47 protein-coding genes (2 of these 47 cut by a window edge) are annotated in these 57671 nt (G+C 70.6%); 16 read left to right on the top strand and 31 right to left on the bottom strand.

From position 1 onward, the window contains the following. The 5 genes from ASD23_RS04410 to ASD23_RS04430 all read right to left on the bottom strand — a co-directional run. Positions 1 to 743: the 5' portion of a LacI family DNA-binding transcriptional regulator gene (locus tag ASD23_RS04410; protein WP_157377001.1), read on the bottom strand. It extends 373 nt beyond the left edge of the window; the window shows 743 of its 1116 coding nt (coding positions 1–743); the start codon lies at positions 741 to 743; the stop codon falls past the left edge of the window. A gap of 4 nt (positions 744 to 747) precedes the next feature. Further along, positions 748 to 1653, bottom strand: coding sequence for a carbohydrate ABC transporter permease (locus ASD23_RS04415; RefSeq protein ID WP_082571179.1), 906 nt, complete (start codon positions 1651 to 1653; stop codon positions 748 to 750). Further along, the gene (locus ASD23_RS04420; RefSeq protein WP_056006737.1) at positions 1646 to 2620 is read right to left on the bottom strand and encodes a carbohydrate ABC transporter permease; all 975 of its coding nucleotides are present in this window, start codon (positions 2618 to 2620) and stop codon (positions 1646 to 1648) included. Before ASD23_RS04420 ends, ASD23_RS04415 begins: the two co-directional genes overlap by 8 nt. 4 nt (positions 2621 to 2624) lie before the next feature. Next, positions 2625 to 3899, bottom strand: coding sequence for an ABC transporter substrate-binding protein (locus ASD23_RS04425; RefSeq protein ID WP_056006740.1), 1275 nt, complete (start codon positions 3897 to 3899; stop codon positions 2625 to 2627). 121 nt (positions 3900 to 4020) lie between these two features. Beyond that, on the bottom strand, positions 4021 to 5469 hold the full coding sequence (locus ASD23_RS04430) for a sulfatase family protein (RefSeq protein WP_056006743.1): 1449 nt from the start codon (positions 5467 to 5469) through the stop codon (positions 4021 to 4023). A gap of 406 nt (positions 5470 to 5875) precedes the next feature. On the opposite strand from ASD23_RS04430, the gene ASD23_RS04435 reads away from it, so the two are divergent. From ASD23_RS04435 to ASD23_RS04450, 4 genes are all read left to right on the top strand, one after another. Further along, on the top strand, positions 5876 to 8446 hold the full coding sequence (locus ASD23_RS04435; protein WP_056006745.1) for a collagenase: 2571 nt from the start codon (positions 5876 to 5878) through the stop codon (positions 8444 to 8446). 184 nt (positions 8447 to 8630) lie between these two features. After that, the gene (locus ASD23_RS04440) at positions 8631 to 9947 is read left to right on the top strand and encodes an MFS transporter (protein WP_056006748.1); all 1317 of its coding nucleotides are present in this window, start codon (positions 8631 to 8633) and stop codon (positions 9945 to 9947) included. Between the two features lie 9 nt (positions 9948 to 9956). Beyond that, positions 9957 to 10652 (top strand): endonuclease NucS, encoded by a 696-nt coding sequence (nucS, locus tag ASD23_RS04445; RefSeq protein ID WP_056006751.1) that lies wholly within the window; start codon positions 9957 to 9959, stop codon positions 10650 to 10652. A gap of 88 nt (positions 10653 to 10740) precedes the next feature. Beyond that, entirely contained in the window at positions 10741 to 11427 is a 687-nt protein-coding gene (locus ASD23_RS04450) for an HAD hydrolase-like protein (protein WP_056006753.1), read from the top strand. Positions 11428 to 11432: 5 nt separating this feature from the next. On the opposite strand, the gene ASD23_RS04455 is transcribed toward ASD23_RS04450, so the two are convergent. Next, complete coding sequence (locus ASD23_RS04455) at positions 11433 to 11867, bottom strand: hypothetical protein (protein WP_157377002.1); 435 nt, start codon at positions 11865 to 11867, stop codon at positions 11433 to 11435. Between the two features lie 350 nt (positions 11868 to 12217). Between ASD23_RS04455 and ASD23_RS04460 the strand changes: the two genes are divergently transcribed. After that, on the top strand, positions 12218 to 15064 hold the full coding sequence (locus tag ASD23_RS04460) for an immune inhibitor A domain-containing protein (RefSeq protein WP_056006759.1): 2847 nt from the start codon (positions 12218 to 12220) through the stop codon (positions 15062 to 15064). Positions 15065 to 15129: 65 nt separating this feature from the next. On the opposite strand, the gene ASD23_RS04465 is transcribed toward ASD23_RS04460, so the two are convergent. From ASD23_RS04465 to ASD23_RS04520, 12 genes are all read right to left on the bottom strand, one after another. After that, entirely contained in the window at positions 15130 to 16257 is a 1128-nt protein-coding gene (locus tag ASD23_RS04465; protein ID WP_056006762.1) for an alcohol dehydrogenase catalytic domain-containing protein, read from the bottom strand. Further along, complete coding sequence (locus ASD23_RS04470; RefSeq protein WP_056006765.1) at positions 16250 to 16555, bottom strand: putative quinol monooxygenase; 306 nt, start codon at positions 16553 to 16555, stop codon at positions 16250 to 16252. Before ASD23_RS04470 ends, ASD23_RS04465 begins: the two co-directional genes overlap by 8 nt. A gap of 64 nt (positions 16556 to 16619) precedes the next feature. Next, the gene (locus ASD23_RS04475; protein WP_235507623.1) at positions 16620 to 17240 is read right to left on the bottom strand and encodes a glycerol-3-phosphate responsive antiterminator; all 621 of its coding nucleotides are present in this window, start codon (positions 17238 to 17240) and stop codon (positions 16620 to 16622) included. 7 nt (positions 17241 to 17247) lie between these two features. Continuing rightward, complete coding sequence (locus tag ASD23_RS04480) at positions 17248 to 18777, bottom strand: FAD-binding oxidoreductase (RefSeq protein WP_056006768.1); 1530 nt, start codon at positions 18775 to 18777, stop codon at positions 17248 to 17250. Continuing rightward, positions 18774 to 20447, bottom strand: a complete 1674-nt coding sequence (locus ASD23_RS04485; RefSeq protein ID WP_056006771.1) for a glycerol-3-phosphate dehydrogenase/oxidase — start codon at positions 20445 to 20447, stop codon at positions 18774 to 18776. Before ASD23_RS04485 ends, ASD23_RS04480 begins: the two co-directional genes overlap by 4 nt. 13 nt (positions 20448 to 20460) lie before the next feature. Then, positions 20461 to 21981 (bottom strand): FGGY family carbohydrate kinase, encoded by a 1521-nt coding sequence (locus tag ASD23_RS04490; RefSeq protein ID WP_056006774.1) that lies wholly within the window; start codon positions 21979 to 21981, stop codon positions 20461 to 20463. Positions 21982 to 21997: 16 nt separating this feature from the next. After that, the gene (locus tag ASD23_RS04495) at positions 21998 to 23452 is read right to left on the bottom strand and encodes an MFS transporter (RefSeq protein ID WP_056006777.1); all 1455 of its coding nucleotides are present in this window, start codon (positions 23450 to 23452) and stop codon (positions 21998 to 22000) included. Positions 23453 to 23621: 169 nt separating this feature from the next. After that, positions 23622 to 24278, bottom strand: a complete 657-nt coding sequence (locus ASD23_RS04500; protein ID WP_056006780.1) for a TetR/AcrR family transcriptional regulator — start codon at positions 24276 to 24278, stop codon at positions 23622 to 23624. Between the two features lie 77 nt (positions 24279 to 24355). Next, positions 24356 to 24730 carry a putative quinol monooxygenase gene (locus ASD23_RS04505; RefSeq protein WP_235507624.1) on the bottom strand — a complete coding sequence of 125 codons (375 nt, stop codon included), beginning with the start codon at positions 24728 to 24730 and terminating at the stop codon, positions 24356 to 24358. Continuing rightward, entirely contained in the window at positions 24727 to 25539 is an 813-nt protein-coding gene (locus ASD23_RS04510) for an ATP-binding cassette domain-containing protein (RefSeq protein ID WP_056006783.1), read from the bottom strand. Before ASD23_RS04510 ends, ASD23_RS04505 begins: the two co-directional genes overlap by 4 nt. After that, on the bottom strand, positions 25536 to 26576 hold the full coding sequence (locus ASD23_RS04515) for an ABC transporter permease (RefSeq protein ID WP_056006786.1): 1041 nt from the start codon (positions 26574 to 26576) through the stop codon (positions 25536 to 25538). Before ASD23_RS04515 ends, ASD23_RS04510 begins: the two co-directional genes overlap by 4 nt. A gap of 134 nt (positions 26577 to 26710) precedes the next feature. Beyond that, positions 26711 to 27805: a substrate-binding domain-containing protein gene (locus tag ASD23_RS04520; protein WP_056006789.1), complete on the bottom strand. Its 1095-nt coding sequence runs from the start codon at positions 27803 to 27805 to the stop codon at positions 26711 to 26713. A 175-nt stretch (positions 27806 to 27980) separates the two neighbouring features. Between ASD23_RS04520 and ASD23_RS04525 the strand changes: the two genes are divergently transcribed. Together ASD23_RS04525 and ASD23_RS04530 are read left to right on the top strand one after the other, a co-directional pair. After that, entirely contained in the window at positions 27981 to 28985 is a 1005-nt protein-coding gene (locus ASD23_RS04525; protein ID WP_056006792.1) for a LacI family DNA-binding transcriptional regulator, read from the top strand. A 4-nt stretch (positions 28986 to 28989) separates the two neighbouring features. Next, positions 28990 to 29946, top strand: coding sequence for a carbohydrate kinase family protein (locus tag ASD23_RS04530; RefSeq protein ID WP_056006796.1), 957 nt, complete (start codon positions 28990 to 28992; stop codon positions 29944 to 29946). Between the two features lie 4 nt (positions 29947 to 29950). Here ASD23_RS04530 and ASD23_RS18775 read toward each other — a convergent pair whose 3' ends face one another. Continuing rightward, entirely contained in the window at positions 29951 to 30469 is a 519-nt protein-coding gene (locus ASD23_RS18775; protein ID WP_056006799.1) for a GNAT family N-acetyltransferase, read from the bottom strand. A 146-nt stretch (positions 30470 to 30615) separates the two neighbouring features. On the opposite strand from ASD23_RS18775, the gene ASD23_RS04540 reads away from it, so the two are divergent. Continuing rightward, positions 30616 to 33570: a GH32 C-terminal domain-containing protein gene (locus ASD23_RS04540; protein WP_082571180.1), complete on the top strand. Its 2955-nt coding sequence runs from the start codon at positions 30616 to 30618 to the stop codon at positions 33568 to 33570. A gap of 160 nt (positions 33571 to 33730) precedes the next feature. Here ASD23_RS04540 and ASD23_RS04545 read toward each other — a convergent pair whose 3' ends face one another. Together ASD23_RS04545 and ASD23_RS04550 are read right to left on the bottom strand one after the other, a co-directional pair. After that, positions 33731 to 35290 (bottom strand): SLC13 family permease, encoded by a 1560-nt coding sequence (locus ASD23_RS04545; RefSeq protein WP_056006802.1) that lies wholly within the window; start codon positions 35288 to 35290, stop codon positions 33731 to 33733. A gap of 27 nt (positions 35291 to 35317) precedes the next feature. Then, positions 35318 to 37069 (bottom strand): threonine/serine ThrE exporter family protein, encoded by a 1752-nt coding sequence (locus ASD23_RS04550; RefSeq protein WP_157377003.1) that lies wholly within the window; start codon positions 37067 to 37069, stop codon positions 35318 to 35320. A gap of 113 nt (positions 37070 to 37182) precedes the next feature. On the opposite strand from ASD23_RS04550, the gene ASD23_RS04555 reads away from it, so the two are divergent. Both ASD23_RS04555 and ASD23_RS04560 read left to right on the top strand, forming a co-directional pair. Further along, positions 37183 to 38904 (top strand): MFS transporter, encoded by a 1722-nt coding sequence (locus tag ASD23_RS04555; RefSeq protein WP_082571181.1) that lies wholly within the window; start codon positions 37183 to 37185, stop codon positions 38902 to 38904. Then, positions 38901 to 40424, top strand: coding sequence for a leucyl aminopeptidase (locus tag ASD23_RS04560; RefSeq protein ID WP_056006808.1), 1524 nt, complete (start codon positions 38901 to 38903; stop codon positions 40422 to 40424). The genes ASD23_RS04555 and ASD23_RS04560 overlap by 4 nt, the downstream gene beginning before the upstream one ends. A gap of 116 nt (positions 40425 to 40540) precedes the next feature. Here the strand turns inward: ASD23_RS04560 and ASD23_RS04565 are convergent, their stop codons facing one another. From ASD23_RS04565 to ASD23_RS04575, 3 genes are all read right to left on the bottom strand, one after another. After that, positions 40541 to 43561: a helix-turn-helix transcriptional regulator gene (locus tag ASD23_RS04565; protein ID WP_235507625.1), complete on the bottom strand. Its 3021-nt coding sequence runs from the start codon at positions 43559 to 43561 to the stop codon at positions 40541 to 40543. A 113-nt stretch (positions 43562 to 43674) separates the two neighbouring features. Then, positions 43675 to 43857, bottom strand: coding sequence for a hypothetical protein (locus ASD23_RS04570; protein WP_056006814.1), 183 nt, complete (start codon positions 43855 to 43857; stop codon positions 43675 to 43677). A 316-nt stretch (positions 43858 to 44173) separates the two neighbouring features. After that, positions 44174 to 44866 carry a pyridoxamine 5'-phosphate oxidase family protein gene (locus tag ASD23_RS04575; RefSeq protein ID WP_200941677.1) on the bottom strand — a complete coding sequence of 231 codons (693 nt, stop codon included), beginning with the start codon at positions 44864 to 44866 and terminating at the stop codon, positions 44174 to 44176. A 77-nt stretch (positions 44867 to 44943) separates the two neighbouring features. Here ASD23_RS04575 and pdxR point away from each other — a divergent pair, with 77 nt between their 5' ends. The 3 genes from pdxR (at position 44944) to ASD23_RS04590 (ending at position 47476) form a co-directional block, all read left to right on the top strand. Then, a complete protein-coding gene (pdxR, locus tag ASD23_RS04580; protein WP_056006817.1) occupies positions 44944 to 46401 on the top strand; it encodes a MocR-like pyridoxine biosynthesis transcription factor PdxR in 1458 nt (485 codons plus the stop codon). A 194-nt stretch (positions 46402 to 46595) separates the two neighbouring features. Continuing rightward, positions 46596 to 47072 (top strand): LysM peptidoglycan-binding domain-containing protein, encoded by a 477-nt coding sequence (locus ASD23_RS04585; RefSeq protein ID WP_056006820.1) that lies wholly within the window; start codon positions 46596 to 46598, stop codon positions 47070 to 47072. After that, complete coding sequence (locus tag ASD23_RS04590) at positions 47069 to 47476, top strand: hypothetical protein (RefSeq protein WP_056006823.1); 408 nt, start codon at positions 47069 to 47071, stop codon at positions 47474 to 47476. Before ASD23_RS04585 ends, ASD23_RS04590 begins: the two co-directional genes overlap by 4 nt. Before the next feature lie 54 nt (positions 47477 to 47530). On the opposite strand, the gene ASD23_RS04595 is transcribed toward ASD23_RS04590, so the two are convergent. The 4 genes from ASD23_RS04595 to efeU form a co-directional block, all read right to left on the bottom strand. Next, on the bottom strand, positions 47531 to 48826 hold the full coding sequence (locus ASD23_RS04595) for a serine hydrolase domain-containing protein (RefSeq protein ID WP_056006826.1): 1296 nt from the start codon (positions 48824 to 48826) through the stop codon (positions 47531 to 47533). A gap of 82 nt (positions 48827 to 48908) precedes the next feature. Next, complete coding sequence (gene efeB, locus ASD23_RS04600) at positions 48909 to 50171, bottom strand: iron uptake transporter deferrochelatase/peroxidase subunit (protein WP_056006829.1); 1263 nt, start codon at positions 50169 to 50171, stop codon at positions 48909 to 48911. Between the two features lie 128 nt (positions 50172 to 50299). Next, a complete protein-coding gene (gene efeO / locus ASD23_RS04605; RefSeq protein WP_056006832.1) occupies positions 50300 to 51505 on the bottom strand; it encodes an iron uptake system protein EfeO in 1206 nt (401 codons plus the stop codon). A 46-nt stretch (positions 51506 to 51551) separates the two neighbouring features. Beyond that, positions 51552 to 52421 carry an iron uptake transporter permease EfeU gene (gene efeU / locus ASD23_RS04610; RefSeq protein ID WP_056006839.1) on the bottom strand — a complete coding sequence of 290 codons (870 nt, stop codon included), beginning with the start codon at positions 52419 to 52421 and terminating at the stop codon, positions 51552 to 51554. Between the two features lie 153 nt (positions 52422 to 52574). On the opposite strand from efeU, the gene ASD23_RS04615 reads away from it, so the two are divergent. Then, positions 52575 to 54710: a S9 family peptidase gene (locus ASD23_RS04615; RefSeq protein WP_056006842.1), complete on the top strand. Its 2136-nt coding sequence runs from the start codon at positions 52575 to 52577 to the stop codon at positions 54708 to 54710. A gap of 2 nt (positions 54711 to 54712) precedes the next feature. Here the strand turns inward: ASD23_RS04615 and ASD23_RS04620 are convergent, their stop codons facing one another. After that, the gene (locus ASD23_RS04620) at positions 54713 to 55324 is read right to left on the bottom strand and encodes a dihydrofolate reductase family protein (protein WP_056006845.1); all 612 of its coding nucleotides are present in this window, start codon (positions 55322 to 55324) and stop codon (positions 54713 to 54715) included. Between the two features lie 113 nt (positions 55325 to 55437). On the opposite strand from ASD23_RS04620, the gene ASD23_RS04625 reads away from it, so the two are divergent. Then, positions 55438 to 56757, top strand: coding sequence for an FAD-binding oxidoreductase (locus ASD23_RS04625; RefSeq protein WP_056006847.1), 1320 nt, complete (start codon positions 55438 to 55440; stop codon positions 56755 to 56757). 74 nt (positions 56758 to 56831) lie between these two features. On the opposite strand, the gene ASD23_RS04630 is transcribed toward ASD23_RS04625, so the two are convergent. Then, positions 56832 to 57119: a DUF1905 domain-containing protein gene (locus ASD23_RS04630; RefSeq protein ID WP_056007873.1), complete on the bottom strand. Its 288-nt coding sequence runs from the start codon at positions 57117 to 57119 to the stop codon at positions 56832 to 56834. Between the two features lie 39 nt (positions 57120 to 57158). Beyond that, a complete protein-coding gene (locus ASD23_RS04635) occupies positions 57159 to 57542 on the bottom strand; it encodes a DUF1761 domain-containing protein (RefSeq protein ID WP_056006850.1) in 384 nt (127 codons plus the stop codon). 90 nt (positions 57543 to 57632) lie between these two features. Between ASD23_RS04635 and ASD23_RS04640 the strand changes: the two genes are divergently transcribed. Then, a protein-coding gene (locus ASD23_RS04640) for a TetR/AcrR family transcriptional regulator (protein WP_056006853.1) crosses the window boundary here: on the top strand, positions 57633 to 57671 show its beginning. 612 nt of this gene lie beyond the right edge of the window; the window shows 39 of its 651 coding nt (coding positions 1–39); its start codon is at positions 57633 to 57635; the stop codon falls past the right edge of the window.

Below are 57671 nucleotides of genomic sequence, written 5' to 3' on the forward strand. Positions count from 1 at the left end.
TACGTCGCGGTGTGCTCGGGCACGATCGGCAGGCCGTGCTCGCGCATGCGCTCGAGGTAGGGCGTGTACCGCGAACCCCGGGGGGCGTGCACGGCGTCCTCGGCCACGAGGCATCCGATCGCGGTGTGCCGTTCGAGCAGGTGGTCCATCGCGAGGTAGCAACCCGGGATCGCATCGGAGCGGATCACGTCGTAGCCGTTGGGCTCCAGCGTCTCGCTGAAGACCACCAGGCGCTGCCCGCGCTCGGCGAGGGCCTGCACCTTCTGCTCGGCGTCATCGGTGCCGATCGCGCCGTCGAGGTAGGCCACGTCGCTCTCGACCCGGTCGAGCGCCGCGTACCAGTCGCCGTCGGCGAGGATGAGCGTCGTGAGCCCGTGACGGTTCGCCTCCTCGTTGACGGCGGCCGCGACGGCGAGCGACCACGGGTCGCTCAGCATGTGCAGCGAGAGCTGCACCGTGTCGCTGCGGCCCGTGCGGATCGTGCGGGCCGCGCGGTTGGGACGGTAGTTGAGCTGCTCGGCAGCCTCCAGCACGCGCTTCGCGGTCGGCTCGGCAACCCCCGAGCCGCCGCCGCTGCGGCCCGAGAACACGTACGAGACGGTCGCCGTCGAGACGCCCGCGAGCTCGGCGACCATGCGCAGCGTCGGGCGCCGGCGCCCCGCGGCGCTGCTGCCCCCGCCGTTGCCGAGGTGACCGCCGTGGCCGCCGCCCGTCGTCGATCCGTCCACGTTCGTCCGCACCATCACGTCACCCCTTCGTTCCCGAGAAGGCGATGCCCTGGATGAACTGCTTCTGCAGGATCATGAAGGTGATCAGCATGGGCAGCGTCGCCAGCAGTGCGCCCGCCATCAGCACAGGGTAGTCAGTGCCGTGCAGGCCGACGAGCTGCGACAGGCCCACCGAGAGGGGCATCTTCTCGGGGTCGGTCGTCACGACGAGCGGCCAGAGCAGGTCGTTCCACGACCACAGCACCGTGAAGACGGTGAGCGCGATGATGCCGGGCTTCGCGAGCGGCACCATGACCCGCCAGAACGTCTGCCACGGATTCGCGCCGTCGATGCGCGCGGCCTCTTCGAGCTCGGACGGCATCGACATGAAGAACTGCCGCATGAGGAAGGTGCCGAACGCGCTGAAGATGCCCGGGACGATGAGCGCCTGCAGGGTATTCAGCCAGCCGAGGCTCTGGATGATCTCGTATTGCGGCAGCAGGTAGAGCTGCGAGGGCACCATGAGCACCGAGAGGAACAGCACGAACACCACGTTGCGGCCGCGGAAGGGGATGCGTGCGAAGGCGTAGCCCGCCATCGTGCAGAGCACCACCTGGCCGACGGTGCGGCCGACGGTGAGCAGCAACGAGTTCAGGAACATCTGGCCGAACGGCATCGAGTCGAAGACTTCGGCGAAGTTCGTGAACACCCACGGGTCGGGGATGACGACGGGTGGCACCTGCACCGAGTCTTGGAACGTCTTGAACGCGGTGAGGGTCTGCCAGACGAACGGGAAGACCATCAGGATCGCGCCGCCGGCGAGCAGCAGGTGCACGAGCCAGTGACCGCGGTTGCGGCGGCCACGGGCAGCGGATGTCCCGCCGGCGCGTGTGCTCGAGACATCCGCGCCGGTCATCGCCCGAGTGTCGAGGGAGAGGTCACTCATAGTGCACCCACTTCTTCTGCAGCCGGAACTGCACGACCGTCAGCACCAGGATGATGATGAGCAGGAGGAACGCGATCGCGGCCGCGTAGCCCTTCTCGTTGTCGATGAACCCGGCCTGGTAGAAGAGGTAGACGATCGTGCGGGTGTTCGGCATCGCCGGGTTCGACGTACCGAGCATCATGTAGATGAGGTCGAAGACCTGCAGTGCCCCGATGACGCTGATCACGCTGACGAAGAAGATGCTCGGGCTCAGCAGCGGGATGGTGATCGAGAAGAACTTGCGCACGGGGCCGGCACCGTCGAGGTCGGCGGCCTCCATGACCGTGTCGGGGATCCCCTGCAGTCCCGCGAGGAAGATGACGATGTTCGTGCCGAGGCCGGCCCAGATGCCGACGACGGCGATCGCGATGAGCGCCGTGCTCGGGTCGGTGAGCCAGCTCGCGCCCTCGATGCCGAAGACACCGAGCACCTCGTTGAGCACGCCGTAGTCGCCGTTGTAGATCATGCGCCAGACGAGCGCGATCGCAGCCGGCATGGTGACGACCGGGATGAAGTAGAGGGTGCGGTAGATGCCACGGCCGCGCAGCCCGGTCGTGTTCAGCAGCGCCGCGATGGCGACCGCGAGCGGGATGCCGACGAGGGCGATCACCGTGTACAGCGCGGTGTTGCGGAGGGCACCGAGCAGCTCGGGGTCCTGGAAGAGCCGCACGTAGTTGTCGAGGCCCACGAACTCGGAGCCGCCGAAGGGGCCCGACTCCGTGAACGACATGAGGAAGGTGCGCACGGTCGGCCACAGGTAGAACGCGACGAGGCCGGCGGCAGTCGGGCCGATGAACAGCAGCGCCCACCACGACGACTGGCCGGGTCCCCGCCCGCGCCGCCGCCCCCGACCGGGGGCGGCCGCGAGCCGCCCCCGATCGAGTTCGGAGATCGGCGCGCTCGCGCGCTGCGCGATCAGGTCGGTCATGGTGCTACTCCGACTCCGAGTCGAGCGCCGCCTGCATCTCGGTGGCGAGCTGCTGGAGGCCGTCCTTCGGCGAGATCGAGCCGGCCCAGACCTGCGAGAGGATCTCACTCTCGATCGAGGTCCACGCGGCGGTGTTCTTCGAGACGGGGTAGGCCACGGCGGTCTCGAGCGCGTCGATGTACACTTGGAGGTCGTACTGCGGCAGCGCATCGACCCAGGCCTGCTGCTTGCCGTCGAACGCCGGGATGACGGTGCCCGAATCGGCCATGATGTCGGACGCCGCGTCGCCGCTCGCGAAGGCGGCGAACTGCTTGGCGAGATCGAGGTGGTCGCTCTCCGCGTTCACGACGTTGGCGAGGCCGTGGATGACGCTCTGGTTGCCGTCGGCGCCCGCGGCGAGCGGGGCGACGTTCACCTTGTCGGCGATGTCCGGGTTGTCGGCGTAGGCGCCGGCGGCCCACGAGCCGTTCTGGAACATGGCGACCTTGCCCGAGAAGAAGAGGTCTTCGGGGTTGGTGTCGGTCATCTGCTGCGCGGTGGGCGAGGAGCCGGCGGCGATGAGGTCGGTCCACAGCTCGATGCCCGCGAGTGCCTCGGGGCTGCCGTAGCCGGACTCGGTGCCGTCGGCGCTGATGACCTCGCCGCCGGCCTGCGCGATGGAGTTGTAGTAGTTCTCCTGGCCGAACTGGGAGGCGGCGATGCCGAACTGGCCCGTCGCGGGGTCGGTGAGCTTCGCGGCGGTCGCCTTGAGGTCGTCCCAGGTCCAGCCGGCCTCGGGGTAGGCCACTCCCGCGGCATCGAAGAGTTCCGTGTTGTACCAGAGTCCGACGGTGTCGAAGTCCTTCGGGGCGCCGTAGAGCTCGCCGTCGTAGGTGTAGAGGTCCACGAGTCCCTGCGGGTAGTCGGCCGGGTCGATGCCCTGGTCGTCGAGCGGGGCGAGCACGCCGTTCGAGGCGTAGAGCTGGAAGTTCGGGCCGTTCATCCAGAAGACGTCGGGGGCCGAGCCGCCCGAGACCGAGGTCTGCAGCTTCGTGAAGTACTCCTTGTAGGGCGTCGTGACGAGCTTGACGGTGACCTCGGGGTGCTCCTCGGTGAAGGCGGCGGCGATCTCCTTCATCGCGGCCTCCTGCTTCTGGTCCCAGACGCCGTATTCGAGCGTGACCGCCTCGCCGTCGCCCGCGTCCGAACCCGAGTCGCTGCACGCGCTGAGCGCGAGTGCGGCCGTGGCGGCCAAGGCCACCGCGGCGGCCCCGCGACGGGTGATTGCACTTCGAAGCATCCGATCCTCCTTTGGATCTGTCTCTTGGTGAAGGATGGCGAGGCTGCGCCCGCCGAATGTTAATCGTTTAGCTAAACGATTAACACGTGACTGTAGCGGCGGTCGCGGGGCGACGCAAGCTTCACTTCGGAACCACGGACGATCGGTCCATCTCGGCCCGCCATCGCCGGCGCGCGGCGGTGAGCTCGGCGACGACCTCCGGATGCTCGGCCTGCACGTCGCGCTGCTCGGAGGGGTCCGCCACGAGATCGACGAGGCGGAGGCCGTCGCCCGGCTCGGTGTGCTCGACGCGCCGGATCTCCGCCGCATGCGGTGAGCCGGACTCGACCCAGGCGAGCTTCCACCGGCCCTGCCGCACCGACCACTGCCAACGGCAGTCCCAGTGCAGCTCGTCGCGAACCGGGCCGCCGTCACCGCGGAGGAACGCCAGGAGGTCGCGGCCGTCGAGCCCGTCGAGCCCGCCGCCCGCCGCGGCGAGCGCCGTCGCCGCGATGTCCATGGAGCTCACGAGTCCGTCGCGCACGACCCCGCCCGGCAGCGCCGCCCGCCAGCGCACGAGGAACGGCACGCGGATGCCGCCCTCGTAGAGCGTGTACTTCGTGCCGCGGAGCGGAGTGTTCAGGCCGTAGTTGCACTGCGAGCCGCCGTTGTCGGTCGTGTAGACGACGATCGTGTCGTCCCCGATGCCCTGCTCGTCGAGCAGATCGAGCAGGCGGCCGACCTGCCGGTCCATCAGCTCGAGCTGGGCGAGGTAGTAGGCCCGCCCGTTCGCCAGGTTCGGGCTGATCGCGCCGTCGTACCAGTCGAGGTAGTCGGATGCCCCGGGGTACCAGTCCTCGAATCTCGGCAGCCCGCGCGCCTCGAGCTCCTCGTCGGGCAACTGCCAGCAGAAGTTGTGCACCGCGTTGAAGGCGACCATCGCGAAGAACGGCCGATCGTCGTCAGCGGCGATGAAGGCGGCGGCACGGTCGGCGATCTCATCGGTGAGGAATCGCTCGACCTCGACCGGCTCCCCGCCCGCCGACATGGGCTGCACCGCCATGGCCTTCGCCGCCCCGCCGTACTCGTCGACGGCCGCGCTCGAGTGCCGCAGGTAGTTGAGGCGTCCCATCGACTGACCGGCGAGCCCGTAGAAGCTGTTGTCGAAGCCGTGCTGCGGCGGTGCTCCGCGATCGCCCTCGCGCTCGGCGCCGTAGTGCACCTTGCCGTAATACCCCGTGCGGTAGCCGACGTCCCGGAGCCGCTCGGCGAGCGAGGGGCGCTCGGGGCCCGCCATCGACGAGTCGTCGAACCAGTGCGCACCCCACCGCTGCTGGTAGGCACCGGCGATGAGGCCGGCGCGCGAGGGCGAGCAGACGGGTGCCGTCACGTAGGCCTCATCGCAGCCGACGCCCTCGGCAGCCAGGCGGTCGAGCGCCGGAGTGCGCACCTCGGGGTCGATGCCGAGGGCCGATCGGTCGGCGTAGCCGTGATCGTCGGAGACGATCAGAAGGATGTTCGGGCGCGATGGAGCCGATGCTCCTCCTGGGTTCGCGTCGTCACGCCCATCACCGCTGATCGAGGCCGGCATGGCACTCCCCTTCGGGTTGTTAATCGATTAGCACGACCCTAGCCCGCGGCTCGACGCTCGACAAGGCCGGCCCGCCCGCCCTGCCATGCGGTGAGCCGCACCCGGCGTCGACGTCACCGTGATCCGCCGAATGGGGGACATGGACGCCGAAGCCGAGGGCCTGAGGGCCCCGGGAACTCGCGCCCGGCATCGCGGTGGCGCGGCGCGCGACCGAACGGTCCGATCGAAGAACGGGGGACACTTTTTGTATGCAATATGTAGCGCGTGATGTGTAATACATGACATCCTGTCCGAGGCGCTCGATGATGACGCGCCGTCTCCGGCTCGCGCCGGGGTCAGCACAGGGCCGGGAACCCGAAGTGCCGGTTTCTCCGACCACAAGGCAGACAACCGATGGAGGTCAACGATGACCACGACATTCCGACGACGGGGCGGGGCGGGGGCGGCAGTCGCACTGTCGCTCACGCTCCTGTTCAGTCTCTGCACCCCACTCGCGGCGAACGCCGCAACACCCGCCGCCACGGCGAGCGGCTTCGGCCCCGCGTCCGACAGCGGCACGGCCGACGCCGCAGGCGTCAGTGACGCCTCGGGCACCGACGCCCTCGAGGCGACGGCCCCGCTCACCGCCAACGAGGCGGTGCACCGTACCGAGGCCGGCGATGAGGCCGAGCTGCCGGACCGGCCCTCGGCCGGGACGGCGAGCCGATCGACGGCCCGCGCCGCAGCCGCGGAGTGCTCGACCGCGGCATTCGCGGCCGTGCAGGGCAGGGCGCTCGTCGACCTCGTGACGGCGAGCACCACGGATTGCGTCAACACGCTGTTCCAGGCGAAGGGCGCCGACGCGAAGGCGATCTTCGCGGAGTCGCAGATGGTGACGATCGCGAACGAGCTGCGTACCGTCGCCGCCGCGTATCCGGGTGACAACAGCACCTCGGCGGCACAGCTCGTGCTCTTCCTCCGGGCCGGCTACTACGTGCAGTACTACGACCCTCAGAACGTCGGCGACTACGGCGACACGCTGTCGAATGCGACTGCCGGGGCGCTCGACGCGTTCTTCGGCAACGCCCGCTCGCGGGACGTGACCGACGCGAACGGCGAGATCCTCGGCGAGGCCGTCATCCTCATCGACAGCTCCGAGCTGAACGCGCGGTACCTCGACGTGGTCGAGCGACTGCTCACGAGCTACGACGCCGAGTACGAGGCATCCTGGTGGATGCGGAACGCGGTGAACAACACCTTCACGGTGCTGTTCCGGGGCCACCAGGTGCCGGCGTTCGTCTCGGCCATCGCCGCCGACCCGGGCCTGCTCACCACGCTGCGCGACTTCGCGGTCGCCCACCTCGACCTCCTCGGAGGAGGCTCCGCCTTCCTGCCGTCGAACGCGGGACGCGAGCTCGCCCGCTTCCTCGGCGACGACGCGGTGCGCGCTGCGGCGAAGCCCCCGGTGGTCGACCTGCTGACGCGAACCTCGCTCGACTCGCCGACCGCGCCGCTCTGGATCGCGACCGCGACCGTCGCGAACTACTACGACGGTGGGGCCTGCGCCAACTACGGCACCTGCAACCTCTCCGAACGCGTCGCCGACGCCGTGCTCCCGACCGAGCACGTCTGCTCGTCGAGCATCACGATCCGCGCCCAGGAGATCAGTGCCGACCAGCTCGCAGCGAGCTGCTCGAGCCTGCTCGCCCAGGACCGGTACTTCCACGCGGTCGCGAAGGACCCGGGGCCGGTGCCGAACGACGTGAACTCGCGGATCGAGGTCGTCGTGTTCGACTCGAGCAGCGACTACCAGAGCTATGCCGGCGCCATCTTCGGCATCGACACGAACAACGGCGGCATGTACCTCGAGGGCGACCCCTCGGCGGCCGACAACGTCGCGCGCTTCATCGCCTACGAGGCCGAATGGCTCCGTCCGGCGTTCGCGGTGTGGAACCTGAACCACGAGTACACCCACTACCTCGACGGCCGGTTCAACATGTACGGCGACTTCGAGGAGGGCATGCAGACGCCCACCATCTGGTGGGTCGAGGGCTTCGCGGAGTTCATCTCGTACCACTACCGGGGTGAGGACTACACGGCCGCGCAGGCGGCGGCCGCGCAGGGCACCTACCGGCTCAGCCAGCTCTTCGACACGAACTACGACCACGGACAGGAACGGGTCTACCGCTGGGGTTACCTCGCCGCGGCGTTCATGCTGAACGAGCGCCCGGCCGAACTGCAGACCATCCTCGGCTCGTACCGCGCCGGCGACTGGGACGCGGCGCGCACCTACATCACGGACACGATCGGCACGCGGTACGACGCCGACTTCGCTGCGTACCTCGAGCGATGCGCGGCGGGCGAGTGCAGCGCCGACCTCGGCGGGGGGACCGACCCGGTCAACCGCGTGCCGGTGGCGTCCTTCGGGATCTCGATCGACGGCCTGAACGTCGGCTTCACCGACACGTCGACCGACGAGGACGGCTCGATCGCCTCGCGCCGCTGGCAGTTCGGCGACGGCCGGGAGTCGACCGAGGCGAACCCGTCGGTCGCTTTCGCCGCGGCGGGCACGTACTCGGTCACCCTGACGGTGACCGATGACGACGGGGCGACCGGCACGGTCACCCTGCCCGTCGCCGTCGACGACGACGGCGGCCCGGCACTCCCCGAGTGCACCGGCTCCGACCGCCGCCAGCTCGACGACGAGTGCGTCCGCTCGGGGCGTTCCTCGGCACGCGGCGACACCGACGGCCTCTACATCTGGATCCCCGCCGGGACCGCCCAGGTGACCGTCACGACGACGGGCGGCACCGGCGACGCCGACCTCTACTACAACTGCTACGACTGGGCCGGCGCGAACGCGCACGTCGCCCGCTCGACGACGCGCGGCAGCAACGAGGAGAGCGTCGTGGTCGCCTGGCCCCAGCCCGGGTGGAACTACGTCGGCCTGACCGCCGTCGAGGCGTTCGCGGGGGTGAGCGTCACGGCCAGCTACTGATCGCATGACCGGCGGCCGTGCCCGCCCGGGGATTTCCGGGCGGGCACGGCCGCTGCGATTCCCGCGTGGGCCTGACGAGGCGCGCTTCGGTTGCGAGCACGCGGCGGTGCGATTAGTGTGATCGGATCGGCGAGGTCGAATCGATTCGACTCGTGCCGATCCGCGGAAGAGAGACAGGCAGCATTTGACCCCCGGCCACACGACGCACCCCACTCGCGCCCGCCGCGAACTCCTCTCGTGGCGCAACGCCGTCTTCGCGATCTTCTTCCTCTCGGGGCTGAGCCTCGCGAGCTGGGTCGCCCGCCTTCCCGAGGTGCGCGACGAGACGGGCCTCAGCACCCAGGGCGTCGGGCTCGTCATCCTCTCCGGATCCATCGCGTCGGTGCTCGGCCTCATCGCCGCCCCGCCGCTCATGGCGCGCTTCGGCGCCCGAGCGGGCATGGCCGGCGCGCTCATCGCCGTCTCGCTCGGGCTCGTGTTCATCGGCTTCGGCGGCTCGCTCCTGCCGTCGATCCCGCTCATCGCGATCGGCCTGGCCTTCGCGGGCTTCGGCAACGGCGCCGTCGACGTCATGATGAACGTCGAGGGCGCGGAGGCCGAGCGCGAGATCAGCCGCACGCTCATGCCGCTCATGCACGCGTTCTTCTCCTTCGGCACGGTCGCGGGCGCCGGCATCGCGGCCGCGGCTGCGGCCCTGGCCGTGCCGGTCGCGGTGCACCTGTCCGCGATCGCCGCCGTCATCGCGATCGGCGCGATCGTCTCGGTGCGCTTCGTGCCCAAGCGCAGCGAACTCGGCGACCCGTCCGCCGCCGACGAGCGAGCGGATGCCGCATCCGCACGCCCGTGGACGGAACGGTTCCGCGACGGCCTCAGGGTCTGGGGCGACGTGCGGCTGCTCCTCATCGGCGTCATCATGCTCGGCATGTCTTTCGCCGAGGGATCGGCGAACGACTGGCTCACGCTCGCGGCGGTCGACGGCCATGGCCTCGACCCCGCCGTGGGCGCCGCGATCTTCACCGTCTTCGCGGTGTCGATGACCACCGCCCGCGTGCTCGGCGGGCCGCTCGTCGACCGGTTCGGCCGGGTAGCGACGCTCCGCGTGCTCGCCGCGACCGGCGTCGTGGGACTCAGCCTCTTCATCTTCGGCACCGAGATGTGGGTGATCGTCATCGGCACGATCATGTGGGGCGTCGGCGCGTCGATGGGCTTCCCGGTGGGCATGTCCGCCGCGGCCGACGTTCCCGACCGCGCACAGGCCGCGGCCCGGGTGAGCGCCGTGGCGATCATCGGCTATTGCGCGTTCCTCGTCGGCCCGCCGTTCATCGGCTTCCTGGGCGAGCACTTCGGGCTGCTGAACGCCCTGCTCGTGATCCTCGCGCTCATGGTGATGGCCGGACTCGCGGCTCCTGCGGCGCGCGAGCGCTCGCGCATGCCCGGCGCGACGGGCGGCGAGTCCGACGGACCGGCGAACGGGTCCGCCGCCGCGGCATCCGACGCATAAACTCATCGGGTGCGTCTCGTCATCGCCCGCTGCTCCGTCGACTATGCGGGGCGCCTCGCGGCCCATCTCCCACTCGCCACCCGCCTGCTGATGGTGAAGGGCGACGGCAGCCTGCTCGTGCACTCCGACGGCGGCAGCTACAAGCCGCTCAACTGGATGAGCCCGCCGTGCACGCTCACGGCGCTCGAGCCCGACGACGACCAGCGTGCCGCGGGCATCGTCGAGCTCTGGAAGGTCGTCCACCAGAAGACCGCCGACCAGCTGATCGTCTCGATCCACGAGGTGCTGCACGACACGAACCACGAGCTCGGCATCGACCCGGGCCTGCAGAAGGACGGCGTGGAGGCGCACCTGCAGAAGCTGCTCGCCGAGCAGATCGAGCTCCTCGGCGACGGCCACCGGCTCGTGCGCCGCGAGTACATGACGGCGATCGGCCCGGTCGACATCCTCGCGACGGATGCCTCGGGCGCCTCGGTCGCCGTCGAGCTCAAGCGCCGCGGCGACATCGACGGCGTCGAGCAGCTGACGCGCTACCTCGAGCTCATGAACCGCGATCCGCACCTCGCGCCGGTGACGGGCGTCTTCGCGGCGCAGGAGATCAAGCCGCAGGCCCGCACCCTCGCGGAGGACCGCGGCATCCGCTGCCTCGTGCTCGACTACGACGCGATGCGCGGGGTCGACGACGGTCACTCCCGCTTGTTCTGATCCGCGCGAGGGGTTGACGCGCCAGGAGCGACGTGGGAAGGTTCTCTTCCTGAGAATCCCTCAGGCTTGCTAGCCGTAGGATGTCACGATGACTTCCACGACCCCCATCGAGACCGTCGCGCCGCCGCGAACCTGGTCGGCCGTGCTGTTCGACCTCGACGGCACGATCGTCGACTCGGCCGCCGACATCACCGGGTCCCTCGCGCACATGTTCACCACGCTCGGCCTCGACGTCCCCTCCGACGAGGTACTGCGTGCATACGTCGGCCCGCCCCTGCTCGACAGCCTGCGGCTGTCCGCCGGGTTCGACGACGCGGAGGCCTGGAAGGCACTCACCATCTACCGCGAGCACTATGCCGACCACGTGCTGCGCTCCCCCGTGTTCCCCGGCGTCGCCGGCGTGCTCGAGCGGCTGCACGCCGCAGGCATCCCGATCGCGCTCGCGACGTCGAAGCCCGAGTCGATGGCCCGCAAGGTGCTCGACCACCAGGGTCTCAGCCAGTACTTCACCGAGATCGCCGGCGCGAGCGACGACGAGCAGCGCAGCACGAAGGCCGACGTCGTCGCCGAGGCGCTGCGTCGCCTCCAAGCGACGGGCGTCGACACCGAGAACGCCGTGATGGTCGGCGATCGTGGATACGACACGCTCGGCGCCCTCGCCAACGGCGTGCCGACGATCCTCGTCGAGTGGGGCTACGGCTCCCCCGACGAAGCCGCCGACGCCATGGCGGTCGTGCACTCGGCCGACCAGCTGCGGAACCTGCTGCTCGGCTGAGGGACTCAGTAGTCCGATGCCACCGGCACGACCTCGACCGTGAACGCGACCGTCTCCCCGGTCTCGCTGTTCTCGAGCGTCACCGCGGTCGATCCGACGGCGAGCGCCGTGAGTCCGGGGTTGAACTGCGCACTCCCGTCGTCACGGCCCGGCGTGAACTCGACGATCGAGGGGTCCTCGATCTCGGCGTCCCACTCGGCGTAGGTCTCGTCGTCGCCCGTCAGGTCGATCACGTTGCCGTCGACCACCTCGATGGTCTCGCCCTCGATGTCGGCGATCTCGACGACGACGGGCGCTGGCAGCGTGTCGGCGCCGGTGCCGGATCCGGCGGAGCACCCGGCGAGCAGGAGCGCGCCGGCCGCGACCGCGAGCAGCAGGGGCGGCACCGCACGTCGCCCGGCACGCGGCATCCGCTCGCTCGCACTCGTTCCATCGGCCATCGTGCACCCCTCCGCCCGCGGCGCCCCCCGGTGCCGTTCCGTTCAGCGTAGACCGAGCGGATGCCGCACGGCACCCCCACCCGATCGCCGCCGACGCTCAGGGCGAATACATAACTTGATGGATCCTCAGCGTCGAGGGATCGCAAGAATCTCCCCCATCCGGGTGGCACGCGCGCATGATCGACGCGGATCACGAAGCGAACGCAACAGACATGCGTCGTGCTGTTCGAAAGCAGGTACAGCTCTTCCATAGGCAGGCAGTGCAGTGCAGTATTCCGATTACGTTCGCCCACCGACGAACGTCGTACGCGCCCCGCGGTCACCTCCACGGGGCGTTCGAAGGGAGAAGCATGTCTGGATTCACGGGCCGCGCGCGCAAGCGCGCGGTTGCGGTCATCCCGGTACTCGCGCTCGCTGCCACCGGTCTGGTGTCATTCGGCGCATCGGGAGCGGTCGCGGCTGAATCGCCGGTCTCACCACCGGTGATCAGCGATTCCGAGTACTACATGAACTACGTGGCACCTCGCGCCGAGGGGCGGTTCGACACCGACGGCGAAGTCCTCGTCGACGCATCCGGCGCAAGCGCGAGGTCGTCGGCGCAGGTCCTGGCCGAGGCCGAGGCCGTCGACCGCAAGTACTCGCAGGGCAACCCGATCGCCGCGAAGGGACTCGCCACGCTGGAGGCGAAGTCGCTGGCCACGGGCAAGAACCCCAAGGAGCTGAAGAAGCCCAAGCACGACAAGAAGCCCAAGAAGACGAACTTCAAGCAGGCCGAGTCGACGCAGGAAGCGAAGCTCCTCACGATCCTCGTCGAGTTCAACGAGAACGCGAACGACGACTTCACCGGCACCTACGTGCCGACCGAGTTCGGCTCGAAGGAATGCAAGCCGGGCGACATCCAGAACGGCCCGACGCACAACGGCATCCCGAACCCGGCCGACTACGAGCTCGAGGACAACAACTCGATGTGGGTGCCCGACTTCTCGTCGGAGCACTACAACAAGATGCTCTTCACCGACGACGGCATCACCGATCGAGTGCGCACCGACCTCACCGGCCCCGACGGCAAGCCCGGCTTCGACATCTCGGGCTACACGATGAAGAACATGTACGAGGAGATGTCGCGCGGCGCCTACACGGTGCACGGCGAGGCCACTCCCTGGATCACCGTGCCGCACTCCGAAGCCTGGTACGGCGCGAGCCGCTGCTTCCTGAACGAGGCCGGCGAGTACGAGGCCGGCGAGATCCAGGACCAGAACGGCCACCCCGACAACCCCAAGGCCGCGGGTCAGCTGCCGATCGACGCGGTCGCGGCACTCGCAGAGGCGCAGCCCGACTTCCCGTGGAGCGACTACGACATCGAGGACCAGGGCGACCGTGACGGCGACGGCGACTTCAACGAGCCCGACGGCGTGATCGACCACGTCGTGCTCGTCCACGCCGGCGAAGACAAGTCGGGCGGCGGCGGCGAGCAGGGCACGTACGCCATCTGGGCGCACTCCTCGGCTGTCGCCGGCGGCGCGGACATCCCGGGCACCGACCTCAAGCTGTCGAACTACATCGTGCAGCCCGAGGACTCGGGCGTCGGCGTGTTCGCGCACGAGTACGGCCACGACCTCGGCCTGCCCGACCTGTACGACACGTCGAACCAGGGCAACTCCGACATCGACTTCTGGGACCTCATGAGCTCCGGCTCGCACTCCGGCCCCATCTTCCAGTCGATGCCGAGCCACATGGGCATCTGGGACAAGTGGGTCCTCGGCTGGGTCGACCCGGTCGTGATGAACCCCGGTGACGACGCCGAGACGATCAAGGTCGGCCAGGCGTCCCGCTCGCCCAAGGGCACCGAAGACGGCGTGAAGATCAACCTGCCCGACAAGGTCATCACCCTCGCAGAGCCGGCCAGCGGCGAGAACATGTGGTACACGGGTGCCGACCAGGACTGGGGCGACATCCGCATCTCGCGCACAGTCGACGTCCCGACCGACGCGAAGTTCTGGATGAGCAACAACTTCGTCATCGAAGAGGACTGGGACTTCGGCTTCGTCGAGGTCTCGACCGACGGCGGCACCACCTGGACCGACGTGAAGGTCTTCAACGAAGACGGAACCGAGGCCACGACGTCCGAGGACTACCCCGACCCGAACGGCAACCTCGCCACCTTCGGCGACAAGACGTACGGCCTCACGGGCAGCAGCGACGGCTGGGCTCGCCAGTACATCGACCTCTCGTCGTACGCGGGCACCACGGTGGGCGTTCGCCTGCGCCTCGCGACCGACGCCGCCTTCCAGGAGCGCGGATGGTTCGCCGACGACTTCGCCGTCACGAGCGGAGCAACCGAGGTCTGGACCGACGACGTCGAGAGCGGTGACAACGGCTGGACCGCCGAGGTCGCCAGCTTCGCCGACACGACCGGCCCCGGCTGGCGCATCGACACCGGTACGTCGCACAAGGCGCAGTACTACATGGTCGAGTGGCGCAACTTCGACGGGTTCGATGAGGGCCTGAAGTACGGCTACAACTCGGTGTACAGCGCCGGCGCGTGGAAGGTCGAGAAGGTCGCGTACAACGCTCCCGGAGCGCTGGTCTGGTACCGCGACACGACCTACGGCAACACCAACCACGTGCGCACCAACGAGACGGCACTGCCGAGCTACGGCGCGAAGGGCGGCCTGCTGCTCGTCGACAGCCACTTCGACCCGCTGCGTCGCACCGGTGACGCCGCCGCGGCCGACGGCACGCTGCAGCACAACCTGCCGTCTCGTTCGCAGTCCTCCGACGTGGCCTTCGGCCTCACCCCGACGCACGCCTTCACGGAGTGCATCACGGGTGCGGAGCTGACGACCGAGTACTGCACCGACGTTCCGTCGCGCGCGCCGGTGAGCACCTTCACCGACGACCTCGGCTGGACCTCGGGTCTCGAGGTGCTGCCCGACGGCCGCATGGCCCGCCGCTTCCGCGACGGTTCGGCAGTCGTGCCGTCGGTCGGAAACGCGCCGTACAGCACGCGGATCGTCGACTTCGACGGCAACCCGCTGACCGATCTGTACGGTGCGGCCAGCCCGCTCGGTGGCGTCTTCGGCACCGGCAACCCTGCCGACGACGGCGTGGGCTACGGCACCGTCATCACGGTGAAGAAGGCGTTCAAGGGCAACCAGTCCGCCCTCATCTCGATCACTCCACCCACGGCGGGCTGATCGGACTCACCGGCACGAAACGACGAGGCGTCGGCTCCCTTCGGGGGCCGGCGCCTCGCCGCGTGTCAGACCGCGTTCGGCACGAAGAGCCGGCGGATGATTCGGCCCTCGGCGAGCGCGTCGAGGCTCTCGTTGACCTCCGCGAGCGGAACGGTGTCGGTGTGCAACAACTCCATCGGCAGTCGCCCGGCACGCCAGAGCGCGAGGTAGCGTGCGATGTCCCGTGCGGGCACCGCGTCGCCCATGTAGGAGCCGAGCAGGCGCTTGCCCGACCCCGCGAACTGCAGTGCCGGCACCGTGAGCTCCTGCTCGGGGTGCGGCAGTCCGACAGAGACGAGCGCGCCGCCCCGGGCGAGCAGCTCGAGGCACGCGCCCATGACCCGCGCGCTGCCGACCGCCTCGATCGCGATGTCGACCCCGACACCGCCGGTGAGGTCGGCGACGAGGTCGGCGGCGGCCTCCGGAGTGGCGACCGCATTTGCGCCCGCCTGCAGTGCGAGCTCGTGCTTGTCGGTGTTGGGATCGACGGCGATGACGGCGACGTCGTCGATCTGGGCCGCCGCCATGACCGCCGCGAGACCCACCGCGCCGAGGCCGAAGACGATCACGGATTGACCGGGCACCACCTGGGCGGTGTTGAACACCGCGCCCATGCCGGTGAGTGCGGCGCAGCCGAACATCGCGGCGATCTCGAACGGTACGTCCCGATCGATGACGACAAGCGACTCCGCGGCGACGACGGCGTACTCGGCGAAGGCCGAGACTCCGAGGTGATGATGCACCCGGCCGCCGACGGCATCGGTGAGCACGGATGCCCCGTGCAGCAGCTCACCCGAACCGTTCACCTCCGCGGCGCGCGAGCACAGAGCCGGCCGGCCTGCTCGGCACTCCCGGCAGTCGCCGCAGCTCGGCACGAAGACGAGCACGACATGGTCGCCGGCCGCGATGCCGTCGACCCCTTCGCCGACCGCTTCGACGATGCCCGCCGCCTCGTGGCCGAGCGCCATCGGCAGCGGGCGGGGCCGGGAGCCGTTCACGACCGACAGGTCGGAGTGGCAGAGGCTCGCGCGCTCGATGCGCACACCCACCTCGCCGGCGCGCGGACCGGTGACGTCGAGCGCCTCGATCACGAGCGGCCGGCTCTCGGCATAGGGGCGGGCCGAGCCCTGCGTGCGGAGGACGGCGCTACGCATCCGTCGCCTCGACGTAGCGCTCGATGACCCGGTCGGCGAGCAGCGGGATGATGCGGCCCACGCCGATGCGCTGGAAGTGCTCGGACTCGCGATGGGCGGCGAAGCCGGCCTCGTCGTCGTAGCGCTCGAGGATGACGATCTCGTCGGGGTCGGCGACGCCGCGGTAGAAGTCGTAGGCGTGGTTCGCCGGCTCGGCGCGACTGGCCGCGGCGAGCTCGCCGAGCAGCTCGAGCACGGTCTCGGTCTCGCCGGGAAGCGGGAAGTAGCGGGCGATGACCTGGAATCGGGGTGCTGGCATATGGGTCTCCTGTCGAATGGGGAGCAGCAGGGCCCCGGCCGGAGACCGGCGACGGGGCATCCGCTCAGCGTCGGGTGATCGACCAGAGCTCGACGTCGCTCGTCGAGACGGCCTTGGCCCCGCCCTTGAGGGCGGTGATCACGTCGTTGCGGCTCTGCACGAAACCGGCCGCGACGTAGGGCGTGAGTTCGGCGAGATCCTGCTGTGCGATGTACGGGATGACCGGCCACGGCATGAGCTGCACGAGGTGCGGCCGATTCTGCCGCACCGCGTTGGTGCTGCGCGGCAGCGTGGACCGGTCGGTGATGAAGACCTTCTGCATGGTCACCATGCCGAGCTGGTTGGCCTTCTGGATCAGCATCGTGCGGGTCGTGATGAGCCCCTGCGCGCCGATCTTGCGGAGATACTCGACGCCGCCGCGATCCTGCGCGAGGCCGTCGCTGTTGTCGATGTTGACGAAGACGAACTTGCCCGCAGACGAGAGCGTGGCGACGAGGCCCTCGAGGTCGGGGAGCGCCACGTTCGCGGCGATCGCGACCTGGCACGGCCCTGCGAGGAACGCCTCGACCGACTCGGTGCCGTAGAGCGAGGCGACGACGGGATTCCGGAACAGTCGCTCGTCGAGCGAGCGGGGGAATTCCAGCACGTTCACCGCATTCCTGCCCTCATCTGCGGACTCGTTCACGGCAGCATCAGGCGTCGAGCCCCAGTTTACCGGGGTTCAGCAGGTTCTTCGGGTCGAGCGCCGCCTTCACGGCACGCAGCACCTCGAAGCCCGCGCCGAGCGACTCCGCCATGTACGGCGCACGCAGCAGGCCCACGCCGTGGTGGTGGCTGAGGGTCGCGTCGTGCTTCAGGATCACGGCGTTCGCGGCATCCCATGCCGCCCGATACCATTCCGCGCGCCGGTCGACCTCGACATCGCCGCGGAGCGAGAAGTAGAGGCAGGCGCCGTCGACGTAGGCGTGCGACTGGTGGGCGGAGCCGGCGAGCGTGCCCGGCACCGCGTTGATCGCGGCGACGACCTCGTCGTAGATCGCGGGCAGGTCGCGCCAGCGGCCGATCATCTCGAGGGTGTCGGCGACGAAGCCGGGGCTGCGCGTGAAACCCTCGGCGCTCTTGCCCGTGAGGTAGCGGGTGTCGAGCCAGCGCTCGAAGATCGCCTCGTCGTCGAGCTCGACGCCGGTCTCGGCGCAGATGCGCTCGCTGATCGCGAGGCCGGCGTCGACGAGCTCCTGCGTGCCCTCGTCGGCGACGAGCAGCACGTTCTGCTCGGGCAGGTCGAACTGCACGCCGCTCTCGAGGTTGTCGTAGAGGCGCAGCGCCGCGGGGTTCGCGCCCTGCTGCATGATCTGGCGGCACGCCTCGAGGCCCGCCGCGAAAGTCGGGAAACCGTAGGCGATGGCGCGGCCGTACGACGGGAGGCGGTGCAGCTTGAACCGGATCGTCGTGATGACGCCGAGGGTGCCCTCGGAGCCGATGACGAGCTGCAGCAGGTCGGGCCCGACGGCGGCTCGGGCGCTCTCGCCCACCGTGATGAGCGAGCCGTCGGCCAGCACGACATCCATGCCGTAGACCATGTCCTCGATCTTGCCGTAGCGCGTCGACAGCTGGCCTGCACCGCGGCAGGCAACCCAGCCGCCAACCGTCGAGATGCCGTACGACGAGGGCCAGTGGCCCATCGTCATGCCGTACTCCGACTGGATGAGCTCCTCGAAGACGTCGCCGAACATTCCGGCCTCGACCTCGACGATCTGGCTCTCCTCGTCGAAGCTCACGAAGCGGTTGAGCTCGCACACGTCGAGCACGATGCCGCCGCGCACCGGGAGGGCGGCGCCTGTCACGTTGCTGCGGCCGGCCGAGACGGTCACGGGCAGGTCGTGGGCGTCGGCGATCCGCATGACGGCCTGCACCTGCTCGGTCGTCGAGACCTTGACGATGACGGCGTCGGGCGTCGCGGGCGTGCCGGCGGTCTCGCCGATCATCGTTCCGGCCCACCAGTCGCGGGTGCCCTCGACGACGGATGCCGTGTCGGTGACCACCTGGTCGGCGGCCGCTTCGAGCTCGCCGACGACGGCCGCGGGAACGGCGACGACGTCCGCCTGGAAGTACGCCTCCGAGCCGATCGTCTCGATGCTCGCGGCGTAGTGCGGCTGGGTGGGGGCACCCACCACGTAGTTGCCGCGGTTGTAACCGCGCTTGACGGCTTCCTTGCTGATCATTCGGACTCTCCCATCAGGATGGCGCGTTCGTGCGCCGTGGCGGTCTGGTACGCGGTCACCTGGGCGGTGACCGCGGCGTCGCTGAGGCCGAGCTCGGCCTGCAGCAGCTGGCCCACGCGCGGCGCGGCGGCGGCGGAGGCGTCGCGGGCCATGAGGCGCGCGCGGGTGCGGCGGCTCAGCACGTCATCGACGCTGCGGGCCATCTCGTGGCGGGCCGAGTAGACGACCTCGGCCTCGAGGTAGGGCAGCCCCTCGACGATGGGCGTGGCGAGCGACGGGTCGTTTCCGAGGATGTCGGTGATGAACGGCGCCTCGTTGCCGTAGCGCTCCCCGAGGTGGGCGGCGAGCCCGCCCGAGGCGGTGACCGCCTCGGGGTCGTACCCGGCGGCGCCGAGGAGGTAGGCGTCCTTCGTGATGCACCGGCGTCGCTCGCCGAGCACCTTCTGCGCGGCGTCGATCGTCTGCTGCGCCATGTGGCGCGAGGTCGTGAGCTTGCCGCCAACGACGGTGACGAGGCCGTCGCGGTCGGTGCGGATCTCGTGCTTGCGCTTGACGTCGATGGTCTTGCCGCCGGGCGGAGCGACGAGCGGGCGGCAGCCGCCGATGCTGCCGACGACGTCGGCGGCCTCGAGGTCGGTGTTCAGCGCGGTGCGCGCCCCCGAGATGAGGAAGTCCATCTCCTCGCGCGTGCAATTCACGTCGTCGAGGTCGCCCGTGTAGTCCTCGTCGGTCGTGCCGAGGTAGGCGGTGTCGCCCCAGCGCGTGATCGTCGCACGGCGGTTGCGCCCGGGGATCGGGATCGTGACCGTGCAGTCGTTGCGGATCTTGGTCCACGGCACGGCGATGTGCACGCCCTTGGCCGGGCGGATGTTCGGGGCATCCGCATCGGCGCCCGCGCCGTTCCAGTCGCGGAGCCACGCACCCGTCGCGATGACGACGACGCGGGCCAGCGCGGAGATCTCGCGACCGTCGACCTCGGCGACGACACCGCTGACCTTGCCTCGGCTGCGGGTGACCTCGGTCACCTTCGCGCCGTTCAGGATGATCGCCCCGTGGTGGGCCGCGGTGCGGGCGAGGGTGAGCGTGAGGCGGGCGTCGTCGGCGCGCGCGTCGTAGTACATGAAGCCGCCGTCGAGGTTCTCGGCCTTGAAGGTCGAGCAGTGGGCGAGCACCTCGTTCTTCGAGAGCTTCTGGTGCAGCACGCCCTCGCGCCAGCCTCCGGCCAGGTCGTAGGTCCAGAGCAGGCTCTCGAAGCCCGCGGCGAGGCGTCGGTCGAAGACGCCGTCGTGCGAGAGCACCGGGAAGAGGAACGGCAGCCGCTGCACGAGGTGCCGGGCGTTCTTCCGCAGCCGCTGCCGTTCGAGCAGCGAGTGGCGTACGAGCGGCAGGTTGCCCTGCTCGATGTACCGCAACCCGCCGTGGATCATCTTCGACGACTTCGACGAGGTGCCCGACGCGAAGTCGTCCTTCTCGAGCAGCGCCACGCGGTACCCGCGAAGCGCGGCGTCCATCGCGGCATACGCCCCGGTCACGCCGCCGCCGACGATGATCATGTCGAAGCGGCCTCCCTCGACGGCGGCCACCTGCTCGGCGCGGCCGAGCTGCAGGGGTTCGACCCGGGTCATGCGCTCGCGCGCGGTGTCGGTCTTGCGGGCTGGCAGTCCTACCATCGTGTGGTTCTCTCTACTTCCGTGTTGCACGGCTCGTGGTGAGCCGGAGTTCGTTGTCGATGCGTTCGTTCCACGCCGCTCGGCGCTCGGCGCGCTCGTCGTCGCTGATCAGCGGCTCGAAGACGTCGCCGTCGCCCATCGACGCGGCGGCCTCCTCGAGCGAGTTCCAGAGGAGCCCGTCGGCGCCGGCGAGGAACGCCGCCCCGCGCAGGCTCGCGCCCTCCGAGGCGGGCAGGCGCCGCATCGGCACGCCGACGAGGTCGGCCTGCATCTGGATGAGCGGGTCGCTCGCCGACATCCCGCCGCCGACGACGATCTCGGTGATCGCCGTGCCGGCGACCTGCTCGTCGGCCTCGGCGCTCGAGGCGACCGAGTGCGCGATGCCCTCGAGCACGGCGTACGCGATCTCGGGCAGCGTCGTCGACATCGAGAAGCCCGTGAGCGAGGCCTTCGCCCGGGGCTCCATGACCGGCATCCGGAGGCCGGTGAGCGCGGGCACGAACATCACGCCGTTCGCCGACGGCACCGTGGCCGCGAGCTCGCTGATGCGCTTCGATGACTCGAACCAGCCGAGGGTGTCGCACACCCAGTCGAGGGCCGAGCCGGTCGTCGCCGTGAACGTCTCGACGGCGAAGACGGATGCCCCGTGCCGCCGCCACGCCGTGAGGGTGAGCGTCCCGTCGTACAGGCCCGGGTTCGCCGGCGCCTCCTCACCGATGACGAGGTCGACGAAGCTGCCCGTGCCGTGCACGCACATCGCCTGCCCCTTGCTGAGGCAGCCGAGGCCCACCGTGCCCGCGTGCTGGTCGCCCGCCGCCGCGAGGATCGGCACCTCGATGCCGAGCACCGAGGCATCCGTCACGCCGAAGTCGTCGGCGTCCTGTCGCAGTTCGGGCAGGAGGTCGCTCGGGAATCCGAGCGCGTCGATCCACTCGCGCTCGTACTCGTGGCGGGCGAGCACGTAGGCGCCCGCCGAGGTCGCGTTCGTGGAGGTCGCAGCGTAGGTGCGATCGCGGGAGAGGCTCCAGAGGAGCCATGTCTCGATCGTGCCGAAGCCGAGTCGGCCCGCCCGGTGCGCGGCGGCGACCTCGGGGGTCTCGCGCAGGTGGTGCGCGGCCCAGAGGTAGGGCGAACGCACCCCCGTCGGGCGGCCGACGGTGCGGACCAGCCGTTCGTTCCAGTCGGGCCCGAGGGCCGCGAGCTCGTCGGCGTAGCGGCTGTCCTGCCAGACCATGGCGGGCACGAGGGCTCGGCCGGTCGACGTGTCCCAGAGCACGGTGGTCGCGCGCTGGGTGGCGATGGCGAGGCCGACGAGGGTGACCCCGTCGCCTGCCGCGCGGGCGATGACCGCGCGGCAGGCGTCGATGGTCTTGTCGAGGATCGCGTTCGCATCCTGTTCGACCACGCCCGCGACGGGAGTGCTGACACGGAGGGGGCGGTATTCGAGCGCGTGCACGATGCCGTCGGCCGTGACCCACGCCGCACGCGTGCCGGTCGTTCCTTCGTCGATCGCCAGGATCGCGGGAGTCGTCATGTCGGATGCTGCTTCGCTACTTGGAGGCCAGCACGGATGCCTCGGCGGCGGCTGCCTGCGCCGCGGCGTCGCTCTTGAACTGCGGCGCGTTCAGCTCCTCGTCGGGGCTGATCGCGGTGCGCGTCGGGTCCCACTTGATGATCGAGCAGATGATGAACGCGACGAGCGGCACGACCGAGAGGATGAGGAACGTCGGGCCGAGGCCGATGCCCTCCTTCAGCAGCGGGAAGACGAGCAGGCCGAGCGCTGCGCCCGCGCTGCCGATGGCGCCGATGATGCCGTTCGCGCCCGCCCGGAGCTCGCTGCGGAACGACAGCGTCGAGAGGCTCTTGCCGTTGGCACCGGGGCCGCCCGAGTGGAACAGGATGAACAGCGACGGCACCACGAAGGCGAGCCACAGCGGCATCGACTCGTAGAAGAAGCCGAGCACCACGAGCATCGCGAACACCGCGGCGAACCCGATCGCCGAGGCCCGGCGCAGGCCGAAGCGCTTGCCGATGACGGGCGACATGAACCCGCCGACGATGCCGAAGACGTTGAACACGAGCGCTCCGAGGGTCGCGACCACGAAGTCCTCCCCGAACAGCGCGATGCTGATGATCGGCAGGTACCAGCCGACGGCGAAGTACTGGATCGACTGGGCCATCTGCACCGTCGCGGCGAGCACCGTGCGCGGCAGGTAGATGCCGCGGAAGATCAGTGCGACGTTCGCGAACCCCTTCGTCGCCTGGTTGGTGACGGGGACCCGGTCCTCGACCGGCGCCGCGGTGAACGTGGCACCGTAGATCTTCGTCATCGAGGCGGCGGCGCGGGTGAGCTTTTCCTTGCGGGCGAGCCAGGTCGGGCTCTCGACCATGAAGACCGCCTGCAGCACGAAGAGCACGAGGGCCACGAGGCCGGCGGTGCCGACCGAGTAGCGCCAGATCGAGTCGCCGACGTTCAGGTTGTAGAACATGATCGCGAGCACGAGGTTGGAGCAGACCGCGACGTACCAGATGCCCTGCCAGGTGTTCAGGCGGGCCTTGAAGCGGGCGGGGGTGAACTCCGCGAGCAGCGCCATCGCGATCGCGAAGTCGATGCCGTAGGCGGCGCCGACGAAGAAGCGGCCGGCGAGCACCATCTCGAAGCTCGGGGCGAACGCGGCGAGCATGGCCCCGGCGAGCGCGAGCACCTTGGCGATGAGCAGCGGAGGAATGCGGCCCCACTTGTCGGCGAGCCATCCGCCGATCGGGTTGAAGGCGATCGCGACCCACGACGCCATCGAGGTGAGGATCGCGACCTGCGTGGCACTGAGTTCCATGTCCCGCGTCATCGGCCCGAGACCGGCGGAGAGCGCCGAGTTCGAGAATGCGTCGAGGAACAGCCCACTGAGCGCGAGCCACCAGATCAGGCCGGCGCGGCCTCCGATGCGCGAGCGCGAGTCGATGAAGGAGACGACGTCGCTGACGCCTCGCAGAAGATGTTGTGGCACGGTGTCCGACCTCTCTGTCGGGAAACCCTGTCAGAGACGCGCACAAACCAAAAAAGGGCAGACGAAAACCTCCAACAGGAGGTCTCCATTCTTACCCTATTGGTCACGACCGTAGCCGACGCCGAGGCGTGCGTCAAACCCCCGCTTCGACGCCGCCCCCGGTGCGGGCTCAGGACGTGCTGCTGCCCGCGAGCACGCCGTCGAGCAGTCGATCGATCCCCCATGCGAAGGCCGACGGCTCCGCGTCGCCCGACACGAGGTGCTCGGTCGCCTCGGTGAGCGGATGGCTCGCGGCATCCGACCAGAGCGCCCCGGCCGTCGACCGGTCGGCTGCCTTCTCGACTTCGTCGACCCGCTCGGCGGCATCGAGGGCGGCGACCCCGAGCACGTGAGCCCGCACGGCGTAGGCGGCGCGGGCGGCATCAACCTGCGGCATCCCCTCGGCCATGAAGCCGGCGATGAGCGTCTCGTTCAGCCCCAGTGCATGACGCCCGTCGAGCGGACCGCTCGTGACGAGCACCATGGCGCCCGTGTGCTCGGCGATGCGTGCGCGCATCGCCGCGGCGAGCGCGTGCACGCGCTCTCGCCAGGGAACGCCGGTGTCGGCCGCGGCAGCGAGGTCGAGGCTCGACAGCAGCTCCTCGACCATCGCGCGCAGCAGCGCGTTCTTCGACGGGAAGTACGTGTAGATCGCCGTGGGCGTGAGTCCGAGCGCCGCAGCGACCCCGCGCACTGACACGGCGGCGAAGCCCTTCTGCTCGAGGATCTCGAACGCCGCGTCGACGATGTCGACCTGGCTGACACTGCGCCTCGGTCCGGGTTTCATGCTGCTCCTCGCGCTCGACCCCCAAGCGTAACCGCGCGGTCGGCGCCCGAACGACCGCCGGCGCCGGTCGGCGCCGGTCAGTCGAGCGACGACAGGAAGGTCAGCACCGATCCGCGCTCGACGATCAGCGGACCGAGCGCGGCATTGAAGTCGGCGCCGTACGGGGCGGCGAGGTGCTCGGCGAATGCCGCGGCGTCGCGATAGACCTCGGTCACGACGAACCGAGCGCCGACCGGCGCCGGCCCGGTCGCCGCTGCTGCCGCCGCGAAAGCGGGCCCGCTCGGCGCCTCGACCACGCGGTGCGGCGTGAAGTCGAGGCATCCGCTCTCGTGACGAACTTCGGTGGCCAGTGTGAGGAGGAGGCGCTCGACCTCCTCCTCACGGCCGGCGATCGCGGTGAACTCGGCGATCAGCTCGATTCGACCGTCGGCATCGGGGTCAGCCTCGCTCACGCGCGCAGCGCGCCGGTCATGATCGCCACGGCGTCGGTCATCGTGTGCGACTCGGGCGTGATCGTCGCGGCACGCTTGCCGAGCCGCTGGATGTGGATGCGGTCGGCCACGTCGAAGACATGCGGCATGTTGTGCGAGATGAGGATGACGGGGATGCCCCGGTCGCGCAGGTTCCTGATGAGCTCGAGCACCTGGTTCGACTCCCGCACGCCGAGCGCGGCGGTCGGCTCGTCGAGCACGACGACCTTCGACCCGAACGCCGCGGCCCGGGCGACCGCGACGGCCTGCCGCTGCCCGCCCGAGAGGTTCTCGACCGGCACCGTGACGTCTTGCAGGGTCGAGATGCCGAGCGCCTTCAGCTCGTTGCGCGCCTTCTCGCGCATGCCCTTCTGGTCGACGACGCGGAACACCGAACCGAGGATGCCGCGCTTGCGCTCCTCGCGGCCGAGGAACAGGTTCGCGGCCACGTCGAGCGCCGGGGAGACGGCGAGGTTCTGGTAGACCGTCTCGATGCCCGCGGCCCGGGCGTCCTGCGGGCGCTTGAAGTGCACCGGCTTCTCGTCGAGGAAGAGCTCGCCCTCGTCGGGGATCTCGGCGCCCGTGAGGCACTTGATGAGCGTCGACTTGCCGGCGCCGTTGTCGCCGATGATCGCGAGCACCTCGCCGGGATAGAGCTCGAGGCTCACCCCGTCGAGGCCGACGACCCGGCCGAACGTCTTGACGAGTCGGCGGGCGCGCAGGATCGGGGTGCGGGTCTCTGCGGGGCCGGCGGCGGGCGCCTGGCCCGCGGCATCCGTTGCGGTGGTCATTTGCGTACCTTTCGAATCCACTGGTCGACCGAGACGGCGACGATGATGAGCACGCCGACGGCGAAGGTCTGCCAGAGCACGTCGAGCCCGGCGAGCGACAGGCCGTTGCGGAAGACGCCCACGATGAGCGCACCGAGAAGGGTGCCCCACACGGTGCCGCGACCGCCGAAGAGGCTGGTGCCGCCGATGACGACGGCGGTGATCGAGTCGAGGTTGAGTTCCGCGCCCGCGTTGGGCGACGCTGCGTTCGTGCGACCGATCTGGATCCAGGCGCCGAGCGCGAGGATCGCGCCCGCCGCGAGGTAGACGCTCATGAGCACCCGGTTGACGCTGATGCCGGCGAGGCGCGCGGCCTCGGGGTCGTCGCCGACCGCGTAGACGTGTCGACCCCAGGCCGTCTTCCCGAGGATCAGGGCGACCACCACGTAGAGCAGCAGCATCATCAGCACGCCGACCGTGAAGTTCACGCCGCCGATGTTGAAGGTGGCGCCCATCGAGGTGAGCAGTTCGGGCATCTCGGCGCCGCGCACGGTGGCGCCCCCCGAGTACAGCAGGGTGAGCGCGACGAAGATGCTGAGCGTGCCGAGCGTCACGATGAACGGGGGCAGCTTCAGGCGGGTGACGAGGAATCCGTTGAACGCGCCCGCGGCGAGTCCGACGACGAGGCCGAGGAGGAGGGCGAGCACTCCCGGGAGGCCGAGCTGGACGCTCGTCTGCGCCATCACCATCGAGCTCAGGACCATGACGGCACCGACCGAGAGGTCGATGCCCGCGGTGAGGATGATGAGGGTCTGGGCGACGGCGAGCGTGCCGACCACGGCGACCTGCTGCGTGATGAGCGAGAGGTTCGCCGGGTTCAGGAAGCGGTCGTTGAGCAGGCCGAAGACGATGACGGCGAGCACGAGCACGATCGCCGGGCTGACCGCCGGGTAGCGGTGCAGCGTGTTTCGGATGCGGCTGAGCGGGGTGGTCCGGTCGAGGAACTCCTCGGCCAGGTCGAGCGCCGACGTCGGCGGCTCGGTGGTCTGCTGGGTCACGTTGTACTCCGTTGTTCGGTGAGTGAGCGGTGCGGGCCGGGAGGGACCGGATGCCGCGGGGCGGCGTCATGGCCAGGGGCGCCGCGTCGCGGCATCCTCACCGGCCCGCACCGCTCACGATGCGGTGCCGGGGATCAGCCCCAGCAGATCTCGCCGCCCTCGGTGGTGTCGATGGAGTCGACACCCTCCTGCGGGTCGTCGGTGACGAGCGCGACGCCGGTGTCGAAGAAGTCGAGGCCCTCGGTCGTCTCGGGGGCCTTGCCCGTCTTCACGAGGTCGAAGATCGCCTGCACGCCGAGCTCGGCCATCTTGACCGGGTACTGCTGGCTCGTCGCGCCGATGATGCCCTCGGCCACCTGGTCGACGCCGGCGCAGCCGCCGTCGACGGAGACGACGATCACGTCGTCCTTGCCGGCTGCCTTGAACGCCTCGTAGGCGCCGTAGGCGGCCGGTTCGTTGATCGTGTACACGACGTTGATGTCGGGGTTCTTCGAGAGCAGGGTCTCGGCGGCGGTGCGGCCGCCGTCCTCGGCGCCACCGGATGCCTCGTTGCCGACGATTTCGTAGTCGCCACCGCTGTAGGTGCCGCTCTTCGCCTCGTCGCCGTTGACTGCCGCGTCGGCGGTGTCGATGCCCATTCCGTCGAGGAAGCCCTGGTCGCGGTTGTAGTCGACCGAGACGATCTTGTCGTCGAAGAGGTCGATGAGCGCGATGGTCGCCTTCTCGCCGGCGAGCTTGGCAGCGGTCCACTCGCCGATCTCCTGGCCGGCCGCGAAGTTGTCGGTCGCGAAGGTGATGTCGACGGCTTCGGGATCGGCGGGGGGCGTGTCGAGCGCGATCACGAAGAGGCCGGCGTCGCGGGCCTTCACGAGCGCGTCTTCGACGCCGGGCCCGTTCGGCGTGATCAGGATGCCGGCGTCGCCCTTGGAGATGGCGTTCTCGATGGCCTGGATCTGGGTGTCCTCGTCGCCGTCCTCCTTGCCCGCGGCGAGCGTGAGCTCGACGCCGAGTTCGTCGGCGGCGGCCTCGGCGCCGTCCTGCATGGCGACGAAGAACGGGTTGGTCGTGGTCTTGACGATGAGCGAGACGCCGATCGCGTCGGCGTCACCGCTGTCGCCGCCTGCGTCGGCGCCGGCGGCACAGCCGGTCAGGGCGAGCGCCGCTGCGGCGGTCAGCGATCCTGCGGCGATGAGGCGGCGGCGGAGCGCACCTGGTGCTGTGTGATTCATCGATGAATCTCCTCTGGTGTTGGAAGGCCCGTTGTCGCCTTGACAACGATGTCAGGGATAGGTCTAACTCACCGTCGCATGTATAGTCAAGTCCAACTTGCACATTTGGGAGCAAATCGTGACACCGTTGTCAAACTCGAGTACCGCGCCGGACAGCGCACGTTCGCGACCGACGATGCGGCACGTGGCCGCCCTCGCCGGCGTCGGCGTGAAGACGGTCTCGCGCGTCATCAACGGCGAGCCGAACGTCTCCGCGGCGACGATCGCCAAGGTCGAGGCCGCGGCCCGCACGCTCGACTACCAGCCCGACCTGCACGCCGGAAACCTGCGCAGGGCCGACGGCCGCACCCGCACGCTCGGCCTCCTCGTCGGCAGCGTCGACAACCCGTTCTCGGGCGCCGTGCACCGGGCCGTCGAAGACGCCGCCCTCGCTCGCGGGGTCTCGGTGTTCGCGTCGAGCCTCGACGACGACCCCGATCGCGAGCAGGAGGCGGTCTCCGCCTTCCTCCGCCGCCGCGTCGACGGCCTGATCCTCACCACCATCTCCGAGAGCCAGGCCTACCTCGCGCCCGAACTGCGGCGCGGCACCCCGGTCGTCTTCGTCGACCGTGAGCCCGCCGGCCTCACCTCCGACGCGGTCGTCAGCGACAATTCCGACGGCGCCGCCCTCGCGACCAGGCACCTGCTCGAGCACGGGCATCGCCGCATCGCCTACCTCGGCGACCGCCATGACATCCAGACCGCGCGCGAGCGCCACCGGGGCTACCTCGACGAGCTCGGTCGTGCGGGCGTCTCGACCCGGGGCCAGCAGGTCGTCGAGGGGCTCCACGACGAGGCGACGTCACGCGCCGCGACCCTCGCCCTCTTCGACGTTCCGAACCCGCCCACCGCGATCTTCTCGAGCCAGAACCTCGTGACCATCGGCGTCATCCGCGCGCTGCGGGAACTCGGGCGCCAGCACGACACGGCGCTCGTCGGCTTCGACGACGTGCCGCTCGGCGACCTCCTCGAACCCGGGGTCACGGTCGTCGCGCAGAACCCGCAGGCCATCGGACGCATCGCCGCCGAACGCGTGTTCGCGCGCCTCGACGGCGATGCCTCGGTCGCCGCGCGTACGATCGTTCCGACGCGGCTGCTCGAGCGGGGCTCGGGCGAGATCGCCCCGCGAGCGGAGGGCTGAACGGATGTCGCAGCAACTGCCGCAGCAACGCACCGGCTCCTCCGGGTCCGGCTCCGTGGCGCGTGTCACCGTCATCGGCGACGCGCTCATCGACGAGCTCCGCGACCCGAGGGGCGCCCGCGAGTTCGTCGGCGGTGCAGCGCTGAACGTCGCCGTCGGGCTCGCCCTGCTCGGCCAACAGGCGACGCTCGTCGCGATGCTCGGCGACGACGAACCGGCGACGCGCATCCGCGCCTACCTGCGCGACTACGGTGTGCGTCTCATCGAGAGCCCGTCCGAACACGGCACGTCGCGCGCCGTCTCCGACCGCACCGACGGCGAGCCGCGCTACGAGTTCAACGAGGCCGCGCAGCGGCGCCGCATCCGCTTCGACGACGCCACCCGCGCCGCGATCGACGAGGCAGACCTCGTGGTCGTCAGCTGCTTCCCGTTCGACGACGCCGAGCAATACGCCGAGCTCGTCGGCGCGATCGCCGACCCCGCGGGCCGCGTGATCGTCGACGGCAACCCGCGCGCCGGCATGCTCGCCGATCGCGCACGTTTCCTCGCGAACTTCGAGGACTTCGCGTCGCGCTCGCTCCTCGTGAAGGTCGGCGACGAAGACGCCGAGCTGCTGCTGGGCGACACGCTCGACGCCTTCGTGGGGCGGCTCAGCTCCGCAGGCGCATCGGCTGTGCTCGCCACGGCCGGGCGCGACGGTGCCACGCTGCACCACGTCGACAGCCCCGTGCACGCGAGCATCGTGACGTTGCCCGGGCTGGTGATCGACACGATGGGTGCCGGTGACGCGACCCTCGCGGCAATGGTGCGACGCATTGCCGCCGACGGGCTGCCGGCGACCGACACGGCCTGGGCGCAGGCGCTGCACGAGGCGATGCTGATCGCCGCGGCGACGGTTCGGCACGAGGGTGCGTTGCTGCGGATGCCGCGTGCCGATGCAGAGGCCGTGCACTCCAGCTGAACCGTCAGCGCACGAAGCGCACCTCGGTGATCTGCCAGAGGTCGTCGAACTTCCGCGTGCCGTCGGCGACGAAGCCGTTGCGCCGGTAGAAGCCGTGGGCGCGCGGGTTGTCGGCGAGGGCCCAGAGGTAGGCGGGTCGATCGCCGATCGCCGCATCGAGGAGTGCCTGGCCGACGCCGGTGCCGTGGTGGGCGTCGAGCACGTAGAGCCCCTCGAGCTCGAGGTCCCTTGGACCGTCGGCGTCGCGGCCCGCGCTCGTATTCGCCCAGCCGACGATCCGGCCGTCGACCACGGCCACCCAGATCGCCATGCGATGGAACCCCTCGGGTGCCGGGTACACGTCATTCGAGATGGCGAGGTTCGCCGTCCACCGCGCGATGCGGTCAGCCATGGTCCACGCCTCGACCCGCTCACGCGCGACACGACCGGGCTCCACGTAGGTGGTCTGGTGACTGTCCCAGTGCACCCGTGCGATGCCCGGGGCGTCGGCGATGACAGCGGGTCGGATGCTCGTGTGGTGCATTCGTCGAGGGTACGGGGTGGGTGGGCGAAGGAGCATCCGTCCGACCGCTTGCAATGTCCGCCGGACAGTCCGTAGCATCGCCGTCGTTGACTGACAACGATGTCAAGCAGGCATCGACACTCGTGCAATGAAGGGCGATTCGAACGATGACGACGAAATCACGATGGCGCACGGCCGTCGGCGCTACGGCGGCCGCGGCAGTCGCGCTCGGACTCCTGGGCGCGATGCCCGCGATGGCCGAAGGCGCAGACACGGGTCCGGACCCTGCCTCCGAGCAGTACCGGCCCTCGCTGCACTTCTCGCCGGAGCGCAACTGGATGAACGACCCGAACGGCCTCGTCTACGACGACGGCACGTGGCACCTGTTCTTCCAGCACAACCCCTCGGGCACCCGGTGGGGCAACATGAGCTGGGGCCACGCGACGAGCACCGACCTCGTGCACTGGGAGGAGCAGCCGGTCGCGATCCCGCAGACGTTCGACGAGAACGGCGTCGCGATCGAGGACATCTTCTCGGGCTCGGTCGTGGTCGACGAAGAGAACACGAGCGGCTTCGGCACGGCCGAGAACCCGCCGATGATCGCGATCTACACGAGCGCCTACACGAGCGCCCACCCGACGCACGCCGGCAAGCAGGCCCAGTCGCTCGCCTACAGCCTCGACCACGGGCAGACCTGGACGAAGTACCTCGGCAACCCCGTCTACGACCGCGACTCCGCGAACTTCCGCGACCCGAAGGTCTTCCGCTACACGAACCCGGCCACGGGCGAGTCGTACTGGGTGATGGCCGCGGTCGAGGCCCTGCAGTACAAGGTCGTGCTCTCGCGGAGCGACGACCTGAAGACCTGGACGCATCTCAGCGACTTCGGTCCGGCGAACGCCGCGGGCGGCATCTGGGAGTGCCCCGACCTCTTCCCGCTTCCGGTCGACGGCGACCCCGCGAACACTAAATGGGTCATGGTGGTCAACCTGAACCCGGGTGCGGTCGCCGGCGGTTCGGGCGGCCAGTACTTCGTGGGCGAGTTCGACGGCACGACGTTCACTTCCGAGAGCACGGTGTCGGATGCCGCGGTGCCGCCCGGCGAGCTCTTCGCCGGGTTCGACGACGGCACGTACGGCGACTGGGTCGTCGGCAACGAGCCGGGCAATTGGAAGAACGGGCCCTGGGGCGACGCCCCCGCGTCGGGAACCCTGCCTGGCCAGAACGCCGTGACCGGCCACCTCGGCGCCGGCCTCGTGAACGGGTTCAACGACTTCGACTGGCCCGTCGGCACGCTCGAGTCTCCCGAGTTCACGATCGACGAGCCCTTCGTGAACCTGCTCGTCGGGGGTGGCAACCACCCGCACGTCGACGGCACGCAGCTCGGCAATGAGCCGCCCGCCGGGCGCCTGCTCTTCGACGGCTTCGAGTTCGCTGACGGCACGACCCTCGCCGACACCGGCTGGACGGCGACGGGCGACTTCGCGATCGATCCGAGCCGCAGCCCGTCGACGCAGGGCGGCGACTACTACCTCGGCCAGAAGCGCATCAACACCTTCGAATCCGGGCCGTACGGCGACACCAACCTGGGCGACCTCACGTCGCCCGCCTTCACGATCGAGCCGGGCGAGGATCACCTGTCGTTCCTGCTCGGCGGCGGCAAGCGCTCCGACGGCACGCTCGAGGCGCGTCTGCTCGTCGACGGCGAGGTCGTGCGCACGGCGACCGGCCCCGAAGGCGGTCAGCTGAACTGGAAGTCGTGGGACGTCTCGGAGTTCTCGGGCCGCGACGCGCAGTTCCAGGTGCACGACGACGCCACCGGCGGCTGGGGTCACCTCACCGTCGACCACCTCGTGCTCGGCGGAGCGGCGGCCCTGCCCCGCAGCGAGGAGACGAGCGTCAACCTCGTCGTCGACGGCGAGGTCGTGCGCACGGCGACCGGCCGGGGCAGCGAGAACCTCGACTGGGTGAACTGGAACGTCGCCGAGTTCGCCGGGCAGGAGGCATCCGTTCGCATCGTCGACAACAACCGCTTCGGTTGGGGCCACGTGCTCGTCGACCAGGTGATGTTCTCGGATGTCGCGGCCGCGCCGCGCATCGAGGGCTACGACTGGCTCGACTGGGGCCGCGACTACTACGCGACCGTGTCGTTCTCGGGCGCTCCCGACGGCCGGCGCGTGATGCTCGGCTGGATGAACAACTGGGACTACGCGAACGACATCCCGACCGGCACGTGGCGAAGCGCCATGGCCCTGCCGCGCGACGTGTCGCTCGTGACGACCGGGCGCGGCCCGCGACTCGTGCAGCAGGTCGTACCCGAGTTCGCCGAGCTCGAGCAGACCGATCGGGCCTTCACGGATGCCGCACGGCCGATCGCCGACGGTGCTTCGACGCTGCCCGTGTCGGGCGAGGTCGTGCGCATCGACGCCGTGCTGCGACCCGGCGACGCCGACGCCGTCGGGCTCAGCGTGCTGGGCGATGACGAGTCGGCGACGCGCATCGGGTACGACGCGGCATCCGGCCGGCTCTTCGTCGACCGGCGGGACTCGGGGAACACGGGCTTCCACCCGGCGTTCGCCTCGATCGACGACGCTCCCGTCGCGCTCGACGCCGACGGTACGGTCGCGCTGACGGCCTACATCGACCGCTCCTCTGTCGAGGTATTCACGGCCGACGGGCGTACGACGATCACCGACCAGGTGTTCCCGAACGCCGGTGCCGACGCCATCGGGCTCTGGGCCGACGGGGAGGGCGCGACCCTCGAGTCGCTCACGGTGACGCCGATGCACGGCGCGATGTACCGGGAGTCGGGTGCCGACGATGCCACGGCGGCACCGGCGGCGGCCGAGGTGTCGGCGCTCACGGGGCCGCGGAAGGGCCCGGATGCCGACGGCGACTTCGTCGTCAAGGTCAAGGTCGCCAAGGGCGAGCCGACGACCGTCGTCCGCCTCGTCGAGAACGGCTCGGTGGTCGGTCGCGTCTACCGTTCGGCCGGCGACGGCCGGGTCGTCGAGTTCGACGTCACGGATGCCGCGCCGGGCGAGCACCGCTACTCGGTCGAGGTCGAGAACTCGGCAGGTGTCACGCCGAGCGGCGAGCTGCTTGTGCGCGTAGCCGGCTGAGCCGGGCAGGCCGGGCGAGCCGCGCGAGCTCAGGCGCGACCTCGGAGATCTGCGGCGATTCGGGCGGAGGGTTCACCTCCGTCCGATCCAATGCAGATCTCCGAGGTCGGCCGCGGGTGCAGCGGATGATTCGCACCCCGAGCACCTGTGGGGGGCGTCGTCAGAACGGCCACACGAACGGCACGAAGAACACCGCGACGACGAGGAACAGCAGGAGCAGCGGCAGCCCGAGCTTCCAGTAGTCGCCGAAGCGGTAGCCGCCGGGCTCGAGCACCATGGTGTTCGCGGGCGTCGCGACGGGCGTGAGGAACGAGGCCGCACCGGCCACCGTGAGCGCCATCATGAACGGCAGCACCGACACCCCGAGGTCCGCGGCGACGACGACGGCGACGGGCGCAACGATGAGCACGGTCGCGGTGTTCGAGATGAGCTGGCCGAGCACCATCGTCAGCGCGCAGATCGCGAACAGCGCCAGGTACGGGGAGGCGTCGCCGACGAGGCCGAGCAGGCCGTCGGCGATCAGCGCCGCGGTGCCGGTCGAGATGAACGCCGTCGACAGCGGGATCATGCCGGCGACGAGCACGACCGTCGTCCACGAGATGCTGCGGTAGGCCTGCGTCGGGCTCACGACCTTGGTGAGCACGAGAGCGGATGCCGCGGCGAGCCCCGCGATCACCGGCGGCACGAGGCCCGTGGCGAGCAGCACGACCATGGCCGCGAGGATCACGAGCGCGCGCTTCGCGCCGGCACCGAGCGGCACCGAACGGCGCATCGTCGCCGGGTCGTCGACGACGAGCACGTCGGGGCCGGCGGTGTTGCGCTCGAGCTCGCCCCACGGGCCGCTGACGAGGAGCGTGTCCCCGGCCTGCAGCAGCGAGTCGCTGCCGACGAGGTCCTCGCCGCCGCGCTGCACGGCGAGCACGACGAGATCGCCGCTCGGCGTGCACATACCGGGGAAGAGGTGCAGGCCGATGAGCGACGAGCGCGGTGCCACCACCACCTCGGTGGCGCCCTCGCGCACCCCGATGAGCTCGGTTCCCTCCGGCAGGTGGTACTGCTCGCGGAGTGTGCGCGCATGCTTGCTCACGTCCTGCGGCAGCGTGGTCGCCGCTCGCTCGGGCAGCAGCCGACGACCGAGGAGCGAGATGATCAGCAGGGTGCCGACCACGAGCGGCACGCCGACGAGGCCGAATTCGAAGAAGCCGAACGGGCGCGCACCGGCGTCGGCGGCGGCCCCGCTCACGATGATGTTCACCGGGGTGCCCGTCAGCGCGAGCAGCGACCCCGCGTGCGCCGAGAATGCGAGCGGCATGAGCATCTGCGACGGCGCGATGCCGACGCGGGTCGCGACGACGACGACGACCGGGATGAGCGCGGCCACCGCCCCGTTGACGCTGATGAGGGCCGTGACCCCCGCGACGAGCAGGCACACGACGAGGAGCAGCGGCCCGCGCCTCGTGCCGGCCCGGCCGATGACCTGCTGCCCCGCCCAGGCGGTGACGCCCGTCGAGTCGAGGGATTCACTGACGACGAAGAGGGCGGCGATGAAGATGACGGTCGGGTCGCCGAACCCGGCGAGGGCCTGCCCGAGATCGAGGATGCCGGTCAGCCAGAGCGCGACGGAGACGCCGATCGCGACGATGCCGAGCGGCACGCGGTTCGACATGAACGCGATGATCGCGAGCGCCAGGATGACGAGCGTGGTCGCGACGGGGTCCATGGGCACAGACTAGCTGCGAGGCAACCGCTACAGGAGGGGGCCGCGCGAGGACCGCAGCCGTCCCGTGACGGCCGACCCCGCGAGGATGCCGAGCGCGATCGCGACCATCGTCGACGCCGTGGTCACGAGGGTGTCGGCCCCTGCCTGGTCGCCGCCGAGGATGGTGGCGACGCCGACGAGCCCGATCGCCCCGGGGACGAGCAACCAGAATGCCGGCAGGAAGCTGACGACCGCCGGCGGGCCGGTGCGCTGCCGAGCCACGAGCACCGCGACGGGCGTCATCACGAGCGCCCCCACGAAGGCCGAGAGCACGCCGCCGAAGAAGACGTCGCCGATGACCTGGGCGCCGTAGGCCGAATAGAGCACCAGCAGGATCCAGACGATGGAGTCGCGGCGCCCGCAGTTGTAGACGACGATGCCGACGCCGAACACGGCGACGGCGATCCACGGCGCGATCGGACCGATCGGCAGCGACGCCGTCGTGAAGTCGATGCGCGGCACGCCGACGAGCGCCGCCGCCCCGACGATGCCGACGGCGAGCAGCACCAGCTGCATGGTGCCCGCCGCGAGTCGACCTCCGCCCGACATCATCTGGCCGGTCGCGAGCTCGATGACGCCGGTCGTGAGGAGGGAACCGGGCAGCAGTGTCACGAGAGGGGCGATGAGGGCGGGGAGCACGCCCGGGTCGAGACCCGCCCTGATGAGCAGGAACACGGCGATCGAGACGCCGAACGCGATCGCCACCGTCACGAGCGCCTGGTAGTCGCGCGGCGCTCGAGCCGAGAGGAGCTGTGCCGCGCCCGCGAACACGCCGAGCACCGCGGCGGCTCCCGCGCCCGCCCACGAGGCGCCGAGCAGCACCGAGAGCCCGCCGGAGAGGAGTGCGTACGCCACCACCCGTTGCACCGGCGAGTACGGCATCGGCTGTCGGCGGAGCGCGCGGATGCGGCGCCGCGTCGTGGCTGGGTCGATCGCACCGGAGCGGGCGGCCTCGACCGTGCGGTTCAGCGCGTCGATCTGCGACAGCGTGAGCTTGCTGCTGCCGCTCGAGACGGCACCGGTGCTGAGGTCGCCGACGCCGCGGGCCGAGACGATCAGGGCGGTCGGGAAGACGATGATCTCCGTCGCCGGGGCGGCGTTCACCGTGGCGATGTCGAGCAGGGCGGCGTGCACGGTGGTCACCGAGTAGCCGGCATCGATCATCGCCTCGCCGACCGACTCCATCGCGGCGAGCGTGACGGCGGGCGGCGGGGTGGTGCCCGCCGCCGGCCCTCCCGGCGTGAGCACGCCCGGGGCGAGCGCCCTCGTCGCGAGTTCGCCAGTCTCCGTCTCCTCCTCGGACACTCCGGGCCGGCGGATCGCGAAGAGCACCGCTGCGCTCGCGAGCAACACGACCGCCGCGATGATCCACGACCACGGCGACTCGCTCTCGTCGAGCACCGCGGGCGGCACGGGTTCGAGCACCGGCGCCTGCGACGGCGTCTCGGTCGGCGTCGGCGGCACCTCCGACGCGGGCGCCTCGGTCGTGGGCGGCGGCGTGGTCGGCACCGGCTCATCGGTCGGCTCCGGCTCGGTCGTCGGGGTGGGTTCGGGTTCGGGTTCCGTGGCGGGGGGCGTCGACTCGATCGGCTCATCGGTCGGCAGCGGCTCGACGACCGGCGCCGTCGCCGTCGCCCAGGCGGCCGGCGGGGTGCCCGCGATGCACCCGATGCCGAACCAGCCCGCGCCGGCGAGCGCGCCGATCGCGACGACGATCCGCGTTCGCCCCCCGGCTGACATGTCGCTCACTGTAGTCTCGGCCGCCCGCCCGGCTCAACGCCGTGCCGTATCGCCGACGACCCGTGTGCCACTACGGTGAGCAGCAACAGCAGATTGAACTCGGGGGGACGTTCATGAGCACGCAGGCCGAGGCATCCGTCGTCGCACCGATCGCGAAGACCTCGTGGCTCGCCCTCGTCGTCGTCGTCATGACGCAGATCCAGGTCTCGTTCGCGGTGAACGCCCTCACCGTCTCGATGGCCGGCATCACGACCGAACTCGACACTCCGGCGAGCACGGTCGGCACGGCGATCACCGCGGGAACCTTCGCGATGGCGGCCTTCATCCTGCTCGGGGCGAAGATCGGCTCGCGGTTCGGCAGCCGCGGGGTCTTCCAGATCGCCGTCGCGATCCACGGCCTGGCCATGCTGGGGGTCGCGCTCAGCGTGTCGCCCGCGATGCTGTTCATCGCGCAGGCCTCGTCGGGCGCGGTCATCGCACTCATCGCCCCGGCGCTCACCGTCTTCATCGCGACGAACTACCACGGCCTGCAGCAGGGCAGGGCGATCGGCCTCCTGGCGGCGGCCATCCCCGCGGCCGGCGTGCTGGCGCTCCTGCTCGCCGGCTGGTTCGCGAACACGATCGGCTGGCGCTGGTCGTTCGTGCTGATGGTCGCCCTCGCCGTCGTCAACCTGCTGCTGAGCTTCATGCTCAAGCGGGTGACGGCACAGCCCGGGCTCTCCATCGACTGGACCGGCGCCATCCTCGCGGCCGTCGCGGTCATCCTCCTGAGCTTCGGCTTCTCGGGACTCTCGACCTGGGGCGTGTGGCTCGCGACGAGTCAGGCACCGTTCGACATCCTCGGCATCTCTCCGGCACCGGTGCTCGTGATCGCGGGCCTCATCGTCGGCCAGGTGTTCTTCTCCTGGCTGCGTCGCCGCGGGCGCGAGGGCAAGCCGCGCATCTTCGACCTGCGCGTGCTCGCGACGGGCTCCGAGCGGGCCATCACGGCGTGCATGGCGATCATGCTGTTCGTGGGCACCGCGGCGAACTTCCTGATCCCGCTCTACATCCAGGTCGTGCAGGGCCGCTCGAGCATCGAGACGTCGTTCTCGATCATCCCCTACACGCTCTCGATCTTCCTCGCCTCGACGTTCGTCGCCTCGCTCTACGGGCGGTTCACGCCGAAGGCGATCGCGAGTGCCGGTTTCGTCGTGGTGGCGTCGGCGCTCACGCTCCTCGCCTTCACCGTGCGCGGGGAATGGAGCCAGGGCTTCGTCGTCGCCGGACTCATCCTGCTCGGCCTCGGCCAGGGCGCGATCGTCGCGCTCGTCTTCAACACCCTGCTCTCCTCGGCGCCCAAGCAGCTCGCGGGCGACGTCGGTGCGTGGCGCGGGCTCGTGCACAACCTCTCGGGCAGCGTCGGCATCGCGGTGGCGACGGCGTTCGCCGTCGGCATGCTCTCGACGCTGCTGCTCAGCGGCGCGCAGGAGCATCCCGAGATCTCCGACGAGCTCATCGCGCAGGTGAACATCAACGAGGCCGACTTCCTCACGAACGAGCAGCTCGCCGCCGTGCTCGAGTCCCGAGCGACCGGGCCGCAGCTCGACGCCGCGATCGCCATCAACGCCGAGGCGCGCCTGCAGGCGCTCAAGGTCTCATTGCTCGGCCTCGCAGCGCTCTCGCTCCTCGCGATCGTGCCGGCGACCCGCATGCCCGGACGCCGTCGCGACGAACTGCCCGAGAAGCTCGAGCCCGACGACGGCGACGCGATCGACCCCGTCGACCTCGATGACGTCAACGACCTCGATGGACTCGACCTCGACGACCTCGCCCAGAAGGAGACACCGGCATGACCCGCAGCGCGAACAAGCTCATCCCCGACGACTTCGACGCGGTGTCGTCGCTCGCGAACTCCCCGTCCGTCACGCTCGGCGAAGCGCTGGGCGACACCGAGGTGACGGGCGTGCTCGTCACCACCCCGGTCGCCGACGCCGAGTCGATCGCTGGTCTGGACCAGGCAGCATGGGAGCGCGCCGGCTTCGAGGCGAAGCCGGGGCAGACGCTGTACATGCCCGGCGCCGAGCCGACGGTGCTCGTCGGCGGCGGCCCGACCGCCGAACTCACGATCAACGGGTTGCGGGATGCCACGGCGAACCTCGTGCGCGCCGCCGCCAAGGCCTCGCGCATCGGGTTCGAGATCCCCGAGCTCGGCTCGCTCGACCGGGCATCGGCCGGTCAGGCGATCGCGGAGGGCGCTGTCCTCGGAAGCTACCGGTACACCGGTCGCTCGACGAAGCCGAGCGGTGCACCGTTCGAGCGACTCGTCCTGCGCATCGGCGACGTGCCGACCGCCGGCTCCGATGCCGTCGAACTCGCCGCCGGCATCGAGGCCGGCCTCGTCACCGCACGTGCCGCGAACGTGGCCCGCGACCTCGCGAACGCTCCCCCTGGCCACTTGACCGCGACCGACCTGGCCGACGTCGCCGTGTCGCTCGGCGCACGCTTCGGCTTCGAGGTCGAGGTCTTCGACAAGCAGCAGCTCATCGAGCTCGGGTGCGGCGGCCTGCTGGGCGTCAACCGCGGCTCGACCGAGGAACCGCGCATGGTGAAGCTCCGCTACACGCCCGTCGGCACCCCGACCGGGCATCTCGGGCTCGTCGGCAAGGGCATCATGTACGACTCGGGCGGCATCAGCCTGAAGCCGTCCGACCCGATGCACCTGCTCATGAAGATGGACATGGGCGGCGCGGCATCCGTGCTCGGCGCCTTCACCGCGTTGCGGGCGCTGCGTTCCACCGCGACCGTCACCGGCTGGCTCATGTGCACCGACAACATGCCGTCGGGCTCGGCGTACCAGCTCGGCGACGTGCTCACCGCGCGGAACGGCACGACCGTCGAGGTGAAGAACACCGATGCCGAGGGCCGGCTCGTGATGATGGATGCCATCGCCCTCGCGAACGAGGAGGGCGTCGACACGATCATCGACATCGCGACGCTCACGGGCGCCGCCCTCATGGCGCTCGGCACCTCGACCGCAGCGCTCTTCGGCAACGACGAGACGACCCTCGCCTCGGTCGAGCGCGCCTCGGCGGCGACCGACGAGCAGGTCTGGCGGTTGCCCCTCGAGCGCCGCTACCGCAAGCAGCTCGACTCGCAGGTCGCCGACCTCTCGAACCTCGGCGGCACCTTCGCGGGCGCGACGACGGCGGCGCTGTTCCTCGACCACTTCGTGGGCACGACGCCGTGGGCGCACCTCGACATCGCGGGCACGATGCAGTCGGATGCCGACGAATCGTGGCGTTCGAAGGGCGCCACCGGGTTCGGCACGCGGATCCTCATCGACGTGGCGCGGGGGTTCCAGACGGCGCGCTGACGCAGGGCCATTGCGGCGCACGTCGGGGCAACGACGCGTGCCGGAGGACGCGAAGCGGGTGCCTGCCACGCGAGACGGTGCCTCTCGCGCCACGCAACGGCCCGGTGCCGGCAGGGTCAGCGCAGCACGCCGGCGCGGTAGGCCGCTTCGGTGCGCGTGGCCGCGCCGAGCTTGCGGAGGATCGCCGACACGTGCACGCTCGCGGTCTTGCCGCTGATGAAGAGCCGTTCGCCGATCTGGCGGTTGCTGAGCCCCTCGGCGATGAGTTCGAGCACCTGCCGTTCACGGGCGGTGAGCTCGGCGGTCGCCTCGGCGGCCGCGATGGCATCGGATGCCGCAGAACCCGCGATGCCCGGGCCGGCACCCGCCCCGGCCTTGGCCCTGCCCGACCCCATGCCGCCGTCGAGCGCGAGCCCCGCGGCCGCGGCGACCTGCTCGACGCGATCGCGTACCGCGCCGACGCCGCCGCTGAGGGCGAGGTCGAAGGCGCTCTGCAGCGTGACCTTCGCGGCGGCGCGGTCGCCGGCGGCGAGCTCGGCCTCTCCCTGGCGGGTGAGGGCGTACGGCGCGAGGTATCCCGGGGCCGAGGGCGCCGCTGCCGCCTTCGCCGCGACCCGCCAGGCTTCGGCGTCGGATCCGGCCGCCCCTTCGGGTGCTTCGGCGAGTTCGGCCTCGAAGAACGCGGCCCAGAGGGAGCGGGTGGGCCAGTCCATGCCCGCGAGCACCTCGCGAAGGGCGGGCTCCGCCGCGCTGATCTCGGCGACGAGCTCGGCGGGGATGCCGCCGGCCTGTTCACGGCCGATGACCCCTCCCGCGCCGGTACGGCCCGCCCCGATGACCCGGGCCGCGACCCAGGCGAGCGGGAGTCCGTAGCCGGGCAGTGGCCCGCCCCGTTCGTCGAGCACGCGCTTCGCCTCGCGCCATGCGCCGGCGACGTCGCCTCCGGCGAGTGCGACCTCGGCCGCGACACGACTGACGCTGAGGCGCGTCTGCACCTCGACCTCCATGATCTCGGTCATCGTCGAGCGGACCCTCCGCAACTGCTCGGCGGCTCGCACCGGCTCGCCGAGCCAGAGGATCGACCAGATGCGCGCCCGCTGCAGGTAGACCCCGAAGGGCCCCGGCGGGTCGAGCGCGAGGGCGCGCTCGATGAGCACCGCCGCGCGATCCCACTCGCCGAGCGCGAAGAGCGGGTCGACGGCGTTCGAAGCGAGGATCAGGCCGGAACTGCGCTCGACGCCCTGCGCCCTCGCCTGCTCGAGGCCCTCTTCGGCGAGGCGCACCGCCTCGGCGTAGTTGCCGACGAGGAAGTGCAGGTCGGAGGCGTTGACCCAGTAACGCAGCATCGCAGCGCCGTCGCCGTGGGAGAGCTCTCGTGCATGCTCGAGGCCGGCGAACCCCGCATCGACCTCGCCTCGGCTCGCCCGGCTGACCGCCGCCACGTTCGCGGCGAGCGAGGCGTAGCGGGGCGATTCGACCTCGATGGCGACCTCGAGCGCGCGCTCGGCGGTGTCGACGGCCTCGTCGAGACGCCCTTCGATCATGAACCGGCCGGCGAGCACGATGAGCACGGTCATGCGGAGTTCGCTCGGACGCTCGCCGAGGACCTCGAGCGCCTCTTCGAGCACGGGGATCGACCCCGGTCGCCCGACGCTGGCGAGATCCATGGCCTTGTCACGCAGGAATCGGGGATACTGCGGCTCGTCGCGCGGGCACTCGGCGAGCGCGGCCTTGACGAGCGCGAGACTGCGCTCGCCTTCGCCGGCGTTGCGCAGGTGCGAGGCGGTGCGCCCCATCAGTTCGAGCTTCGTCATGCCCGACGATCGCTCGGGTTCGGGCACGACGTCCCAGAGGCCGATCGCCCGCTCGCCGAGCTGTGCGGCGGTGGCGTAGGCGGCCGCGGCGCGCGCCTCACGCATCGCGTGGATCGTGGCGGGGAACGCGCGAGCTGCGTCGTGCGCGCCGAGCCAGTGGAAGGAGATCTCGGCTGCGAGGCGCCGAGTGCCCGCGGCGGCGGCGGCCTCATAGGCCTCGGCGTACCGCGAGTGGAATCGCGCCCGCTCGCCGGGCAGCAGGTCGGCGAGGATCGCCTCTCGCACGAGCGCATGGCGGAAGGCGTAGTCGTCGCCGTCGATCGTGAGCACGCCGGCCAGCACGCTCTCGCGCGCTGCGAGCTCGAGCTCGTCGGCCGAGCCGTCGAAGACCGTCTCGAGCATGGCGTGGGAGATGCGCACGCCGCCCACGCTGATGACCCGCAGCAGCCCCTGGGCCGGATCGCTGAGGCGCTCGTAGCGCGCCAGTAGCAGTTCGCGGAGCGTGTCTGGCAGCTCGCGCTCGTCACGGCACCCGTCGAGGCCGACGAGCTCTTCGACGAAGAACGGCACGCCGTCGCTGCGGCGGAAGACCGTGTCGATGACCGCGTCGGTGGGCGGATCCCCGACGAGCGACTTCGTGAGCTTGCGCACCTGGGCGCGGGTCAGGCGCGAGAGGTCGCGTCGCTCGACCCAGCGGTCGCGCTCGGCCTCGGAGAGGAAGGCGCGCAGCGGATGCCCCCTGGTGACGTCTTCGCTGCGGTAGGTCAGCACCGTGAGCACCCGGCTCGAACCGAGGGCGCGCATGAGGAATCGGAGCAGTGCGAGCGTGGCGGCGTCGACCCAGTGCAGGTCTTCGATGAGGAGCACCACCGGCCGCTCGCGCGAGACGCTCTCGAGCAGCACCGCGATGCCCTCGTGCAGCTGGCCCGTCGCGGCGCCGACACCGGCGGGGGCGGCCGTCGCGGCCGCGTCGGGGTCGGATGCCGCGAGCTCGGGCAGGAGCGCCGCGAGCGCCGGCCGTCCGGGGCCGGCCGCCTCGAGCACTCGGTCGCGCCCGAGGTCGGCGATGAGCGTGCGCAGCGCCGCCTTGACGGGCGCGTACGGCGCCGCGACGCTGCCGAGGTCGACGCACTGCCCCGCCAGGAGGCGCACGTCTGACGGCAGCCCGCGCTCGAACTCGCGCACGAGCCGCGTCTTGCCGATGCCCGCCTCACCGCCGATGACGACGGTGAAGGGCGCGCCGGCGCGCACCTCGTCGAGGCGCTCGTTGAGCCTCGCGAGGTCGGCGTCGCGGCCGACCATGGCCGCCGTCGACGTGGTCACGATCTCATCGTGCCACGTCCCCCCGACAGCGGCAGCTGCCGCGGCATCCGTGATCGCGGATGGCGGAATCGGCGGATCGACCGTGCGAACCGCCTCCGCCGTCGCGGTCGTGCTCACCGCAGGGCGAGACGCGGCGCCCGGTGCATGCGGCGGTGGCGACGAGCCGGTTCGGGCGACGCCCCCGCGTCGTCGGAACCGGACTCGTCGGCCGCGCGACGCAGCCCGAGCTCCCACTCGGCGCGGTGCACGTCGCTCTGGTGCGCGTGCAGTGCCATGAAGTCTGCAGAGAACTGCATGTTCCCCTCCTGGGTCTTCCCGATCGTTCGACCGGATGCCTCCAGCGTGCGCTCTGAGGCACCTGAGGCTCATCGGGCGATCGCCCTATTTCATGCGGATGCCGCCTCAGATCCGTGTGAGGCGGCACCGCGAGCGGGGACCGAGCGGCCGGCGCTCAGCCGAGGATCGTGGGCGTGCGGCGGTAGCCGTCGCGACCGAACTGCACGACCGCGGCGGAGATCGCCACGACGGCGACCAGTGCGAGCACGGCGAGGAACAGTGTCGAGAACATGGCGCACCTCCCTTCTGCAGGTCTTCACGGAATCTGACGAAACCTCAGTGAAGCTTGCCGTCGGGCTCCGTCGACGTCGTCAGGGCGACCACCGAGTCGGGCACCGGGGTACCCGCCGGGGTCAGCACGGAGGGCTCCGGCGCGCCCCAGCGGCGGCCGAGCGGCACGACCCCCGCCCACACGGAGTGGTCCTCGCCGTCGTCGGGCTCCTCCGACGCACCGGCGGCCCGCGCCTTCATGACGACGTCGTCGAGGCGGAGCCGGAGCACCCGGGTCGCCGCGATCTCCTTGCGGGTCATCGCCCGCACCTCGTCGGCACGGCCGGGCATGAGCCGCTCCGAGAGCGCGAGGAGCGCGGCATCCGCTCGCTCGCCCTCGACGGGTTCGAGCACCCCGTACGCGACGACGCTGCGGTAGTTCATGGAGCTGTCGAAGAGGGAGCGGGCGAAGACGAGTCCGTCGAGCGCGGTCACGGCGAAGGCGACGACCTGCCGTTCGGATGCCGCGCGCAACGCGAATCCGCCGCCCGTCGAGCCGTGCACGAGCACGTGCTCGCCGTCGCGGGCGTAGCCCATCGGCACGACGATCGGCACGCCGTCGACGACCGCGGCGAGGTGGCCGACGAGCTCGCCGTCGAGCAGCTCGAAGAGCGCATCGCGATCGGTCGTCTGGCGCTCCGACATGCGGCGGATGCGGCGGGGTGCTGGGGCTTGGGCTGCGGCGCCGTTCGTGGTCACCCTTCGAGTCTCGGGCGTACACTGGTTGCGTTCGCAGTCCAGTTCTCGCAGAATCAACCAGTCCAGTTGGGAGTCGGATGGACGGCCCGATCATCGACCTCGCCCGCACGTCGACCGTGCCCCTCGGCGCGCAGCTCGTCGACGGGCTGCGGCGGCGCGTGCTGGCCGGCGAGCTCCGACCCGGCGATCCGGTGCCGTCGACGAGGGCGCTCGCGAGTACCCTCGGCCTCTCGCGCAGCGTCGTCGTGACGGCCTACGACCAACTCGCCGGCGAGGGCTACCTCGAGACGCGACAGGGTGCCGCGACCCGCGTCGCCGAGCTCCTGCCCCGGGTCGAGCGGGCAGCGGATGCCGCGGCATCCGCCCGTGCCGCAGGGACCGAGTCCTCCACGATGGCGGCGGAACCCTCAGCCTCGCCCGAACCGCGCATCAACCTCCTCCCCGGCCGCCCGTCGACCTCGCGCATCGATCCCCGCGCCTGGCGCGCGGCCTGGCGCGGCGCCGCCTCGCTCGAGATCCCGGCGGACTCGCCGCCGCCGTTCGGCGTGCCCCGACTGCGCGCCGAGATCGCGGACCACCTGCGGCACGCGCGCGGACTCGCCTGCTCGCCCGACGACATCGTCGTCACGGCCGGCACGAGCGAGGCGCTCGGGCTCGTGGCATCCGTGCTCGCGCAGGTCGCCGAACGCGCCCCGCATCTCGCGATCGAGGATCCGGGCTACCCCTCGGCGCGGCGCCTGTTCGAACGTCGCGGCGTGCGCACGCACCCCGTCGGCGCCGACGGCGACGGGTTCGACGTCGGCGCCCTGCGACGGCTGCCGGTCGTGCCCGCCGCCGTCATGGTCACGCCGAGCCACCAGTACCCCCTCGGCGGTCGCCTGCCGGTCGCGACCCGGCTCGAGCTGCTCGCGTGGGCCGGCGCGCACGACGCGCTCGTGATCGAGGACGACTACGACAGCGAGTTCCGGCACCTCGGGCCGCCCCTCCCGGCGCTCGCCTCGCTCGACGACACGGGCCGGGTCGTGCTCATCGGCAGCTTCTCGAAGGTGCTGACGCCGTGGATCCGCCTCGGCTACCTGGTGCTGCCCGCCGCGAACCGGCGGCTGCGCGACGCGATCGCGGCCTCCCGTGACGACGAGGCCTGCCCGGTTCCGGGCGTCGCGCAGCACGCGATCGCCGAGCTGCTCGCGAGCGGCGCCGTGCGCCGGCACATCGCGGTCGCCCGGCGCGAGTACGCCCATCGCCGCGGACTCGTGCTCGCCGCGCTCGACGGGCTGCCGGGCGCACCGCTCTCGGGACTCGACGGCGGGCTGCACGCGGTCGTCGAGCTTCCGGATGCCGCGGCATCCGCTGCCCTCGTGATCCGGCTCGCGAGCGAGGGCGTGGCCGTCGCCCCGCTCTCGGACTACTCGGCCGCCCCCGGCACCGCGCGGCGTCACGGCATCGTGTTCGGCTACGCCGCACCGAGCGACACGCAGCTCGTCGAGGCGCTCGGGCGCATCCGCGGCGCCGTCCTCGACGCACTCGCCGCCTGACCTCGAGATGACGGAAGTCGTCGCCTCGTGCGCGCCGCGCCGACGATTCATGTCATCTCGACGGCGGCCGGTGCCGGCGGGCGCGAACCCCGCGAATGCGACCTTCGGCTCGCTGTCGCCAGCCCGGCGCAGCAGATAGGGTGAACCGACCGGCGCGCCGAGGGGTGGCACGCCACCCTACGGTTGGAGGCGCAGTGCGGCGAGCAGTCGGTGGTATCGGGGCATCCGTCACGCTCGGAACGGTCGCCGTGGCCCTGCTCCTGAGCGGATGCGTCGCCGCCCCCGCCCCTCCGCCGGTCACGATCGTCGCGACCGTCACCGCGACCCCGAAGCCCAAGCCGACTCCGACGCCCACCGCTCCCCCGGCCGCACCCGCGCCCGCGCCCGCCCCCGCCCCCGAGCCGGTGCCGAATGCGCCCGCCCCCGTCTACGAACCCGGCCCGGCCGTCGACCTCGGGGCGCGCGACGGTGCGAACGGCACCCCATCGCTCGACGGCAGCGGCATGCCGATCAGCTACGTCGTCGTCGCGGGCGACAGCTTCTTCGACATCGCGCAGCGCTTCGACCTGCCGCAGCAGCAGCTCCTGCGCATGAACGCGCAGGTGCACGACTTCGGGGAGAACGTCTACATCGGCGACGTCATCAACCTCGACTGGACGAAGACCGGATGACTCCGGCCGCCGCGGCCGAGGTCATCATCACGATCGCGCCGTGGAACCCCTGGCCGGTGGCGATCCCGCTGCTCGTGCTCCTCGCGGGCGTCGTCGTCTCGTTCGTCGGCACGCGGCGGCGCTCGAAGCCGCTGCGCGAGCTCGGCTACGTGCTCTTCCTCGTCTCGGCGCTCACCGCAGGCGCCATGGCGTGGACGCTGTCGGGCATCTGGGACACGCAGGCCCGCGAGCAGGCGCTCGAGGAGCTCGGCTACATCTCGCCCACCTTCAGCGGCGGCATGGCCCTCTCCGACGAGGGCCTGCCGCCGATCGATTTCACGGCCGAACGCGCCGACGGCACGCGGGTGAGCGGCATGCTGATCGACCAGGGTGATGGGCGCTGGCTCGTGAAGGTGGGTGACTGAAGTCGGCGACTGAGCCCCACGGCCGCGCCCCTTGGCTGAGCCCTCTGCTGAGTGCTACGGCGTCGGCCGCGCGGGCGGAGCGTCATCGGGCGCGAGGTACGCGCCGATCCTCCGGAACAACTCGTCGCCGCCGTTCGAGTACTGGCCTTCGCTGTTGAAGGCCTCCTCGTCGTACGTGACCGCGACCGCGATCGCGATCCTCTCCGAAGGCAGGTAGGCGTTCACCGCCGCGTATCCGTAGAAGAGCGGGTTCTGGAGCAGCCAGTCGCCCGAGATCCACAGTCCGAGTCCGTAGGTCGCGAACTCGTCGAGCGGGCGGCAGTTGACGCAGCCGTCGATCGCGGTCGTCTTTCCGCGCAGGTCGGTCGACGTCATCGCCTCGTACGACTCCTTCGAGAGCAGCTCGCCCGTGCCGACCGCGATCGCGCTCGTCAGCAGGTCGTCGATGTTGCTCGTCTGGATGGCGCCCTGGCTGATGGTCCACGACGGATTCCAGCCCGTGGAGTCCTCGTAGAACGGGACTCCCTCGGGGATGTTCAGGAAGGACCGTCGCTCCGAGCTGTAGGCGTGCAGCGCCGGTTCGGGGATCTCCGCGGTGAGCGAGGCCGTCGTGTTCGCGAGGCCCAGCGGATCGAGGACCCGCTCCTGCAAGGCGTCCTCGAGCGACATCCCCGTGACCTCTTCGAGCACGAGCCCGAGGATGACGTAGTTGGTGTGCGCGTATGCCCAGTTGGTGCCGGGCTCGAACCACAGCGGCTTGTCCATCGCGAGGGCGAGCTGATCCTCCGTCGTCCACGCCTTGAACGGGTCGGCGTAGGCGATCTCGGCGAACTCCTCGTTGCCGAGCACGAAGTCCTGGTAGCCCGAGGTCATCTGGGCCAGCTGCCCGACCGTGACCTCGTCGGCGTGCGGCAGGTCGGGCAGGTACATCGAGACCTTGTCGTCGAGGCTCATCTCACCCTCGTCGACGAGTTGCAGCATCAGGGTCGACACGTACGAGATCGCGACGGCGCCGTTGCGGAAGTGCATGTCGGGCGTCGCCGGAATCCCCGTCATGGACTCACCCTCGGCTGCGGTCACGATCTCGGCCCCGTCGACCGACACCTTCACGATGACGGCCTTCAGGTGCGCCTCCTCCATGTAGTCGCGCACGATCTGCATCACGGCGTCGGCCTTCACGGCGTCGTCAGCTGCGACCTCATCGGATGCATCGGGCGCCGTCGATGCCGGGAGGGGGCTCGGTGACGCAGCAGGCGTCGCGCCGCCCGATGTGCACGCGGCGAGCAGGCCCAGCGCGCATGCGAACACCACGATTCGCCCGAGCACCGGGCCCCGCCGTGTAGTGGACATGACTGAGTGTCCCGCCGCGCAAGGTGAGAAAACAACAGTTCCGGCCGTTCGGGGGGTCCGGTACTGTGCTCCCTCGAGCCGATCAGGGGGTGTCGAAGAGCGCCTGACCTACGAACTCGCCCTCGGCGACGCCGCCCGGCACCGCGAAGATCGCCGACCCGACGTGCTTCAGGTACTCGTTCAACCCGTCGCGCGCGAGATTCCGCTGCACGTCGATGAACTGCTGCGGGGAGCGCTGGAACGACAGGAAGAAGAGGCCCGCGTCGAGCCGGCCGAGCGAGTCGTTGCCGTCGACGAAGTTGTATCCCCTGCGGAGCATACGAGCTCCGCCGTTCGACGTCGGGTGCGCGAGCCGCACATGCGCGTCGGTGCCGATGAGCGGCGCATCGGTCGCGCCGGTCTTCTCGAAATCGGGCTCCGTGAACTCGGTGCCGCCCGAGAGCGGCGCGCCCTCGCCCTTCGAGCGCCCCACGAGCTGTTCCTGCTCGCCGAGCTGCACGCGGTCCCAGTTCTCGATGATCATGCGGATGCGGCGTGCCACGAGGTACGAGCCGCCCTCGAGCCACGCCGGCTCGTCGCTCGCGTTCACCCAGATCTGCTCGTCGACGGTTGCCGTCTCCTCGGCCTTGACGTTCGCCGTGCCGTCCTTGAATCCGAAGAGGTTGCGGGGTGTCGCCTGGGTCGTCGAGGTCGACGAGGTGCGGCCGAAGCCGAGCTGCGACCAGCGCAGGCTCGCGCGGCCGAAGGCGATGCGGCTGAGGTTGCGGATCGCGTGCACGGCGACCTGCGGATCGTCGGCGCACGCCTGGATGCAGAGGTCGCCGCCGGAGATCTCGGGCACGAGCGCGTCGCCCTGGAAGCGCGGGAGCGGCTCGAGCAGGGCCGGGCGCCGGGTCGCGATGCCGAAGCGGTCGGCCCCCTCGGCGTCGGCGAAGAGGCCGGGGCCGAACCCGAACGTGATCGTGAGCCCGCTCGCGGGCAGGCCGAGCGCCTCGCCGGTGTCGGCCGGCGGCGCGTAGTCGGAGCCGCCGACTGCACCGCCCTCGGCGACCTCGAGCCCCTGGCTCAGTCGCGCCGCAGCGTCCGTCCACTCGGTCAGCAGCGCGATGAGGCCCTCGCGGTCGAGCGTCTCGGCCACGTCGAAGGCGGCGAAGTGCAGACGGTCCTGGGCCGGGGTCACGATGCCGGCCTGGTGCTCGCCGAAGAACGGGTAGACGGATGCCGCGGGGCCCGAGGCATCCGCCCCGCCCGTCACGGCAACGGCGACGCCGGCCCCCGCTGCAGCCCCGACGACGGCGCCGGCCGCGCCCGCGCCCAGGAGCCCGAAGAGACCACGGCGACTCACGCCGGCCTCCGCCGGTCGAGCAGGCGCTCCAGCGCCGTCTCGAGACCCCTGCTCCGATTCGGAGACAGGTCTCGAGACGGTCGCTCCCTCGTCGCGTCCTTCTCGACCGGCGTCGCGCTCCTCGACCATCAGGCCCCGAGCACCGTCGCGGTGAGCTGCGAGAGCGGCTCGGCGAGCGCGTTGACCTCGTCGCTGAGCGTCTTCTTGTCGGCATCGGTCAGGGTCGCATAGTCGACGAAGCCCGATTCGAGGGAGCCGTACTCGGCGAGCGCGGCCTCGAGGGCGGCGAACTGCTCGTCAATCTCGGTCGCGAGCGCCGTGCCCTCGTCGCCCTTCGACTCGGCGAGCGCGCGCACCGCGCCGAAGGCGACGCCGGCGCCCTGCACGTTGGCGGCGAAGTCGGAGAGGTCGGTGCCCGACCACCAGTCCTCCTCACCGGTGATCTTGCCGGCGGCGACCTCGTCGAGCAGCGCGATCGCGCCGTTCGAGATGGCGTCGAGCGAGACGGTGAAGTCGTCGGCGGTCACGAGGTCGTGGAGCTCGGTGACATCCGCGACGAGGCCGTCGGCGTACGCCTGACGTTCCTCGGGCGTCGAGGGAGCCCAGTCGAGGAACGCGTCCTGCCCGTCGGAGTTGAGGTCACCGGGGGCCGGGGCCCAGAGGTCCTTCTCGATGCGGTGGAAACCGGTCCACTCGAGGCCGTCGGCCACGGCGTCGACCTCGCGGAAGTCGATCTTCGGGTCGAGGTCGCCGAACGCCTCGGCCGTGGGCTCGATGCGCTCGTAGGGCACGCGGGTCGCGGCGAAGAGCGATCGGGCGGTCTCGTCGTCGCCGGCGGCGTAGGCCGCGGCGAACGCCTCGACGAGCGGCAGCAGCTCGGCCGACTGCGAGCGCACGTAGGCGAGGTACTCCGTCACGGCCTGGTCGGAGAGCTCCTCGTCGCCGGCCGACACCGCCGATGCCTCGCCCGTCACGGTGAACTCGGCGAGGCCGATCGGTGCGCCGACCTGCTGGAACTTGCACGCCGTGTAGTACGTGCCCGGCTCGAGGTGGGCGGTGAAGTCGATCTCCTGGCCGGGGGTCACGTTCTCCTTCTCGCCCACGATGCGCAGCTGGTCGTCGGCGAGGATCTCGAACTCGTTCACGTCGGTGCCGTTGTTCGCGAGGGCGAACGTCACGGCGCCGGCGGGCGCGGTGGCGGCGGCCACGGCGCATCCGTCATCGGTGATGTCGACGGCGATCGCCGATGCGAGGTCGGCTTTCGCGACGCAGCCGGTGAGGGCGAGCGCGAGTGCGGTCACGGCAGCGGATGCCGCGAGGGCGCGTCGGGTCATGGATGCTCCTGGATTCGAGGTGGGGTGAGACGGGGGGTGGTCGGGGTCAGTTCGCCGCAACGGCGGCGGTCGTCGGCGCGGCCGAGGCGGGAGCCGCGGCGGTCACCGGCCGGCGTCGGCGGTGCAGCATGCCGAGGTAGAGCGTCGTCGTGATGGCGACGTAGAGCACCCACCCGATGACCTGGGCCCAGGTCGGCTCGGGGGTGAAGTTGAAGATTCCCGCGAGCACGGTGCCGTACCAGCTGCCCGGCGGCACGACCTCGACGAGGCTGAACGCGTGCGTGCCCCAGCCCGGGATCACCGACGCCTCCTGCAGGTCGCCGATGCCGTACACGAGCACGCCCGCCGCCACGAGGATGAGGAAGAGCCCGGTCCAGGTGAAGAACTTCGAGAGGTTGATGCGCACGAGCCCGCGGGAGATGCCCCACGAGATGACGATCGCGGTCACGATGCCGAGCAGCGCGCCGACGGTGCCGAGCACGGGGTCGTTGCCGCCCGAGACGTTGGCCCAGACGAAGAGGGCGGTCTCGATGCCCTCGCGCCCGACGGCGAGCGCGCCGAGCAGGACGATGGCGAACCACGACCGATCGACGGCGGCGTCGACCTGGCCGCGCAGCTCCTTCGAGAGGCCGGCGCCGTGCGTGCCCATCCAGAAGATCATCCAGGTCACGAGCGCGACCGCGACGAGGGAGAGCGTGCCGCCGAGCACCTCCTGCGCCTGGAACGTCATGGCGTACGGGCCCCACGTGAGCAGCGCCCCGACGCCGAGCGAGACGGCGACGGCGATGCCGATGCCGAACCAGAGGCGGCCGAAGAGGTCGCGGCGGCCGATCTTGCCGAGGTAGGCGATGAGGATGCCGACGATGAGCCCCGCCTCGAGGCCTTCGCGAAGGCCGATCAGGTAGTTGGCGAGCACGCGCGTCTCCCGGTACGAATGGAGTGGATTGAGCTAAGGCTAACCTAAGGTGCTCGTTCCCGCGAACCTCGGTCGTCACATCGGATTGCCATGCTGGTCGCGGTTTTCGCGGGCGGATGACACCGGCCGCGCACAGGGGCGTAGCGTGGGTTCGTGCTGACTCCGCCGAAGACCGACAAGCGACCCATCGAACGCGTGCACCACGGCGACGTCGTCGTCGACGACTACGAGTGGCTGCGCGACAAGGACGACCCCGAGGTGCTCGCGCACCTGCACGAGGAGAACGCCTTCACGAAGGCGCGCACCGAGCACCTCTCGATCCTGCAGGAGCAGATCTTCGAGGAGATCACGACCCGCACCAAGGAGACCGACCTCAGCGTGCCGACCCGCGAGGGCGACTGGTGGTACTACACCCGCACCGTCGAGGGCCGCGAATACGGCATCCACTGCCGGGTGCCCGCCGCGGGCCCCGATGACTGGGAGCCCCCGGTCACGGATGACTCGGGCTCCCCGCTGCCCGGCGAGCAGGTGCTGCTCGACGACAATGCAGAGGCCGAGGGCCACGACTTCTACTCGCTCGGCAGCTTCGACGTCACCGCCGACGGCGCGACCCTGCTCTACGCGACCGACCTCGAGGGCGATGAGCGGTACACGATCCGGCTCCGCTCGCTCGACGGGTCGGGGCGCGAGTACGACGACGTCATCGAGGGCACCTCGAGCGGAGCGACCTTCGACCCGAGCGGGCGCTTCGTGTTCTACGCGACGGTCGACGAGTCGTGGCGCCCCGACACGATCTGGCGGCACGAGATCGGCACCGCGGCATCCGACGACGTCTCGGTCTTCTCTGAGCCCGACGAGCGCTTCTGGCTCGGCGTCGGCGTGACGCGGAGCCGCAGGTTCCTCGTGATCGAGGCGGGCTCCAACGTCACGAGCGAGACCTGGCTGCTCGATGCCGCCGAACCGACGGGCGAGTTCTCCGTCGTCTGGCCCCGCAAAGACGGGGTGGAGTACGACGTCGAGCACGTCGTCGCCGGCGGCAAGGACCGCCTGCTCATCGTGCACAACGACGACGCCGTGAACTTCGAGCTCGTGAGCGTCGCGGCATCCGACCCGCAGGGCGACCGGCGCACGCTGCTGCCGCACGACCCGGCCGTACGACTCGAGGGCGTCGACGCGTTCCGCGACTTCGTCGCCGTCGAGTACCGCCGCGAGGGGCTGCCGCGCGTGGCCGTCGCGAAGGTGCCGGCCGCCGGCCTCCCCGCCGATGCGACGCCCGACGACACCCTGCACGAGCTCGCCTTCGACGAGGCGCTCTTCGCGGTGGGCCTCTCGGGCAACCCCGACTGGGCGCAGCCGACGCTGCGCATCGGCTATACGAGCTTCGTGACCCCTTCGACGGTCTACGACGTCGTCATCGCCACCGGCGAGCGACGGCTCCGCAAGCGCCAGGCCGTGCTCGGCGACTACGACGCGACCCGCTATTCGCAGCGACGCGAGTGGGCGACGGCCGACGACGGCACGCGCATCCCCGTCTCGCTCGTGTACCGGCACGACCTCGTCGACCTCGGCACGCCCGCGCCGACCCTGCTCTACGGCTACGGCTCGTACGAGCACTCGATCGACCCGGGCTTCGGCATCCCGCGGCTGTCGCTGCTCGACCGCGGCATGATCTTCGCCGTGGCCCACGTGCGCGGCGGCGGCGAGATGGGGCGGCTCTGGTACGAGCACGGCAAGAAGCTGGAGAAGCGGAACACCTTCACCGACTTCGCGGCCGTGGCACGGCACCTCATCGATGAGGACATCACCGCCCCCGACCGGCTCGTCGCCCAGGGCGGCAGCGCGGGCGGCCTGCTCATCGGCGCCGTCGCGAACCTCGCGCCGAAGTACTTCTCGGGCTTCCTCGCCGAGGTGCCCTTCGTCGACCCGCTGACCTCGATCCTCGACCCGTCGCTGCCGCTGACCGTGATCGAGTGGGACGAGTGGGGCAACCCGCTCGACGACGAGGAGGTCTACTCCTACATGAAGTCGTACTCGCCGATCGAGAACGTGCACGTGAACCACTACCCGCCGATCCTGGCCGTGACGTCGCTGAACGACACGCGCGTGCTCTACGTCGAGCCGGCGAAGTGGGTCGCCAAGCTCCGCGACGTCGGGGCCGACCCGCTGCTGAAGATCGAGATGGCGGCCGGGCACGGCGGCGTCTCGGGCCGCTATGCGGCCTGGCGCGAGCGCGCGTTCGCCTACGCGTGGGTGGTCGACGCGGCGGGGGCGCACCCGAGCGGCGAGTGAGCTCAGCGTCGCCGCTCGTAGGTGATGTGCGTCGCGAGCGGGGTGTTCAGCACCTCGACCGGCGTGAGGGCCGGGTCGTCGATGCCCTCGAAGAGCCGCTCGCCGCCGCCGAGCATCATCGGCGAGATCGTGACGATGATGCGGTCGATGTGGCCGGCGGCGAGGTACTGCCGCACGGTGCTCGCGCCGCCCGCGATCGAGATGCGGCCGTCGTCGCCGACGGCGGCTCTCGCCTGGGCGAGGGCGTCTTCGATGCCGGTCGTCACGAAGTGGAAGGTCGTGCCGCCCTCCATCGGGATCGGGTCGTGCGGGTGGTGCGTGAGCACGTAGACGGGCCCGTGGTACGGCGGGTTCTCGCCCCACCAGCCCTTCCAGTCCTCGTCGGTCCACTCGCCGCGGATCGGCCCGAACATGTTGCGACCCATGATGTAGGCATCCGGCGCGAGGATCTGCTCGACGATGCCGGCGTTCTCGTCGGGCTGCTCGAACATCCAGCGGTGCAGGTCTTCGCCGCCCTCGCCGAGCGGGTCGGTGCGGGTCTGGTTCGGCCCGGCGACGAATCCGTCGAGCGAGATCGAGAGGTTGGCCGTGACGAGGCCGTCGTTGAACGTCATGCGCGCCACCGTACGCCGGTCCGCCGACACTCGCATCGGTGCATGCGAACGCACCGATTCCGCGCAGAGCGAGCACCGTTCCGGATGTCGCAGGCCGCTGCCAGACTGACGAAATGTCTCTTCTCTCCGATCTGAGCGAACGAGTTCCAGGCCGGGCCCATGGTCCCGGCGCATCCGAGTACGACGCCGGGCGCACCGTGTTCGCCGGCGTCGGCGAACCTGACGCGGTCGTTCGACCGCACACCGTCGAGGAGGTCGCGGCCGCTGTCGGCCTCGCCGCCGCGGCGGGCATGCCGATCGCCGTGCGCAGCGGCGGTCACGGCCTGCTTCCGGTCGACGGCGGCCTCGTCGTCGACCTCGCCGAGTTCACCGCGATCGAGGTCGACGCGACCGGCCTCGTCACCGTGGGCGGCGGTGCCCACTGGGGCGACGTCGCCGCCGTGCTCGGCCCGCACGGGCTGGGCGTGAGCTCGGGCGACACCCGCGACGTCGGCGTGGGGGGCCTGGCGCTCGGCGGTGGTGTCGGCTGGCTCGTGCGCGAGCAGGGCCTCGCCATCGACGCGCTCCGCGAGGTCGAGCTCGTCACGGCGGCCGGCGAGGTGCTGACCCTGAGCGAGACGTCGCACCCCGAGCTCTTCTGGGCGGTGCGCGGCGGCGGCGGCAACTTCGGCGTCGCCACGAGGTTCGTCTTCCAGGCGATCCCCGCAGACGGGCTCGTCGGCGGACTCGTGCGCTTCGACCGCTCCGACGTGCCCGCGGTGCTCCGCGCGTGGCGCGACGTCATGCGGGCAGGCCCTGACGAACTGAACTCGTCCCTCATGCTGTTGCCGCCGTTCGGGCCCGAGATGCCCGGCGGGCCGCAGCTCGGTGTCGCCCTGAAGGGCGACGAGTCCAGGCTCCACGAGCTCCTCGCTCCGCTGCTCGCGCTCCCGTCGGTCGTGGAGGTGTCTCTCGCCCCGGTCGCCTACAGCGAGCTGCTCGAAGACGCCCCGCCGGGTCGCCCGCCGTTCCTGTTCGTCGGCGGCAACGGCTTCGTGCCCGACCTGTCCGACGCGGCGCTCGACGCGGTCGCGGCGGTATATGCCCGAGAGGTGCCCACCATGGTGCTGCTCCGCGCACTCGGCGGCGCCTTCTCCCGGGTCGCGCCCGACGCGACGGCGATCCCCCACCGCGATGCCGAGGCGCTCCTCATCGTCAACGGGGTGCTCGCGGCGGATGCCTCGCCCGAGCAGCTCGCGGCCGTGAAGGCGGGCAGCGATGCCGCGCTCGCGTTCACGAGCGGCACCTACGGCAACTTCTCGGCCGAGTACGGCCCCGAGGTCACGGCGTCGATGTACCCGCCGGCGACGCTCGAGCGCCTGCGCCGCGTCAAGAGGCAGGTCGACCCGGGCAACGTGTTTCGCCGCAACCACAACATCGCGCCGGCTGACTGAGCCGGCCGGATGAGACGGCAGTGAGCGGATGCCCCGGGCGCGCGCCGGGGCATCCGCTCACTGGTCTCGCCTCGTCACCCGAGGCGTTCGGTCAGGTGCACGGTGACCTCGTCGCCGTCGGTCTTCCCGATCGAACGCCGCAGTCCGGCCGCGATCGGGAGCTTGTGGGTGCCGTCGCCGAGCGCCATGAACGAACTCCGGAACTCCACCCCGTCGACCGTGCCGGCGACCTTGACGAGCCCGCGGGTGCCGAAGATGGTTGCCGAGTCGGGCAGCTTGACGCAGGTCCAGGTGTCTCCCGGCTGCGCCTTGCCGAGCACGGCGTTGAAGGTGATGTCGAGCGGCCCTGCCTTGCTGGTCATGATCATCCTTTCTCCTCGTTGACGAACACATTTCCTGGCTCAGACGAACAGGCCGACGATGACGCCGACGAGCACGAGCTTGAGCAGCCAGTCGCCGGCGTGGAGCACGGCGGTCGAGACCGGAACCTTCTCCCACTGCACGGATCCGGCGAGCAGCACGAGCGGCAGCGCGAAGAGCGAGAGCCCGAGCAGCGCACCGGCCCAGGCCCCTGACCAGCCGGCGGCGATCATCAGGCCGGCCAGCAGACCGGCGACGATGGCGCTGCGCACGAGTTCGAGCAGGATCTGCCACGGCTTGGGGCGCTCGTCGCGGGCGCTGCCGCGTTCGGCGGAGGCCGGCGGTGCCTTCGGCGCCACGATGTAGTAGACGGAGCTGAGGATGAAGGCGGCGACCGCCGCGATCGCGATTCCGAGGAAGACCATCTCCCGACCCTTCGACTTTAGTACTGCTGGGTTCTTTAGTTACACGGTAGGCGCCCTGTAAAGTACTGTCAAGTACTAAATCGGAGGATCATGGGCACCAGCGAAGCGCGCCGGCTCGGCCGGCCACGC

The sequence above is a fragment of the Agromyces sp. Root1464 genome (genome assembly GCF_001427265.1).
GTDB classification, from domain to species: Bacteria; Actinomycetota; Actinomycetes; order Actinomycetales; family Microbacteriaceae; genus Agromyces; species Agromyces fucosus.

Excerpts from the sequence above, each read along its gene's own strand:
- ASD23_RS04415 (WP_082571179.1), bottom strand. The coding sequence starts at position 1,653 with ATGAGTGACCTCTCCCTCGACACTCGGGCGATGACCGGCGCGGATGTC.
- ASD23_RS04420 (WP_056006737.1), bottom strand. The coding sequence starts at position 2,620 with ATGACCGACCTGATCGCGCAGCGCGCGAGCGCGCCGATCTCCGAACTC.
- ASD23_RS04425 (WP_056006740.1), bottom strand. The coding sequence starts at position 3,899 with ATGCTTCGAAGTGCAATCACCCGTCGCGGGGCCGCCGCGGTGGCCTTG.
- ASD23_RS04430 (WP_056006743.1), bottom strand. The coding sequence starts at position 5,469 with ATGCCGGCCTCGATCAGCGGTGATGGGCGTGACGACGCGAACCCAGGA.
- ASD23_RS04435 (WP_056006745.1), top strand. The coding sequence starts at position 5,876 with ATGACCACGACATTCCGACGACGGGGCGGGGCGGGGGCGGCAGTCGCA.
- ASD23_RS04450 (WP_056006753.1), top strand. The coding sequence starts at position 10,741 with ATGACTTCCACGACCCCCATCGAGACCGTCGCGCCGCCGCGAACCTGG.
- ASD23_RS04455 (WP_157377002.1), bottom strand. The coding sequence starts at position 11,867 with ATGGCCGATGGAACGAGTGCGAGCGAGCGGATGCCGCGTGCCGGGCGA.
- ASD23_RS04460 (WP_056006759.1), top strand. The coding sequence starts at position 12,218 with ATGTCTGGATTCACGGGCCGCGCGCGCAAGCGCGCGGTTGCGGTCATC.
- ASD23_RS04465 (WP_056006762.1), bottom strand. The coding sequence starts at position 16,257 with ATGCGTAGCGCCGTCCTCCGCACGCAGGGCTCGGCCCGCCCCTATGCC.
- ASD23_RS04470 (WP_056006765.1), bottom strand. The coding sequence starts at position 16,555 with ATGCCAGCACCCCGATTCCAGGTCATCGCCCGCTACTTCCCGCTTCCC.
- ASD23_RS04480 (WP_056006768.1), bottom strand. The coding sequence starts at position 18,777 with ATGATCAGCAAGGAAGCCGTCAAGCGCGGTTACAACCGCGGCAACTAC.
- ASD23_RS04485 (WP_056006771.1), bottom strand. The coding sequence starts at position 20,447 with ATGGTAGGACTGCCAGCCCGCAAGACCGACACCGCGCGCGAGCGCATG.
- ASD23_RS04490 (WP_056006774.1), bottom strand. The coding sequence starts at position 21,981 with ATGACGACTCCCGCGATCCTGGCGATCGACGAAGGAACGACCGGCACG.
- ASD23_RS04500 (WP_056006780.1), bottom strand. The coding sequence starts at position 24,278 with ATGAAACCCGGACCGAGGCGCAGTGTCAGCCAGGTCGACATCGTCGAC.
- ASD23_RS04510 (WP_056006783.1), bottom strand. The coding sequence starts at position 25,539 with ATGACCACCGCAACGGATGCCGCGGGCCAGGCGCCCGCCGCCGGCCCC.
- ASD23_RS04520 (WP_056006789.1), bottom strand. The coding sequence starts at position 27,805 with ATGAATCACACAGCACCAGGTGCGCTCCGCCGCCGCCTCATCGCCGCA.
- ASD23_RS04525 (WP_056006792.1), top strand. The coding sequence starts at position 27,981 with ATGCGGCACGTGGCCGCCCTCGCCGGCGTCGGCGTGAAGACGGTCTCG.
- ASD23_RS04530 (WP_056006796.1), top strand. The coding sequence starts at position 28,990 with ATGTCGCAGCAACTGCCGCAGCAACGCACCGGCTCCTCCGGGTCCGGC.
- ASD23_RS18775 (WP_056006799.1), bottom strand. The coding sequence starts at position 30,469 with ATGCACCACACGAGCATCCGACCCGCTGTCATCGCCGACGCCCCGGGC.
- ASD23_RS04540 (WP_082571180.1), top strand. The coding sequence starts at position 30,616 with ATGACGACGAAATCACGATGGCGCACGGCCGTCGGCGCTACGGCGGCC.
- ASD23_RS04545 (WP_056006802.1), bottom strand. The coding sequence starts at position 35,290 with ATGGACCCCGTCGCGACCACGCTCGTCATCCTGGCGCTCGCGATCATC.
- ASD23_RS04550 (WP_157377003.1), bottom strand. The coding sequence starts at position 37,069 with ATGTCAGCCGGGGGGCGAACGCGGATCGTCGTCGCGATCGGCGCGCTC.
- ASD23_RS04555 (WP_082571181.1), top strand. The coding sequence starts at position 37,183 with ATGAGCACGCAGGCCGAGGCATCCGTCGTCGCACCGATCGCGAAGACC.
- ASD23_RS04560 (WP_056006808.1), top strand. The coding sequence starts at position 38,901 with ATGACCCGCAGCGCGAACAAGCTCATCCCCGACGACTTCGACGCGGTG.
- ASD23_RS04570 (WP_056006814.1), bottom strand. The coding sequence starts at position 43,857 with ATGCAGTTCTCTGCAGACTTCATGGCACTGCACGCGCACCAGAGCGAC.
- pdxR (WP_056006817.1), top strand. The coding sequence starts at position 44,944 with ATGGACGGCCCGATCATCGACCTCGCCCGCACGTCGACCGTGCCCCTC.
- ASD23_RS04590 (WP_056006823.1), top strand. The coding sequence starts at position 47,069 with ATGACTCCGGCCGCCGCGGCCGAGGTCATCATCACGATCGCGCCGTGG.
- ASD23_RS04595 (WP_056006826.1), bottom strand. The coding sequence starts at position 48,826 with ATGTCCACTACACGGCGGGGCCCGGTGCTCGGGCGAATCGTGGTGTTC.
- efeO (WP_056006832.1), bottom strand. The coding sequence starts at position 51,505 with ATGACCCGACGCGCCCTCGCGGCATCCGCTGCCGTGACCGCACTCGCG.
- ASD23_RS04620 (WP_056006845.1), bottom strand. The coding sequence starts at position 55,324 with ATGACGTTCAACGACGGCCTCGTCACGGCCAACCTCTCGATCTCGCTC.
- ASD23_RS04625 (WP_056006847.1), top strand. The coding sequence starts at position 55,438 with ATGTCTCTTCTCTCCGATCTGAGCGAACGAGTTCCAGGCCGGGCCCAT.
- ASD23_RS04630 (WP_056007873.1), bottom strand. The coding sequence starts at position 57,119 with ATGACCAGCAAGGCAGGGCCGCTCGACATCACCTTCAACGCCGTGCTC.
- ASD23_RS04635 (WP_056006850.1), bottom strand. The coding sequence starts at position 57,542 with ATGGTCTTCCTCGGAATCGCGATCGCGGCGGTCGCCGCCTTCATCCTC.